Below are 57671 nucleotides of genomic sequence, written 5' to 3'. Positions count from 1 at the left end.
GACGGGTTGTGGTTTAAGTGAGAGCGCCAAAGAACTTCAGCGATGTCAGCCATGCCCATAGGAGCACCTGGGTGGCCAGAGTTAGCTTGTTGAACGCCGTCCATGCTTAATGCACGGATAGCGTTTGCTAGGTTTTTACGATCCATAATAAACACCGAATAAATTTGATATTGGAGAGGGGAAATTAAAAGGGGAACGCAAACGTTCCCCTTTCATTAATCGTGTGGATTAAAGCTTAGCTTCAATCATTGCTTCTAGTTTGCCTTGGTCTACGGCGAAGTTGCGAATACCTTCAGCCAGTTTCTCTACTGCCATTGGGTCTTGGTTATGATCCCATAGGAACTCGGCATGAGTCATCGCTGCTGGGCGTTCTTTAGAACCTTTTGAGTCAACAAGCTTCTCTACTACTTCACCTTCAGCTGCCTCTAGTTCAGCCAGAAGTTGTGGAGCGATAGTCAGACGATCACAGCCTGCTAGCTCAAGAATCTCACCGATATTACGGAAGCTTGCACCCATGACAACGGTGTTGTAACCGTGGTCTTTGTAGTAGTTGTAGATGCTTGATACTGAGATAACGCCTGGGTCTTCTGATGCTTCGAAGTCACGGCCTTCTTTCGCCTTGTACCAGTCCATAATACGACCTACGAAAGGTGAAATTAGATAAACACCAGCTTCCGCACATGCGCGAGCTTGAGCGAATGAGAATAGTAACGTTAGGTTACAGTTGATGCCTTCTTTTTCTAGAATCTCAGCCGCACGAATACCTTCCCATGTAGAAGCCAGTTTGATTAGGATACGGTCATTGGCGATGCCTGCATCATTGTACATTTTGATAAGTTGACGCGCTTTAGCAACACTACCTTCAGTATCGTAAGAAAGACGAGCGTCTACTTCAGTAGAGATGCGACCTGGGATAGTTTTAAGAATTTCTTTACCGATGTTAACCGCTAGCATGTCACAAGTGTCTTGAACTTGTTGTGCTTTATCGTCGCTTTGAGTTTTAGCGTATTCAATCGCTTGGTCGATAAGCGGTGCGTAATCAGCGATTTGTGCTGCTTTCAAAATCAGAGATGGGTTAGTTGTTGCGTCTTCTGGTTGGTACTTACGAATTGCTTCGATATCACCAGTGTCCGCTACTACAGTAGTCAATTTGCGAAGTTGCTCTAATTTGTTGCTCATCGGTACGTTCCTATTCTTGAGGGCATAAATTTGTGAGGAATGGCCTCATACTACAAATGCTATGTTACGAGCCAAAGTTTCAACTTTACGTTGGATTAGCTCATAAACCTTTTCCGTGTTAGTGAACAAATATGCGTGAACATATGTATCACTTCTGAGTAAATGTTGAACCCATATTTACCCTATGCAGAAATAATGTCAATGAAATACTGGTCTGAAAAGTAGTATTCATAAGGTTATTTTTGTTTTTTGATAACGCAAGCGTACTTCAATGTCGATTCTATGTTTTATAAGGTCTGTGGGCTGCTTTTTCTGCTGAAATCTTGACCTGAGAAAATGTAATGGTATTGAGCGAATGCTTAGTTCTGTTTATCATTGAGCATATGTATAAGGTGTGAACCAATGAGCGCCACTATTTTTCCCTATTAGGTGAGTGATAATGAAAAATGAAATTAGCGAAACGGGCAATGACTTGCTGACAGAAATTGCCGTTGCCTATTACCAAGATGGTGCAACACAAGAGGAGATCTCTAAGAAGTTTGGTGTGTCACGAGCCAAAATTGGTCGCCTTCTAAAGCAAGCAAGAGATGAAGGTATTGTCGAGATCACGGTTAAATACCACCCGGTATATAGTGCTAAGATCGAACAGCGTCTGATTGAACGTTTTGGTGTTAAGCGAGCGCTCATTGCGTTGGACCAAGCTGATGAAGAAGCACAGCGTATGCAAGTAGGAGGGCTAGTTTCAAACTATCTAGCGCAGACACTAAAAGGCGGAACTGTGGTGACAGTAGGGCAAGGTAGAAATGTTTCAGCTGTAGCTCACCATATGGGGGTGATTACTCCTAGAGATTGTAAGTTTGTTTGTGGGATTGGAGGAATTCATCCACGTGGGGGACGCTTTAATGCCGACCATATTTGTCGTCAGTTGGCGAAAAAATACGGTGGTAGTTCTGAAACCTTATATGCACCGGCATACGCTGAAAATAAAGATCAAAAGTTAGCGTTTATGCAAAATGCTACGGTCAAACAGACTCTAGATTTAGCGCGTAAAGCCGATATGGCTATCGTAGGTGTCGGTGATATGAGTGAGAACAGTTACATGGTTGATTTGGGATGGTTTACCGCTGACGAAGTTGTTCAATCGAGATTGAATCAGGGAGTAGTTGGTGATTTTGCTGGTTATGATTTCTTCGATATTCAGGGGCAAGCCGCCAATACAGTGATGAGTGATCGAGTGATTGGTTTGGGGCTTGAAGAGTTTCGTATGATATCAGAGGTGATTGCGATCGCTTCTGAAAATAGCAAACCAATGGCGTTACTCGGAGCGTTGCGTACTGGCGTAATCGATGTGGTTGCAACCAGTGTAAGTAATGCTTTAACAGTGCTGAACCTTGATGAGCAAATGAAGAATTTACCGAGCTAATCGCAGACTACGCGAACTCTGTGGCTTTGATAAGTTCCAGCAAAAATAAGTACCGAGCGGCAAGTTGTTTTCGTTTTTTCTTCACAAAATAGAGCGGTTCACTGACTAAATGTTCAGTGGGCCAGACATTAACTTTATCTTTGTAGCCTGAATACTCAATGGCAACTTTGGGTAATACAGTGACACCAATACCCATAGAAACAGGCTGTAATATCTGACTATGTTGGTTAATGTAGGTGACTTTATTGAAATCTTGCCACTCTGCTTGAGTGAGTTCTTCGAGTCGGCTGTCTTCGATGTATTTTTGTAAGTAGTATTGCGCATCAGGATGGTCGACTACGCCAAGCTGGTTGATCGCTTCTGGCGCCGAAAATTTAGCTACCGCGTCTCTACTACCAATGAGACATAGCTCTAGTTGTCCTATGTACTCTGCTGAAAGTTCAGGGTTCTGAATCGAAGCCGTGACCATGCCAGAATCTATAATGCCATTACTAATACTTTCTATGATCCGACGGTTTGGTGCAGCTTCAACATTGACCTTCAACCCCGGATATCGTTGCTGCAGATTCAGCAAACTTGGGTAGAGTGCGGTAATGATAGCGCCCGAAGCTGAAAAGCTAAGGCTACCTGACTCAGGGTCATCATATCTTAGACGCTCTAGTAACATGTTCTCCCGACTGGCTAGCTCAAGGGCGTATTCATACACTAAACGTCCTTGCTCCGTGATCTCAAAACTTTTTCCTTCCCGAGTAAGCAACTCAACATTAAGGCTTGCTTCGAGCTTTTTAATATGTTGGCTGACGCCAGGTTGTGTCATGAAGAGCTTTTCAGCGGTTTGGGTAAAGTGCCCGATCTCTACTAGAGTTTTAAAAGTATTGAGCCAAGTCGTATTTATCATGACGGTTTCGTAGATAACAATTAATTATAGTTTTTAGGTTATATGATAACTATCGGCTGATCCACAATGAAATACTCAAGCGTTATCATCTAGAGGACATCGACTTATGAGTTCAGCAAACACAAACCACACCTACCCACGCTGTTTTAGCCACATTGGAATATCGGTGCCTGATCTGGAGGCTGCCGTCAAGTTTTATACCGAGGTATTAGGTTGGTATCTTATCATGCCGCCGACTGATGTTACTGAAGACGACTCTGCTATCGGTGTAATGTGTACAGACGTTTTTGGGGAAGGGTGGGACCACTTTCGAATTGCTCATCTGTCCACCGGTGACAGAATCGGGGTAGAGCTATTTCAGTTCAAAGATCAGCGAAATCCAGAAGACAACTTTGAATATTGGAAAACCGGCATTTTTCATTTTTGCGTACAAGATCCAGATGTTGAAGGGTTAGCTGACAAAATTGTCGCGGCAGGTGGTAAACGACGAATGAAGGAGCCACGTTACTACTATCCGGGAGAGAAACCGTATCGAATGATCTATATGGAAGACCCGTTTGGGAATATTCTAGAGATCTACTCACATAGTTATGAGCTTCATTACTCAAGTGGTGCTTATAACGGGTAGCGAAAGGAAGCAGGTCCCATAGACCTGCTTGTCTTCATTTTACTTTTCTACAGGTAGATCAACACGTTGACCCCATTCAGTCCATGAACCGTCATAGACAGATAAATTATGATAACCACAGACATAAGCGCCAAGAGCGAGAATACAAGCCGTTACGCCGGAACCACAGCTAAACACCAAATGCTCTCGTTTGCTTGCTGAGATAGCTGAATACAAAGGAGCAAGATCTTCTAACGGTTTGAGGGTGCCATTGTTGATGAGTTCAGCAAAAGGCAGACAAACAGAATTTGGAATATGGCCGCTTCTGACACCTTCTCTTGGTTCTTTCACTTCGCCTTTAAAGCGTGCTAAAGAGCGAGCATCGACGATATGAGCGTTTTGCTTTTCGGAATACGTAAGAACTTGTTCTGCTGATAGGAAGTAATGCTGATCTAGTGACAGAGAAGGGGAGGTGGGCGCTCCAATCGAATAATCTTCATCGCAATCGTAACCAGCTGTTTTCCAAGCAGGTAAGCCTCCGGAGAGCACATAAACCTCACTTAATCCCATTGCTTTAAGCATCCACCACGCACGAGGTGAAGCATAAGTACCGGAATTATCATAAACAACTATCGTACTTTTTTCAGTAAGGCTCAGTTTCGAAGCTAGTTCATTGAAACGAGCTTCAGTTGGCATCATATGAGGAAGAGAACTGTCTGGGTCGCAAAAGACGTTGTCATAATCAAAGCGCTGAGCGCCAGGAATTACTCCACTTTTGTCCTTTTCAGGCTCTAGCGGAATTTGAAATTCGATACTGGCATCAAGAACAATAATGTCGTTGTTAGCATCTAGCTGTTGCTTTAGCCATTGAGGAGAAACAATAGGTTGTGTCATCAATGATTTCCTTATCTGTTGAGGCAATGCTGAAGGCGATAGGTCTTGGTATTAGAAACTGAGCTCTGCTGTGAGCTTAGTGTGACTTCTGAACCTACGGGGCATAATGTTGCTTTATCTGTGGCGACACGGCTGTTACTACCGTCTCTATGTTCCACGATGAGGTAGTAACGATTGCCGTCTAAAGATTGTGTGAGAACATGGCTTATTACTTTGGCTTGTTCTGTTTTTTCTGTATTTGAATCTGAAGATAGGAGAAGCAACAAGAATCCAACACCCACAGCGAGAATAGCAAATGCGATGGTTAGTTGTTTCATTAGTACTTCTCCATAGACTACTCTCTATTCACCACAAACTTTGCAGGCCTTGGATTTAGGCAACCCCATGTCTCGCCAGCTTAATGATAAACCATCAAATATTAATAGCTTACCTATTTTAGGCTGCCCATAGTTAGCGAGGACTTTTATCGCCTCTAGTGCCTGCGTAGCACCAATGATGCCAACGACAGGTGACATGACGCCAGCTTCAACACAGCTCAGCGTTGTATCTCCAAACAGTGCGCTTAAACAAGCATAGCAAGGTAAACTGTCGTCTTGATATGTAAAGACGGAGACTTGACCTTCCATTCTAATCGCTGCCCCACAGACCAGCGGCTTTTTGTGTTTAAAGCAAAGGCGATTGAGTTGGTTACGAGTATCTACATTATCAGTGGCATCAAGAACAAGGTCGTGCTCTTTAATTTGTGCTTCGAGAGCAGCATCGTCCAAGCGATGATTAATGGTTTTAATCATCACATTAGGGTTTATCTTGCTTAACGCAGTTCGGGCTGACTCAACTTTATCGACACCAATAGAGTCATCGTTGTGTAATACTTGTCGTTGCAAGTTTGATAGCTCCACCGTATCGTCATCGACTAAGGTGAGTGAACCAATACCCGCTGCGGCAAGATACTGACTAGAGGCACAACCTAAACCACCGGCTCCAATAATCAAAATTGAAGATTGTTTGAGTGCTTCTTGTCCATCAAAATCGAAGTTCTTCAATATAATTTGACGGTTATAGCGAAGCATCTCTTCATCAGACAGTATGTCCACAATAGCCTCGTTAGAATAAAGTTGGGTTGAACAACTGGATTTGAACCGTTTCTCCCACATCAATTGACGTGCGGTCGCGCTCAAGCACCACAAAGCAGTTTGCTAAGCTCATCGATCTAAAGGCTCCTGAGCTTTGGTTTCCGGTTGTTTCGACTACAAACTGGCCATCTTCAATCGTATAGATACCGCGTTGATAATCGGTTCTTCCAGGAGCTTTTTTGAAAGCGCTGCGTGTGATGGCAGGAATAGACTCCGGCTCTTTCCATTCTGAGTGACCAGAAAGCTTAGCGATGAGAGGTTGTACTAGGACATACATAGTTAATACTGCAGAAACAGGGTTTCCTGGTAATCCGCAGAACCAAGCGTTGTCCAGCTCACCAAAAGCGAAAGGCTTACCGGGCTTGATAGCAAGTTTCCAGAAGCCAATTTGACCTAATTCTTCAAGAATATCTTTAGTATAGTCAGCTTCACCAACGCTTACGCCACCCGAGGTAATAACAACGTCGGCTTGTTGTTGCGCCTGCTCGAATGTGGCTTTCAGTGTTTCTGGGCAATCAGGAATGATACCTAAATCAATAGCCTCACAACCGAAGTTCTCAATAAGCGGTTTGATTCCGTAACGGTTGCTATCGTAAATCTGTCCATCTTCTAGCTCAGTACCAAGCGGGCGCAATTCATCTCCTGTAGAAAAGAAAGCAACAACTGGTTTACGGAAGACACTGATGTGGCTAATTCCTAACGTAGCGATCATAGGAATATCGCGTGCGGTTAAACGAGCACCTTTTTTTAATACGACATCGTTCACTCGAATATCATCACCAGTAGGACGAATGTTCATATTTGTCTTCGGAGAACACTGGTTGAACGTAATGTTATCACCGTCTACCGTGGTGTTTTCTTGCATAATAACGGCATCACAACCCTCTGGGATTTTCGCACCAGTCATAATTCTAACCGTTGTCATTGCAGGCCAGTCACCCTCATAAGGTGCGCCGGCAAATGACTTACCAACCATTGATAGAGTGGTACTTTGCTCTAAGTCACGGAGACGAATGGCGTAGCCATCCATTGCGGAGTTATCAAAGGGAGGCACGTTAATAGGAGAAAGAATGTCTTCTGCTAATACATACCCAAGCGCGTCAGGTAACGGCAGTGTGAGAGTGTCAGTAACAGGAGTAATTGGTGTGAGCATTTTATCCAATGCTTCTTCTATAGGCATTAAGCCTGGTGCGTCGCAGCAACCCATAAGATAAGCCGTCCTAATTGATTCAGTGGAACTATTTAATTCAATAAAGTCTTCGGAATGTAACACATTTTGTCTGAAGAGAGGCTTACTCCTATGGATAAAATAGCCAAAAACATGCTTCAAATCATAATGCATACAAAGCAATACAGAATTTGTGGGTGTAATTGATGAAAATTCCGAGTATCCTTGTGCCCCCTTACGGGTGTTAGTGCGAGGAAGTAAGATGTCAGGATTAAGTGAATCAGCAAAATTGGTGAAAGCCGCGTTGTCAAAGCGAGGGCTAGAAACACCGATGCTGCCAAATGAAGTCAGCCGTGAAGAAAAGAAAGAGCGTATTGAACATCATATGCGTGAAATTCTTACGTTGTTACAGCTTGATCTACAAGACGATAGTTTGATGGAGACGCCGCATCGCATTGCCAAGATGTATGTGGATGAAATTTTCTCTGGCTTGGACTATGAGAACTTCCCTAAAATCACCGTCATCGAAAACAAGATGGACGTTAGTGAGATGGTTCGTGTTAAAGACATCACGGTAACGAGCACTTGTGAACACCACCTTGTTACCATTGACGGTAAAGCGGCAGTCGCCTATATCCCTCGAGGTAAAATCATCGGTTTGTCTAAAATTAACCGTATCGTCAGGTTCTTCGCACAGCGTCCACAAGTTCAAGAACGCATGACGCAACAAATTCTGGTTGCTCTACAAGCATTGCTTGAAACCGACGATGTCGCAGTAACAATTGATGCAGTACATTACTGTGTGAAGTCTCGCGGTGTCATGGATGCTACCAGCGAAACGACGACTACAGCATTGGGTGGCATCTTTAAATCCAAACCAGCGACTCGACATGAGTTTTTGCATGGACTGCGTTAGTTCTTTCTGGAAGACGCATCACATATTCATTTGCAACGCCCTCTGATTACGAGGGCGTTGTTGTTTTACAAAGCTTTCTTACCGATCAAGCCAATGTTATGCTTAACCAATAGTAATGAGTTTTAAATCTGGATTGATTGCACAGATGGAAAGGATAAAGAGAACCTACGAGTATGCTGCGCCAAATATTACACTTGTCGCATGGATGGGGATTTTGGGCTTTCCACTTTATTACGTCATTTGGAAGTATGTATTTCCTCAGCCTTATGAAAGTGAGCTTTTAAGAACTATTGGCGCAATCATGTTAATAGGGTTTATCTTATTACGTGCTTTTTCAGAAAAAACTAAGCGAATCCTCCCATACTATTACCTAGTAGTCATTGGCTTTACTTTACCATTCTTCTTTTGCTACATGATGTTGATGAATAACTGGACGACAGTTTGGGTTATGTCGTTTATGTCATCTATATTTCTTCATATATTGCTTATTTATGATACAAGAATCATGGTCGCTCAGGCGGTAATATCTGTTGTATCTGCTGTTATACTTGCTTACATTATGGGTGGGCAAGGGATCTATATGGAACAGAGCCTTACTTATTTGCCCATATTTGCGTTTACCTATATTTTCGGCAGTTTGTTCTTCTTTCGTAACCAAAACGAGCATGAATCGAAATTCGCGATTGCTAAGTCATTCGGTGCTGGTATCGCTCATGAAATGAGAAACCCTCTTAGTGCTATGTATTCTTCGTTAGAGGTAATGCGAGCGATTATTCCTAATAAGAGCGCTATCTTTCGTAACTCTCACCAATTGAACACCGAAGAGCTTCAACGTTTGAATGAAATCATAGATGATTCCATGAAAACGATCATGAATGGCAATGAGACCATTGACTTACTACTGACTTCTATCGATCAAAGTCGAGTATCTACATCGACTTTCTGCCGTAATAATGGCAAAGAAGTAATTGAAAATGCAATCAGAACGTTTGCATATAAAACAGCACTGGACAATAAAGCTGTCTCGGTCAATATCCCGAACAGTTTCGACTATTTTGGCAGTGATACTTTATTGAAGTATGTGTTGTTTAACTTACTGAAAAACTCGTTTCGCCACCGGGGGGCAGGGAAGTTCACCATAACAATTGACTCTCAAACCCAAGACGATTGCAATATCATTATTTTTAGAGATACCGGCAAGGGGATTGAAGAGCAACTACTTCCGTATATTTTTGAAGACTTTTACACTACCGGTAAATCTGGGTCCTATGGTCTAGGGTTGGCCTTCTGTAAAAAGGTTATGAGGTCGTTTGGCGGTAAGATTGTATGTCAATCCGAGTTTGGTGCATGGACAGAGTTTAAATTAATATTTCCTAAGTATGAGTCGGCTGAAGTGGCACAGATTAAGAGTGAACTGATTAAAGATAAGTCAGTGTTGTTTATTGGTGAGTCATCTAGCATGTTGGACTTGGTTAAGAGTGCTCAATATCACCGAGAATTCAAGCTGACAGTTGAAGACATAAAAGCGGCAAGTTATCGCGAAGAATATAGTTTCGAGTATAGCCTTATTATTATCGACGGTAATCTATCGAGAGAAGGGTGGATCTACCTTTCGAGTCTCGAGGCTAAGCTTGAGTTTACTGAGGCAAGAATTGTTCTCGTTCATTCCGCAAATGACCAGAGAAATCTATACTTCAAGCGCTATCTTAATGTCGAACTAATGGATTATGACGAGTTTACCTCTGATATTAGAGACACGTTAGATAAGTTGTTTTTTAGAGAAGTGGAAGAGCTTGCGACGGTTCGTCCATACAACACAATATCTTCTACAAAAACAGTTCTCTTAGTCGATGACAATCACTCATTGCGAACAATTACTAGCATAATGTTGGAAAAAGAAGGTTTGGTCGTGCTTCAGGCTAGCAATGGTGCTGACGCACTAGTTATGCTTGATGAAGAAAACGTTGATTTAGTTATTATGGATATAGAGATGCCGATTCTAGATGGCATTTCCACTGCGGATAAGATAAGAAAATCGACAGCAAAGTACAATACAGTGCCTATCATTGCTTTTACTGGTGATGCGAATCCAACAACTCGTGAAAAAATCAAGCAATCTGGAATGGATGACTTACTCATTAAACCGACACCGAAAGACGAGCTAGTTGATAAAGTGGCGTCTTGGATATAGATGAGGGAGCTCAGATCTAAAGGTTGAGCTCCACATCCGACTTACTACCTATAAGAAATAGAATTCTTTGTTTTCCGTTGCTTCTTTACATGCTTGTACTACTCGATCTAAATCCTCGAGAGTATGCTCTGAAGTGACTGAAAATCTGATGATATTTTTTCCTTTTGGCGTTGCCGGAGTACAAAATATAGAACCAAAAACGCCTTTGCTCTCTAAGAAATCCCGAACAATTTCAGTGTTTTCAGCGTCACCTGTTTCCAAAGCGATGATCTGAGATTCACTACGAATAGATAGTCCTAAGTTTCTTAGCTGATTTCTTAAATAGTCACTATTTGAGAACAACGAGCGTCTTGCACTGTCGGCGCTCTTGATAACGTCGACAGTGGCACTTAACCGTTCAGTTTCATACGGTAGTAGCATGGAACTGAATATTGCAGGGAATGCCACAAATGGAAGACAATGTGCGGTCTTTTTGTTGGATAAAATTGCGCCTGCACGATATGCAAATGTTTTTGCTAAGCTCACAGTAATATAATCGACATGCTCAGTTAAACCCAATTCAGCAACCAAACCAGCACCTTTAGGACCGTGAGTTCCAAGTGAATGAGATTCATCCACGACCAATGCGCAGTCATACTCATAAGCCATTGATACCAGGTCTACAAGCGGTGCTATAGTTCCCAACGTACTGTAGATAGAATCAACTAGAATTATGCCTGGGCCATTCTTTTGAATCTGTCGCTTTAAGTGCCTGATATTGTTGTGCATAAATGGATGAACCATAGCGCCAGCAATTCTTGCACCCTCCCATAATGAAGCATGAGCGAAGAAATCAACATACACATTAGTGTCTTTCGTGCAGATAGCCTGTAGTAAGCTCAGGTTTGCGGTATAACCTGATTGTGATACCACACACTCTTCAAATCCTGTTAGTTTAGCGAGTTTTTTTTCAAAAGCAGAACTGTCTTCCGCCTCAGCAGTATAAACACCAGACATCAACATACTTTCCGTATTGGCTCGTATCGCGTCTATGTGCTTCTCCTTAATATAGGCGTTGTTATTCAGACATAGATAGTCATTTGTTTGGTAACTAGTATCACTTGCCGTAGGTCTTTTCCCAGAGACTAGATGCTTTTTACTTTTGGTTGAATGGATATTTTCAGCGATATAAATATCGTGTTGCTGTTCAATAAATTTAGGCAACGTTTTTGTTATTTTCTCTAAGTGCATAGCTAGGTTCTCTCGACATTTAAAATGGGTTGTCGGCCGACAGAACGAAATATTGCCCAATATGCAAAAATAGTCACTAGTGACTATTTTATTTTTTGGAGTTACTAGCAATCTTCACTATACTACATAGCGATATATTCATCTTGCTTATACCCATTGGGGATCTGTGCGAGGTTTTTTATACTCTTTTTAGTTGTTATTGATATATGTATCACAATTTTTCATTGTCGTGACATTAACTCCGGCCAATACATTTTGATAAAACCAAAACTCACCCAGATAACCGCCAAAGTTGCTACAGATAACTCCAAAAAGCCGAAGTTGTGAAGCCAATGCCAATGCGGGTACTCGCCCTCGAAGAAATCCGTTAACCTGTACATCGCGATAGAACTGATGACTGAAGGAAAGGTAATCGCAGCGATAGATGGTTGAAATTTCAGTTTTAATAATCTGAAGTAACACAAATAGATAAGTAATGTCATCGTGATGGCGATACCAGCTAGCGCACCCGTCAGTATAGGATCAGGTTCAGGGAAATTGACTAAGTATGCTGATAATGTGAGGTTGATCGGCGCTGCCATGATAGCGATAGTAGGCCTGGCACGTTTGCGAAGCATACCTTCAAACACCAGTCGATATAGAACCAGTGGTAGCATAAAGAAATATATTGCGATGCATACACTAGCAATGGTTTCAGAATATACCGTATGTCCAAATTGAGTTCCTGCTAATGAACTACTAATTAGTCCAACAGGATAAAGAAACCAGCTTGGAACTATATTGGCTATTTTAAAATTCTTAATTTGATAGAAAAAGAATAATATCGCCATGAGTATATGCAACATCAACGCAGCAAACCAAAGAGGATAGGCGATGAGCGGTCTAATAACGGCTAAGTAATCACACAGGATTAATAACGCTATACTCATTGGAGCCATTAAGCTGCCTGTTAATGGGTGCTTTATATCAGCAGAAAATATATGGCGATTGAGCAGATATTTTAACAGTACGGGAATTAACAGTAGGGCCCCGATAGTGGCTAAGATTGGCTGAATAGTCTTACCAAGTTCTGGTACATACATCGCCCAAGCGTGGCCGAGGCCGATTATTCCTAAAGCCAATGAGGCTTGAGAGGTGGGGACACTGTGAAACTGTGTCAGTCGTTTTAGGGCAGCAAGACTTGTTGTCACGAGGAGAGCTCTCTTTAATATCCTTATTATTATCTGCTAGCTCTTCTGGGAGAACTAGCAGTCTAGCCGTCTAATTATACACAGTTTGGATAGAAAATGCGCTCAGTTTTCCTTTCGTGGTAGATCTTCTTGTCGTAGTTTTTCGTTTTTGATGGTTCGGTGGAGTAGTTGGCTATAAATAGGTTGTCCCCCCATTGCTTGAGCAATTACTGTTGCGCCCAACGCAGTGATGATAAGTGGTAAGATCAAGTGGTAGTTATTGGTCATTTCAATGACCAGTAAAATTCCAGTAATCGGTGCACGTACCGTTGCAGAGAAGAGTGCACCCATCCCTGCGATTGCAAAGACAGCGGGTTCTATTGGTAATTCAGGAAATAGTGCTTTCGCTGTTAATCCGAAGGCATAACCGAAGGACGTTCCCAGTGCCAGCATAGGTGCAAAAATACCGCCAGGCGCACCAGAGCCAAAGCAAATAAGGGTAGTAAGTACTCTACCGATAAACAGCAATACCAAGATGGAAGCGCTAAAACTGCCATTTGTAATATCAGGAATAATACCGATACCGCCACCAGTTAATTCTGGCACATAGAGAAGGAGTAGTCCGAAACATCCACCAATAATAGAACCCGTAAACAGGAAACGTTTAAGGTCGTTTTTATGAATGCGTACAAAAAGATCCTGAAACACAGTAACAAGTTTATTGAAAGCAACGCCGAATACACCGAAAAGTGCACCTAAAACTAGAAACAGCCACAACACATTGAGCTCTGGTGAACCATATTGTGGAATGGAGATGACGGCGCTTTGGCCATTAATATAGCGAAAAACCAAAGTCGCGGTTACTGCTGAGATAAGTACGGCTTTAATAGAAATAAGAGAGTAGCGAAAATGTGGACGCATCTCTTCGACAACAAACATGATACCGGCAAGAGGGGCGTTAAAAGCAGCTGCGAGACCGCCTGCAGCACCGGACGCAAGTAAGGTATGGCGACTGTCATCGTTTTTTACTCGGAATAGATCTGTCACCATCCGAGCTAAGTTGCCGCCCATTTGTACCGTTGGGCCTTCTCGACCTAGTACCATACCTGAACCGAGAGCTCCTAAGCCACCAAAGAACTTAACGGGTAACACGCGCCACCAACGAACTGGTCGCATATTATCCATCGCACCCTCAATTTCAGGAATACCTGATCCAGCGGCCTCTGGTGCAAATTTATGGACCAAAAAATATCCAATGAAGGCGAGTAATGCACTAATTAGAAAAGCTGATAACCACAGAGGAAGGACTGAACCGATTTCGTCGCGAAGCCACTCTGTGCGGGTCTCAGTTACGAAGTGAACACCAAGCTCAAACAATGTGCCTACTAAACCTGCAAGTACACCCACAACACAAGACAGCAAAAGCACTGAGATAGGGGTCGTGTCTCTCGAGAGAAATTGATTAATCGTTCCGCGTGGCACATGGGCAAGTAACGACTGTTTGATTCTTTCTCTCTTTGTCATTGTATTTAAAGACCTTGGTTCTTCGGATTGGCGGGAATGTATAAGTAAAATTATACGACTTAGAACAATTGGCAACAGTGGTAAAGATGAAAAGTAGTATTCCAAATTTAATGTTGCCTAGTGTTGCAGCATTTTGTGATTCACCTCAATGTTCTCTACTTGCAATAATCCAGATATGTACCATATTTAAAGCGTAGGGATTGTATTCGACGAGCATGGAGGATTTGAAAACCCTACGTACAATTTGGATGTGCAACAAACACATACTACTGCCCCGTAAATTATCTCAGCCGCGTTAACAAGGTTCAGAGATTCGCAAACTCACGATTGAGTAACGGGGGATCAAGGCGCGCGCAAAGTGCGCCTTTTGTCTTTTGGTCTTTTATACTCATCCCTAAACCTATTCAATATAGAACCTACGAGTCACTTAGGTATATACTCATACCAAAGCAATATTCAGAGAGTTCATCATGTCAAATCAAGTGCCTACCAACATCATCACTGGTTTTCTTGGTGTGGGTAAAACCACCACAATACTTAATCTACTTAAATCAAAACCCGAGAATGAGAACTGGGCGGTACTCGTTAATGAGTTTGGAGAAGTCGGTATTGATGGTGCAATGATGGCTGAGGGTGGTGCACTTATTAAAGAAGTCCCGGGAGGCTGCATGTGTTGCACTGCAGGTGTTCCGATGTCGGTAGGTATCAACGTCCTGTTAAGACAAAAGCCGGATCGTTTGATAATCGAACCAACAGGGTTGGGGCATCCCAAACAGGTCATTAAGACGTTAACATCAGAGCAGTACACTGATTATATTGATTTAAAAGCGACAATTGCGTTGGTGGACCCGCGTAATTTATCCGATGATAGGCATTTATCTAATGCTAACTTTAATGATCAACTTAGTGTCGCTGAGGTTGTGATCGGTAATAAAGTGGATCAATGCACCGCTGAAGATGTCGATGTGTTCAATGATTGGGTTACGGATCAAACGCCTGCCAAGATTTTCCACAAACTGGTAAAAAACGGCGTGCTTCCGATAGAGGTATTGGATATAGAGCGACGAATTCAAGAAACGGAATCTTCTGCCCACTCTCACGACTTTCACGACCATAGCGATCTTGAACCAGTATTCGAGTTATCTCCTGAAAAACCATTTATTCGTCGCGAGAATCAGGGACAAGGCTACTTTAGTTGTGGTTGGATTGTTGGTGCGGAACATACATTCGATTTTGACCAGTTATTCTCAATGTTCAGTGATTTGAATGCAGAGCGCATTAAGGCGGTAGTAAACACAGATAAAGGTTGTTACGCCTTTAACGTTGCTAATCGTGTTGTTTCTGTCAATCAAATGTCGTTAGAAGGCTATGAATCAAGAATCGAAGTCATCGATAGTGAACTTCTACCATGGGAGCAATTGGAGACAGTACTCCTTCGCTTGTGTGGCTTACGTTAGGGTATGGACTCAAATGAACTTCTAAAGACGGCTTCGACCCGACAAATCATTGATGTGCAGTGGCTTCGGTCTCTTGACGAGGCTGCTAAGCGCTATGGTCTCGATATTGCTGCGTATCGCGGCGGCATCAAGGATTGGCACGAGCAAATGGAGAGGCCAAAGGTCTCCCTTGATGCGTTGGAGGAAGCGATTGCACTAGTGGAAGCACATCCTGCCGCGTTTGATATTGTGATAGATGCTGGTACCAGTATTACGGCAAATCATCTCGGTGTGCTTGGGGCGTTTCTATATAGCGCTCCCAGCGTTGATGTCATGTTGAAGTTCTTCGAAGCATTTTCGTTAGTGTTTTGTCCTGCTGTAAAGTTGGTGTTTATTCATCGCCTTAATGAGAAGTCTGAACTTTGGATGCTCAGACACGACAACGATAAAGGTATGCCGACCTTTTCCAACCTTGGTTTTAGCTATTACTGTATCGCCCTAATTACTTTTATTCGATCGACACAAAAAGAAGCGTGCACCGTAGAGTTTTTCTTTGAACGAGATCCTCTAGATGACGACGTCATAGAGTCATTAGAACAACGATTTAATTGCCGAATTTTCTATGGGCATAAGATTCGACGTATTACCTTACCAAGCTGGTTTGTTAATAAACCATGCACCTACGCCAACTCTGAGCTTAACGCGACATTAGTGGCACCGATGCATTACAGTGCCGAAAGCACTATGGATTCGAGTTTAGCTGAGCAGGTGTTTTCCGTTTTTAAGCAGTATGAGGTCACAGACATAACGATTGACTCTGTGTCTCGGCATTTTCATATGAGTAGTAGAACACTAACAAGAAAACTCAGTGCGCAGTCTTTGTCGTTTCGAACTTTGCTAGACCGTTACAAATTAGAACGAGCGATTTCGTTGTCCGCCAACCCGAGTACAAACCTCACTCAAATTGCCTTAGAAGTCGGTTTTAAAGATCTAAGCTCCTTCTCGAGAGCTTTCAAGCGTTGGACAGGCGAGTCGCCAAAATCGCTATTGAATAGTCGATAAACTATCTTTTTGCTGTCTTAATAAACCTATCGGGTTTTATCTTTTTAGAACACCTTGCACCTATAACTCAGTAGTCTATTGTTATTATTGAAATAACAATAACTTGCACGTGTTAGAAGGGAAGCTAAATGGGTGTGATGGTAAGAGTTTTATTAGCACTAGTTAGTGTCGGTTTCACATCGTCGTCAGTTAGCTCTGAACTTGAAGGGGCTTCCTTTGTTGGCAGTGATGCTTGTATTGAATGTCATGCTAAGGAAGTCGAGTCATGGACGGGCTCTGACCATGAGCGAGCCATGGATCACGCGACATCGGAGAGTGTTCTAGCCGATTTCAATAATGTTCAGTTTACGTATCAAGGGAAAACGAATCGCTTCTATAAGAAAGACGATGAATTCTGGGTCAATATTCAAGGACCTGACGGTGAGTTCCACGACTATCAAATTCTTTATACTTTCGGTCATTACCCACTTCAACAATATATGGTCCAGTTTGATGATGGTCGCGTGCAACTGATACCTTTTACATGGGATTCGAGAGCCAAGGAGTCTGGCGGGCAAAGGTGGTACCACCTCTACCCTGATACGACGCCAAACGATGAGTTTTATTGGACCAACTCTGGTCAAAATTGGAACTTCATGTGTGCAGATTGCCACTCTACAAATTTACACAAAGGCTACGATAAAGCCACCAATCAATATGAAACCACTTGGTCTGAGATTAATGTCGGTTGTGAAGCCTGTCATGGTCCTGCTAGCATTCATATAGAGCTTGCAAAGCGAGGCAGCGAGGGGGGCTTTAAGACTGTTGACCACTACGGTTTCAATCGTGATTTATCTCAAGCGGTGACAAGCTGGGTATTCAAACAAGGGAAATCGACGTTACAACCTAGTGATATTAAATCGACCCAACAGGTAAAGGTATGTGCTCAGTGTCATAGTCGACGTGTTCAGCTCACAGAAGACTACGATCATGTACAAGGCGAGATTTTGGAGCGTTACTTGGTTTCAAACCTTACTCAAGAACTTTATCACGCTGATGGTCAAATCTACGATGAAGTGTATGTGCTTGGTTCATTTGAACAATCGAAAATGGCTCAGATGGGCGTCACGTGTACCAATTGTCATGATCCACATACGGCTAAGCTTAAAATCCCGGAAGAAAGTGTTTGCTTGCAATGTCACATCGCGTCTGAATATAGCTCGGAAAATCATACATTCCATCAAAAAGGTAGTGAAGCAGACAAGTGTACGACTTGTCACATGCCAGAAACTACTTATATGGAAGTCGACCCAAGAAGAGACCACAGTTGGCACGTTCCTCGTCCAGACCTCACACAACATATCAAAACGCCCAATGTCTGTACGACATGCCATGAAAGTGAGTCACCTGAGTGGGCTAGTAAAGCGCTTGCGGTATGGTTCCCTGAATCTAAATACCAAAACAGCCAGCATTATGGAATTGCCTTCTATGCAAGTGCCATAGGGCACCGCGCTGCAGCGGATGCCTTATCGTACATTGCGCAAGATAACTCTGAAGCTTCAATCGTAAGAGCATCAGCGTTGCAACGTTTAGCCAATTATCCTGGCCAAAATAGTTTGATAGCGCTTGGGCGTGCTGTAAAAAACAGCGATGCTATGGTACGGGTCGGGGCGATCCAAGGCAGTGAGCCTTATCCTTCACACCAACGCTGGCAAATTATCTCGCCGTTATTGACTGATTCAGTGCTAGCTGTTCGAACTGAAGCCGCTGGTGCGTTAGCGCGTTATTGGCAGGAGCTAAATCCTCTTCAAAAAGATCAACTAAAGCCTGCGTTAAAAGAATATATAGCAGTACAAGAATTTAACTCTGACAGAGGTTTTGGTCGCACCAATCTAGGTAACGTTTACGCCGCTCAAGGTAAGACAAAGCTGGCCATTGCAGAGTACGAAGGTGCCATTCTTGTTGAACCATACTTTGCCAATAGTTATATCAATCTGGCGGACCTTTATCGTGCTCAGGGTCAAGAGGCATTAACCGAGCAGACTCTACAGTTGGGCATCAAAAATCAGCCAAACTCAGCGGCAATTCGTTACAGCGCCGCGCTTTCCAAACTAAGACAGGGTGAAAAACTGGCAGCATCTGACTTATTAAAACAAGCGGTAGACCTAGAAAAAGACAATGCTCAGTACTGGTACGTTTATGGTTTATCGATGGAGTCTATTAATCTAGGGCAGGCAATCTCTGCTCTGAACCAAGCGTTCAAACTCAGTCGAAATCCAGAACAGTTATACGCACAATGTGACATGCTGTTGAAATACCAAAAGCCTGAATCGAAGGCTTGTTTGCAGCAATTGTCTCAATTCGCACCTAAGGAAGTAGTAGAGCAACTACAATCACGTTATTAAAGTGCGATGAGCATTATCAATATAACTAAAAGTTATGACCGCTAACGATAGTATGAAGGGTATGTGTTATCGCCTAAATTAAGTGTAGCTGGAAGGGTAAACGAATGAATCAAGCACAAACAGAGCTTAATCGCCTAATATCTGAAGTTGGTGAGTCAGTGATCGGACAACAGCATGTGGTCACTGCACTGGTGGTTGGGCTTATTACCAATGGTCATATTCTTCTAGAAGGCTTGCCAGGTACGGCCAAAACGCGCTCTATCAAAGCGTTAGCGGATCGTCTACATACAAGTTTTGGTCGTATTCAGTTTACCCCTGATTTGTTGCCTTCCGACGTGACAGGCACCGAAATCTATCAAGATGTGGATGGGAAACCTCAGCTACATTTCCAATCCGGACCTATCTTCAACAGCATTGTGTTGGCGGATGAGATCAATCGAGCTCCTGCTAAGGTTCAAGCCGCCTTGTTGGAAGCAATGGCAGAAGGCACGGTCACCGTAGGTGGTGAAAGCCACTCTCTCCCAGAACTCTTTATGGTGTTAGCGACACAAAACCCTATCGAGCAAGAAGGGACTTATCCATTGCCAGAAGCGCAAATGGATCGCTTTATCATGAAAGTGACGGTGGATTATCCAGAAGACGAAGCCGAGAAAGACATCATTCGCCTAGTTCGTGATGAAGAACTGGGAGCGCGTTCGAGTACAACAAAGAGCAATAGCTCTGAATCTTCCATCTCACCGGAGTCGGTGTTTCTTGCTCGTGAAGAAATGGCACAGATAGAAGTATCTGACATCGTTGAAAACTACATTGTCGGATTAGTGATGGCTACGAGGCAGCCACACCGTTACGCAGATTCCTCGTTACAAGATTGGATTTTAGTGGGCGCTTCGCCTCGTGCGTCTATCGCTCTGGATAAATGCAGTCGAGCCTATGCGTGGTTACAAGGCCGCTCTCATGTAGAGCCAGATGATGTGCGTGCCGTGGCTCATATGGTTCTGGGTCATCGGGTAGCGCTGTCATACAACGCGCTCGCAGAGCAAATCACTCAGAAGGATGTCGTCGACCGTCTATTGGATGTTGTGGCTATTGGCTAACCGCAGAGGTAGATAATATGGCTCACAATACCGAGGCGTCACTCGATACTCGCATTTATACTCCATACGCCCGATTGGTCAAACTGCAATCGCAAGTTCAAGCTTTCTCACTATTGCCACACTTGATGGCGCAGTCGGCAATGTCTGGCAGACACAGTTCTCCGTTTCGCGGTCGTGGTCTTAACTTCGAAGAATTGCGACATTATCAGCTTGGTGATGACATTCGTAATCTCGATTGGAAGGTCACGATGCGTACTGGTAAACCACATGTCAGAACCTATACCGAAGAGAAAGATCGTAACTTTATTCTGTGTATTGACCAGCGAAGCGGGATGTATTTTTCGTCAGTCGATACGATGAAATCGGTTGTTGCAGCTGAAGTTGGCGCACTGGCTGCTTGGCGAATCATAAAAGACAACGACCGTGTGGGTTTTATCATTAATCATAGTGACCACATCGAGTACATAAAACCACAGCGCTCTCAAAATCATCTGCTACATGGACTTAAGCGCTTGTGTCATGCAAATCAATCCCTTGGCTTACACAGTGAAGACAGTGACAACGTAGGCTTTGCGGCGACCATATCTATGCTTGGTAATCTGGGGTTAAAAAACGCCACCGTAGTTTTCATATCGGATTGGTCAGACGCGACAGAGCATGATATTGACCGACTGAAATACCTACAACAGCACAATGACATCCTCAGCGTAATCATCTCGGACCCACTAGAACGTCGACTACCTGACGAGATTCTTGATGCGTCAACGTTAGTATTTGGCGATGGTAAGTATCAGCTTAGTGTGACAGAGAAACATAAACTCAATGCCGCCAATGCTGGTTTGGCCGCCCAATCTCAAAGCAAACTGGAAAGCTTACGCCAGCTTATGTCGATAAAAAAATTACCTGTGATTGAACTGACGACCGATGGTGACCACATTGCCAGGTTTAAACGAGCTGTAGGAGGGTTTAGCTCATGACTCAACCTGCACCTAGCTCTTACATTTTGCGTAACATGCTCGAAGTTCCTAATCCTGATTCTGTTAGTTGGTTGCCACAAACCATTGGATGGCAACTTATCGGATTACTCATCGTTCTACTCATTGGCGTTAAACTTTTTCGCGGCTATTGTCGCCATTCTATGCTTCGTTACCGAAGAGAAGCACTCGACATACTGCAAAGCAACAAAACATCAAAACAGCGCGACCAGATGTGTTACGACGTACTAAAAAGTGTCACGCAGTACCTTAAAATCTCTCAATCTCAACAATATGGAAAAGCATGGATAGAGCAATTGAACCGCTATGTCAGCCCTGATGCTCAATTTAATGTTGAGTTGGGTGGAAAATGGTTACGCACTTTACTGAGTTCAAAAGTGACACTAGACGCTTCGGAATCAGAACATATTTATCAACAAGTACATAGGTGGATTGAACATCACCCCGTACCTAATTGGCTTAAACAGTATTGGCAGGCAAAACAAGTGATTGCTCGCAGTCTTAGTAGAATGGGTATTCAAGGAGGTCAGCGATGAGTTGGTCTACCTTAACATTGACGTATCCGCTGTGGCTTTTGCTTCTGCCGCTGCCAGTGGTTGTCTATCGATTTGTACCTGCATACAAGACCAAACAAAGTGCCATCAAAGTCCCTTTCTTTAATAAGTTGCTGGATATTTTGGGTGAGCAGCCAGAACTTGGTGCCAGCCAATTGCAACCGTCTTGGTGGCAACGTGGAATACTGATCGTTTCATGGTGCTTATTGGTTATTGCAATGACCAAACCTACGGTATTGGGCGAGCCACAAACGAGAGAGAAGCTTGGTCGAGATGTGATGGTCGCAGTTGATTTATCGGGCTCTATGTCTGAGATGGACTTCTCTTCGTCAGATGGTCAAGCGGTCTCAAGGCTTGATGCTGTCAAAAGTGTCCTGCATGAATTCGTTGCAACGCGAGAAGGTGACCGACTTGGTCTGATACTGTTTGGTGATGCGGCTTATCTTCAAACGCCTTTCACCGCGGATCACGATGTCTGGCTTGCGTTACTTGATCAGACTGAAGTGGCGATGGCAGGGCAGAGCACGCATCTAGGTGATGCGATAGGTCTCGCGATTAAGGTATTTGAACAATCTGAATCGTCAAAAGACAAAGAGAAAGTAGTCGTGGTACTGACCGATGGTAATGACACTGGCAGTTTTGTAGAACCTAAAGATGCCGCTATTGTCGCGGCGGCAAAAGGTGTGCGTATTCACGTGATTGCGATGGGCGATCCCGCCACCATCGGTGAGCAGGCGCTGGATATGGCAACGATCGATAATATTGCTAGCCAATCAGGTGGTCAGGCATTTCAGGCCCTAGACCAAGAAGCACTTCAACAAGCGTACCAAACGATTGGTGAGTTAGAGCCGAAGTTGTACGAAAGTACTCAATACCGACCTAAACAAACCGTGCACCAGTATTTATTGATGGTAGTAGTCATCCTGTATTTGATCGCCTTTTCAACCGCAACGCTACGGCGTCGGTATAGTCAACCTCGTGAACTTAACGAGACCAATCAAACGGGGAGAAACATCTAATGAACTCCCTAGTCGTCGAGCAAATTATTTCTCAGTTCCATTTTATGCGTCCTTATTGGTTGCTTGCTTTTGTGCCATTAGCCTTGCTGTTGCTACTTCGTTGGCGCAGAGAATCATCGACTGCTTGGAAAACCATCATTCCTGAGCATCTGCAAAAGGCATTGGTTATTGGCGAGCAAGGGTGGAAAAGCCAGCTGCCACTTAAACTCCTTAGTGCGATTCTTGGCTTAGCTATTATTGTTTGTGCAGGGCCGACTTGGCAGCGTGAGGCCTCACCATTTGGTGAGGATCAAGGCGAGTTAGTGATAGTACTCGATACCAGCCAATCGATGATGCAAAGTGATTTACCGCCTTCTCGACTCGAGCGTGCCAAGTACAAAATTCGTGACTTACTGCAAGCTCGTCAAGGTGGAAAAACATCGCTTATTGTCTTTGCTGGCAGCGCTCACACCGCGATGCCAATGACAGAAGATAATCAGGTGTTCTTGCCGTTCTTAAACGCTATTTCACCAGAAGTGATTCCTGTTCAGGGTAAGAGTGCCCAAGCCGCTATCCCTCAAATACAGTCGCAGCTTAAAGGCAGTTCATCGGGTTCAGTGCTCATTATCTCAGATGGCGTAGCATCAGAGGCGATTGACCAGTATAAGACGGCGTTTGAAGACTCAAACGTGCTCGTCATGGTGATGGCGGTAGGCAGTGAACGCAACCAATCAAGCGCAGCAACAGACTGGGAAAGCCTGAAGCAGCTTGCCAATGACACTGGTGGAAGGTACTACGCGTTGAGTATCGACAACACTGATGTTGAACAAATTGCTACTGATGTTGAAAGGCACATGCAAATCTCGGGAGAGTCAGCTATGCCTTGGCGCGATATGGGCTACTATCTGGTCTTTCCGATTATGCTGCTAGCTTTGCTTTGGTTCAGAAAGGGTTGGTTGGTGCAATGGATGTTCATCGCAACCTTATTAAGTCCAAATATTTTGGTTCCAGAAGCACAAGCGGAAACGGTGTCGTCGGTGGCGAAAACCGAGACAACGGCACAACCAGTCTCACAAGTGGGTCAATTATGGATATCAACGAAACAAGCGTGGATGAATCTTTGGCTGACACCAGAGCAACAAGGGCAGTGGTATTTTGAACGTGGAGAGTTTCTAAGAGCGGCAGAGCACTATCAAGAGCCTTTGAACAAAGGTATCGCTTATTACTACGGCCGCGATTTTAAGTCAGCACAAGCACAGTTTTTGCAAGTTCAAAATAACGATCTCGGTACCCTTTACTTGGGCAATGCATTAGCACGACAACGAGAATATTTGGCAGCAAGAAATCTCTATCGTGCACTCGCCAAAGACGCACAATCTGATGATATTGCAGAAAAGGCGACGCATAACTATCAGGTGATGCAATCGCTTGTTGACGAAATAAACCGATTCAGTGAAAGCCAAAAAGGGACCACAGATGGCCCAGAAGAATCTATAGAGCTTGGTGATAATCCTCAAACGGCAGATGGCGCTGATGAAACGACGACATCGGAAATGATGCTAAAAGAGACGCTCAATGCACGGGAAATTCTAGGGAGTGAAGAACTGGCTGATAAATGGCTAAGCCGAGTGGAAGCCGATCCTAAAAACTTCTTACGCAATAAATTCCAGATTCAACTGCGTGACACTCAGAGAGGTCAAACTCAATGATTCTTCGACTTTGCTATGTAAAACGATTGAGCTTGCTGCTTGTTAGCACTTTCTTACTGGTGTTCTCTGTACAATCTAATGCGGCTATGTCCATCAACGAACTTGAACGTGTAGGAGGCGTAGAAATCAAGTCTTGGCTCAGTAAAGGAGCAACCGCGTCTGAACCTGCTGCCATTAGAGAACAGGTGATATTGTACATTGAGGTATCGACACCTCGTTGGTTTACAGGTGGTACTCGCATTTCGGCTTTTGGTATGCCCGATCTTATTGTCAAACAGCGCAATCAGCTTGCGACCAATTATACTGAGAGAAAAAATGGCCAAACATGGTCACGTCAGCGTTGGGAGATTACGCTTTACCCTCAGCAAAGTGGTGAATATCGTTTACCTAAAGTTCCAGTTAGAGTTCAAGTGTCAGCATCTGATGGGACTAACGTGCAAGGCACACTCTATACCAAACCGATGTCGCTTTTTACTCAACTTCCAGATGCTTCCTTCACTCCAAACAAGCCTTGGTTTGTTGCCAGTAACGTCAAGGTTTCGGAAGATTGGCAGCAGTCATCTGAGAAGTTGGAAGCAGGAGATAGCCTGACAAGAAAAGTAACCATTACGGCTGATGACACGTTATCCATACTATTGCCTCCACTAGACAGTGAACAATCCATCGTTGGCACGAAATCTTATCCCAAACCAAGTGCGTTGACAGATAGTCAGACTCGTGGAAACTATCAATCGACCCGAACCGATGAGACTGTTTATATACTGACAACAGGTGGTGAGGTCACGTTTCCAAAGCAGACGATTCGTTGGTGGGATAGCGAGTCACAATCTGTCAAAGAAGTAACACTAGAAACTAAAAAAATAACCGTTGCTCACACTTGGCGATCTTTATTGAATACCTATTGGTCGCAGATAGCTATACTGATAAGTGCCTCTATTGTATTGATAGGATTGACGATCTTTGTAAATCGCTATTATAAGTTTCACCCTAAACCGCCTTGGTGGCTGTTCCAACAAGCCGTAAGAAAACAAGATTGGCCTAAGGTAAGAACGTTACTTTATTTAAAAGGTCGAAAGTGTACTGCCACCCTAGAATTAAAGCGAATGCACGACAGTGATAAGTGGCGAGCGGAAAGTGAGTACATTCAGAGGCATACGCCAAACAAAGAAAACAGCTTTTGGCTGTGGCGTCAGTTGAAAAGTAGCAAACAACAGCAGCGCGCAAGTGACTTAAAAGGCCTTGATAAATGGGGTTGAGTGCTGCGAGTGAAGTTAAGGTAATAATGAAAAATACTGAGCTAAACCTAATTCCCGTATTCGTTGCAATCTATGAAGAGCAAAGCCTTTCTAGCGCGGCTTCAAGGTTGGGAATTAGTCAGCCTGCCGTTAGCAAGGCTTTAAAGCGATTAAGAGAAATCTATGATGACTCGCTGTTTCATCGAAACGCAAGTGGTGTAGAGCCGACTACGTTTGCCAATGATATCTATCCAGCGCTAGCTACTTCTTTGAAGAACTTTACTTCGACACTAGAAGCTTCTAGAGACTTTAACCCAAAGACATCGACCAAGACATTCTCGATAGCTTCAGTGTCTGCAGCCAATTATGCGATATTGCCAGAGTTATTGGTTCGTATCTCCAAAATTGCACCCAAAGTATCTCTAGAAGTTCATCCTTTGTTTACTGAGGACCATGAGTCTGATTTGCGTTTACAGCGATACGATTTGGTCATTGATAGAACTCGAAGTGAAACTCCAACATTAAAAGTTAGAGAGATTTTCAGAGAAAAGCTGTACGTGGTAGTCGCCAATAATCACCCACGTATAACCGGAGACACGATTACTACCGAGCAATATTTAGCGGAGCAGCATGTGGTGATGTCTCAATGGCAGACACGTAAAAGCTTCTTTAATGAAAAGGACTTCCCTGAATTCGGTAAACGTAAAATTATGTACCGAGCGGCGGGTGAGGTAGATATGTTGCCAGCGATTAGCCAAACTGACGCAATAGGTATTATTACCCACTCTACATTCAACAAGTTTGCTGTTGGTCTAGATGTTAAGGCATTGATGATGCCATTTGGCGCATCAGATTATGGATTAAGCATGGTTTGGCACCCGAGTCGCAACTCGGATGCGGCGCATCAATGGTTAAGGCAACAGATTATTAAGATTGCCTCTCAAGTTAATTAATCTGAGGTCATTGCTTGTACATATGCTGATAGTCAGGAATATGGGCTTCCCAGCGAGCTGGCTCTCCAATGTAGCTCTTCAACTGATTAATGAACTCGGAAACCAGTAAGGTTTGTTTGCGATGTGGATAAATGGCGTAAATCCCTGTGTCCTGAGTAGATAGGGTATAGTCGGTGAGTAATGGTACTAACCCTAATTCATCAATGGGTTTTTCCAAATTAAATAGGTCAATAACGCAATAACCAATTCCATTCTGCGTTGCAGACATCATGGTTCGAACGTCATTGACCTTATAGTTACCCTGCATTTTATAGCTAGTCATTTCTTGGCAACTCGGTGTTCTACTCATTTTAAAACTATCAAGACATACATCGCCGTTATTATAGATGACGGCGGGCAGGGTAATGAGCTCTTCCGGTGTTTGTGGTGTTCCATGTTGCTTAAGGAACTCTTTAGAGGCAACGATGGCAAAGTTAGTCTTAGCCAGCTTTTTAGCAATTAAGTTCGAATCCGTTAACTTACCCATCCGAATAGCTAGATCAAAGTGATCAGCAATGATATCGGTTTTTCTGTCGTCTAAATGCAAAGTTACTTGAACGTTTGGGTACTTTCTCATAAAGCAACTAATAACGGGCTGAACATATTGCTGTCCTAAGAACACCGCGGAGACAATCCGTATGACTCCTTTTGGCTCAGATTGGTAAGAATCCGCAATTCCCTTTATGTTATCCAATGATTCTAACAACACATGAGTTTCAGCAAGAATGTCTTCCCCTGCAGAGGTAAGAAAAAACGAACGAGTAGAGCGATTGAGCAACTGCACGCCCAATGTCTCCTCGAGCTTTTTTATCTGCTTAGAAAGCGAGGAGTTATCCATATTATTGAGTGTCGCAGCTTTGGCGAATGAACCTTGCTGGACGACATCCACGAAGAGCCGAAGCTGATGAGTAATAGACATTTTGACCAATTATTTTCGGGGGAAATGTCTTCATACTAGTGGACTCGCTTCCTGATTGGAAGGTGTGCCATAAGGTTTGAAGTCAGGGTCGTCACTCCAAAGCTGAAAGCACGCAGTTTCGGCCTTGTTCTTTTGCTTTGTATAGCAGTTGGTCTGCTCGCTCCATAAAGTACATAAAATCTTCGTGTTCTTCGGGTATGTGGGTGAATACTCCGATGGATGTTGTTATAGCGTTAATGCTTGACGTATCAATTAGACATTGTTGTTCGATCGCACTTCTCACTTGTTCCGCTATTTCAATTACCTGTTGATGTTCAGCACAGCATACAACTACTAGGAACTCATCGCCGCCCATCCTAAAGATAAAGTCGTTTTTGCGGCAGAACTTTGATGCTAATACGTGACTAAAGTGAATGATGGCTTCGTCTCCTCGAGCATGCCCAAGCGTGTCGTTTAGATGCTTGAAATTATCGAGATCGAGAGAAATGAAGCTTAGGTAGCTGCTCTCCACTTTTGCTCTTAACAAGGCCTCTTGTGTCATCATCATAAAATATCGGCGATTGAACAAACCAGACAACTCGTCGGTGACTGCCAGTTGCTGGAGTTTATCATTGAGCGCTTTTAGTTCTTTCTCGGCAACGATGCGACGATTCTTCTCTCTAATAAGCTCAATCGCATGAGAGGAGAGCTCAAAGTACATATTTAAAATAGTGTCGGTGAGTGCTCCATGTTCTCCAACGAGGGCGACTTCGGCTTCGATTTTTGCTTGGTTTAAGTCAAGAGCACCTTTTGAAAGAGCGTTTATCACTAAGCCCATTTTTTTGTCTTCGTTGAGAATGTGTAGTAGCAGCCAGCGAATAAGAAAATGTAGAATTTGCTCTGTCGCTTCATGCCAACCAACACTCTTCGTACGATGTTGAAGTCGAATAATCTCTGGTACGAAGGATTCATGGTTACCTTTATGAAGTACACACCAAGAATCTTGTTCAAAGTATTGCTGCCACACGCGCTCTTCTTCCGAAAAATGGTAGAGAGCATAGTCAGCTAACTCATCAAAAATGGTAGAAACTTGAAGTTGGTTATCGTATACCAAGGCATTAGCGAGTTTGTTAATCAACGAAAATAGGTTTTTGTGTTGCTCGTCAATGCTGGCTATTCCAGTTTCGAAATTGGTGTTCCAAGGAAAAAGCTCGATTTGGTTGCTAGGCATCATGGACTATCTGTGATGACAAGTGATGAACGATGGTATCGAAAATGCTTAAGCCAAAAAAGCCGAAGAGCGCGTTTAAGGACTGTTTGGGCTTTAAATTAGGGTTTTAAAAGTGGTTTGCTGAATAGGGGGACGGTGTTTTGTACACTAAACACGGAGAAAACTTCATGTTTTCCTACATGATTTTTGGTGTGCTCAAGGAGAAAGTTGTGACCAAGAGAGCTCAATGCTCTCTCGGTGGTTAGGATAAGTTAATCTTGAAATACTTCTTCTAACATCACGCCTGTGGCGCCGCTTGGTGCACTAACGTCTAAATATCCAGATAGTGTTGGGGCGATGTCATAAGGTGTGACAGGGCGCGTAACAGTTTGGGGCTTAAGATTATGCCCTGCAAAGATGACGGGAACGTGCGTATCGTAGCGCCATGGTGAACCATGGGTTGATGCAATGGTGAGTCCATCCATATCATTAATATAAGTACGAGGACCAAATACCATATAGACGTCGCCGGAGCGAAGAGGGTGATAGTTGTTGCGAATCAGCTCATTAACTCGTGAATCTGGGACTCGATTGCTTGCGATATCCTCACTCGTTACTGCAGTAGCCACCCCTTTTACTTTCATTACTTCTTCAGCAATAACTTTTTGCACATCTCTGAGTGATACATTTTTAGCAGCAATAAGTTCGTGATCGAGGTAAATATACGGCTGTGCGTAGAGCTTAATCACGTCTTTTTCCAGACCAAATTCGTTTTTAAGTCGTGTCATAAGAGCGTCAGTCAGCAACGCATCCTTATTGAAGTAAAATGGTTGTCTAAAACCAAGCGTATTGACAGTTGGAGATGCTTCAGGGACTCCGTGGTCCGCAGAGAGCACGATGAGGGTATTCTCTAGACCAATCGAGTCGTCAACATATTTGAATAAATCAGCGAGTGTTTTGTCCAATCGGATTAGGTTGTCTTCGGTTTCTAAGCTCGATGCCCCATAAAGGTGAACGACGTAATCATTGGAAGAGAAGCTGATAGCCAGATAATCCGTTGCGTCTCCGCTTCCTAACTTTTCTTGTGCCAGCAGTGTCTTGGCGAAGTCAGCCGTGATTTCATCGCCAGCTGGACTTACTGTCAACATCGTCGAGTAGTACTTATAAGATGCAGGCCCGTAAGGGTGAGGGAAGGTACGGGCAAATCCGCCTAAATCCACTTTATGATCTTTGCTGTTTTCTTGCAGAGAGTACTGGTCTTTAGGTAGTGATAACTCCCATCGCTTTCCTGAGTATTTGGCAGGAATGGCTTTCTCATTCCATCGATCAACCCAAAATGGGTTGGTGTCGTAATAATAATCACTGGTGACAAACTGAGACTGTGCTTTTGAGAACCAAAAGGCTTTACCACCATGTCCAGCCAGGGAAATTGCACCTCTATCTTTCACTGAAACAGAGAAAACGCGTGATTGTCCATTATTGCTGATAACGAGCTCGTCACTAAATGTGGTCGAAAGAATAGGTTCAGGTGAACGACCATCGCCTGCAGCTGCTTTCTGTGTTGGGTCTATTTCAGTGGATTTATCAACACCTGCACCAGATGTTAACATTGAATAGTTGGGATCTTCGACGTTGTAGACAAGCCTATCTAATCCTCGGTCAAACCAAACGTTACCGACCATGCCATGTACGGCTGGTGGTGCACCGGTTGCTAGGGAAACATGGCCTACGATGGTTTCGGTATTAGCATGTTCATAATTGGCGTTTTTATAATAAACGCCTTGGTCCATAAGGTATTTAAAACCATTGTCTGAGAAATTGTGTTTGTAACGCTCAATCAGATCTGCACGTAACCCATCAACGGTTATCTGCAGCACGAGATTGGGTTTAGACTCTGTTGCTAGCGCCGCGCTAGCGTTGAAACACAAAGTCACCAAAAGTGATGCTGTCACTATTGGTTTTATGAGTTTATTCTTATGCATAGTCTGTCCTTGCCGTGACGATGGAAGCTTATTTGTCTTTCGCGAGTCTAAGGCCCATATCCGACATGATGATTGATTGACTCGCAAAGTCGCGTCGGAAGTTTTCAGATTCGTTCGCGTCGTAAGAGAAACTGCCACCTCTTACGGATTTATGTGAAAGCCCTGAGTCTGAATGTTTGGCGTTATTTGGGTTGTTAACAGGAGAAAAACGGTAGAAGCCGTCATCGAAAGCATCTTGAACAAACTCACCTACGTTTCCTGTCATATCATACAAACCTAGCTCATTAGGTTGTTTCATTCCAACTGGGTGAGCGCGATTATTGGCGTTTTCTGAGTACCAGGCGACGTCATCAATGTTGTTGGAACCGGCGTAGATATATCCTTTAGAGTGGATACCGCCTTTCGCTGCAAACTCCCACTCGGCTTCTGTCGGTAAACGATAGTTTTCGCCGGTCATTTCATTGAGTTTCTCAACGAAGTAGTTGGCTTGTTGCCAACTTAAATTGTTAACTGGCACATTAGGTGCTGCGAAGTAACTCATCGATGAACCCATGACGGACTCGAACAGCTCTTGGGTGACTTCAAATTTGGATAGGTAAAAACTATCGACTCGAACAGAGTGGGCTGGACGCTCTGATTTCGCAGCAGTTTTGGAATCTGAGCCCATAGTAAACTCACCACCTTCAACGAGAACCATATCTTGGTTGATACTCATCGCGATAGGATGATTGGACGGACTCGCGCAGCCAGAAAGTAGTATAGGTAGCGCAATGATGGCTAAAACAACAAGTAGTTTTGTTGTATTCCATGCCCTTTTTTCCTCTGAGTAATCAGTCATAGTTTGGCTCTGTAGTGTTAAGAAACATCTCCTCAATTTTAACGACTGCCCACTTTCTTTTTGGTTATAAGCACTATAACGCCCGCGTATTTCGCCCTGATATAAAATGCGATGAGTCTCAACATAAAAGGTGCATGAGTTATGGTATTAAGTGTGAATTCAGCTCAGTCGATAGGCGATTCCCGAAAGACAGAGTCCTCACAGTCAATCCACTTATCGCAAGGTCCCCAGTTCCAAGGGAAAGCTTCCAAAAGAATGCATGTGATGGCGAAGCCCATTGGCGCTGTGTGCAACATTGATTGCAATTATTGCTATTACCTGAGTAAACAAGACCTGTTGGAATACAAAAAAGGCTGTTCTCCAGAGATGGACGAAGCGCTTCTAGAGCAGTACATCAAAAACTACATTGAAGGGCAGAATACGCCGGAAATCATCTTCTCGTGGCAGGGTGGGGAGCCAACTATGCTTGGCCTCAGTTATTTCGAAAAAGTGGTTGAACTACAAAAGAAATATCAGCCTGTAGGTATTAAGATTTCAAATGACCTGCAAACGAACGGTACACTGCTTGATGATAAATGGTGTGAGTTTCTTGCTAAGAACCAATTCCTTGTTGGACTGAGTATTGATGGCCCACAGATGCTACACGATGCTTACCGAACCAACCGAGCAGGGCGTGGTACACATAAGCAAGTCATGAAGGCAGTTGAACTGCTGCACAAACACAAGGTGAGCTTTGCCACTTTGACCTGCGTTAATAACCTCACGAGCAAGAATCCTTTAGAAGTGTATCGTTTTTTGCGTGATGAAGTGCGTTCACCACAAATGCAGTTTATTCCAATTGTTGAGCAGAAGTCGTTCCGAACCACCGCACCGCAAACATGGAAATCAAATGAGCAGCTCAAGCAAGGAGACAAAAGACTAATTCCCGGTAACGCCAACTCGATTATGGAATCATGGTGCGTTTCTGATGAGGCTTGGGGTAATTTCCTTATTGCCATCTTCGATGAGTGGATTCAACGAGATATCGGCCGTGTGTTTGTTCAGTACTTTGAAGCGAGTGTAGAAACTTGGATGGGACGAAAAAATCCGTTATGTACGCTTGGTCAATTGTGTGGCAAAGGCTTAGCAATGGAGCCTAATGGCGATGTTTATAGTTGTGACCATTATGTATACCCCGAGTACAAAATTGGCAATATTAACGAAACTAAATTGGAAACAATGGCTTATAGCCAAGCACAACAAAATTTCGGATTCGCTAAATCTAAGACGCTAACGGCGCAGTGTCAGCAGTGTGACTATCAGTTTGCATGCTATGGCGAATGTCCCAAAAACCGATTTATTAAGACCCGTACAGGTGAGCCTGGGCTCAACTACCTTTGTGCAGGGTGGAAAAAGTTTTTCTCGCACGCAGATAAAGCGATTGCCTATATCTTACGTGCCACCGGCAATCCGGTAGCTCATGGAAAGTACAGCGACCAAGCGATTCGCAATGTTGGATTTGCAACCAAGTTCTAGGAGCCTACCAATGAAAAATAGACATCTGATCGCTTTAGGTGCGATGGCAACTATCTTTAGTCTTTCGGCAGTCAGTGCCGAACCACAGAAAGATCAAGTTACCAAAACCAAACCACAAAGCGTCGCTGCTTCAGCTCAAGAAAGTACGGCGCAACAAATTCAGCGCCTGTCTTATACGGCGCAGAATCAGTCAGAGAACGTACAACGTCGCGTTGATGCTTTGCATCAGCTTAGTCAGTTTCCAAACCAGAATGCACTGGTTGCAGTTTCAAGAGCTCTTAAAGACTCAAACTCTGATATTCGACAAGCAGCCATCGTAGGTGCCAAACCTTATCAGTTTGAATATCGATGGAAGTTGGTTGCTCCATTGTTAAACGATGAAAGCAGTGACGTGCAGTTGGCAGCTTTGGTAAATTTGATCCCTGATTACACCAATATGCATGAGCAGCAGCAACAAGAGCTTGATAAGATTTATCCAAGCGCTATTAAGCAGTTGAAGCAGCATTCTGGTAGTGAAAAGCAGTTACTTCTAGCGGATGTTTACCGTTGGCATCAAGACTTCAGCAGCGCTGAATTAATCTACCAACAGTTGATAACGAACCCTGCAATGGCGACGCAGGTCTCTCTGAGTCTATCGGATAATTATCGAGCGCAACAACAAGATGAGAATGCGCTAGAAGTGTTAAATCGTGCCATAGAAAACGACAGCACTTCAGCTCAATTATACTATTCAAAAGCGTTAACGTTAGTCAGGATAGGCAACAAGAACGAAGCGGCTAATGCTATCGAACAGGCGACGAAGTACTCGCCTGACAACAGTTATTATTGGTACTTGAACGGTGTGCTTCAAGAACCGATTGATGTAGCGAAAGCGACGGATTCGTTTGAAAAAGCGTACTTGATTTCTGGTGCGCCAGAACAACTCTACGCAGTTTGCGACATTTATGTGCGAACTGGGCACGAGAAAGCTGACGCCTGTCTGACGGAGCTAGAAAAAGTCGCACCGCCTTACGTCATTGAAGAACTAAAGAATAAAGGTAAGTAAGGGTACGGAAAGAACAAGTAAGTATTGGTTATCAAGGTTAAAATCTTTTTAAAAAGAGTTGGATAGCGCGCAAAATAAAGGCATTCTATTCTGTATCGTTTTCTAACAGGATGTGGAATACATGATTATTGAAGATGGCGCTGTCCATATTGATTCTTTTTTTGCGGTTACTCTGGGTATTATTGTTCTCTTTGTTGGTCGTAGACTGAATCAGGTTGTTGGGTTCCTAAAAGAATTCAGCATTCCTGAACCGGTCTCTGGAGGAATCGTCTTCTCGGTTCTTTTTGCTCTGTTCTATATGGCGACATCAATTGAGGTCAGTTTCGATCTGATGGCGCGCGATGTATTGCTTGTTTACTTCTTCACTACCATTGGCATTAACGCTAGCTTGAGTGACCTCAAAAAAGGTGGAAAACCACTCGTCATATTGTTGGCAGTGACAATAGCCTACATGATAGTCCAGAATTTAACTGGTATTACCGTTGCTACGGCCTTTGGTTTGGAACCAGTAGCAGGGCTACTTAGTGGCACTGTTTCTCTTATTGGTGGACATGGCACTGCCATCGCTTGGGCTCCAAAAATCCAGGAGCAGTTTGGGTTAAATTCAGCAATGGAACTGGGAATTGCAAGTGCAACCTTTGGTCTTATTCTTGCGAGTATCATGGGGGGACCAATTGCTAAGTTCCTTATCAAGCGATACGACCTTAAACCACAAGAGCAACAGTCGTTAGATGTAGGTGTCTCCGAAAATCAGCCGGAGCCTAAAATTACCTCCTATGATTTTCTTGATGCCATGTTGGCCATTCATACATGTATCATTGTTGGTGTTTTCTTAAATGAAGGTATTGAGCATTTAGGGTTACAGCTTCCTCTTTTTGTTACCTGCTTATTTGCTGGCATCATTCTTTCTAATCTCGTACCGCATAATTATCCGCGAATTACCGGAACCTCATGGCCTGCGAACAAACCTGCTGTTGCTCTGATTGCGGATATGTCTTTAGGAGCTTTCCTTGCGATGTCACTAATGAGTATGCAGCTATGGACATTAGTGGATCTAGCCGGACCAATTTTCGCGATTTTAGCAGCGCAATTTATTGTGGCGATATTAGTTAATCTTTTCGTTATTTTTCCAGCAATGGGTAAAAACTATGATGCAGCGGTTATTTGTTCAGGCTTTGGTGGGATTTCGTTAGGCTCTACGCCAACGGCAATGGCAAACATGTCCGCGGTTGCGCAAAAGTATGGCAATTCTCATCAAGCATTTATCGTTGTGCCGTTGGTCTGCGCATTTTTCATTGACCTTGCCAACGCATTTATCATCCCGTATTTCATGGGTGTTCTTATGTAAGTTTTATTGAACGTTATCTGATTAGAACTTAAATCTTACGCTGTATACCCTAGGTGCTATGACCTAGGGGATACAGACATGATGAACAGACAACTAAACACTCACCATCAACTCGACAGTACACTAGCACAACAGCTTGCTGACAAACTCTATCAAGGTTTGAATAGGCATCAGCTTTGTCAGGAGCACGATATTTCACTGCAACAACTCAAGTCAGCGGTAAACCAAGTACGCTTAAAGGAATATCAAGAAATGCCTTGTAGAGATACTCAGTATCTTGAAGCCCTTTACAAACGTTCACTTAGGACACAATGACCTTCAGCTAATCAACAATAGGCGTTATTTGATTGCCTTAATTAGCATTTTGGTTGCGATATCAATATTGTCGTAACGTTTTGCTTTTCCTAATACTCGGATACCTTGCATATGGCAAATAATGAACTGCGTAAGAGCACTTACATCTGTGTCCGATTCCAGTTCTTGGCGCAGCTTGGCGTTATTAAGTACATCTGCGATTGCCTTTTCCAATGTGTCAAATAAGGAATCACTACGTTTGAGTACCATGGCGTTTGTAGCGGCATGTTCTACAACAGCATTTTGAATAAAACAGCCACAGGTGTTGTCTTTCTGCTTCTCAGCAAAAAGTAGCAAGAAGTCTTGGAGCGCTTCCAAGCCGGAGTCGGGTTCTCGCAGTGTAGTAAGTTTGGGAAACGAAATCTGCTCTAGGTAATTGTCGAGTGCTAGATAATAGAGCGTTTCTTTGTCACCAAACGTGTTGTACAGACTAAATCGATTGATTCCTAGAACTTCGATGAGGTCATTGATAGAGGTGTTTGCGTACCCTTTGCTCCAGAACAACGTCATTGCTTGCTGAAGTTTCTCTTGTTTGCAGAAGTTTGCTTTTCTTGCCATCTCAATACTCTTAAACGCGCTTTAACCGTTCAATATTACATAAAATTATTCTTGACCGATCGTTTAGTTTTCTCGTAGATTATATCTGAACGATCGGTTAGATAAAAGGGATGGTAATGAAACTGTACGAACAGGCAGCAACTGTAAGCTGCAAGCGACTCAATTTATTTTTAAGCGAAATTGATGCGACAGGGTTTGAGCGAGTTGAAATTAATGTTCGAGAAGGAGACAACCTAAGTGATGACTACAAGGCAAAAAGTGCCAATGGTAAGGTGCCATTATTAGAGCTTGATGATGGTAGTTTCTTAAGTGAAACCGTTGCTATCAGCCGGTATTTTGATGAATTGCAACCGAATGACTTGAACTTGTTTGGGGATAGCGTGGTAGCTCGTGCCAAGGTTGAAATGTGGAATCGCATCGTTGAAATCGATGGAATTCAAAACGCATTTCAAGCGTTTCGAAACACGACTGGGCTGTATAAAGATCGAGAGAATTGTATAGAGGCTTGGGGCGTAGAAGCGAAGCATCGAGTGGAGCTTTTTTTACCGAAACTTGATAAGCAACTCTCTCAATCTGATTACGTAGCGACAGAGCGCTATACCATCGCCGATATTAGTGCTTATATATTTGTTGTTGTGGCTATCAATGCACTGAAGATCGAAGTGTTAGAGCCATACCCGCATATCAAGCGCTGGTTTGAGGTCGTCTCGTCTCGGCCTGCAATGAAAGGCTAACGTACGTGTAAGGATAAGGTAGTTTAGGTTGGTGTCCAGCGCCTTAGGCAAGGTGCCAACCTTTTAGTCAACTAGCGTTTGGATTTGAAAATTCTCATAAACTCACTAGGTTTAAAAGAAAGCTCTAGTAGGAGAATTCTTAGTGAGTCAAAAGAAAATACTAATGGTAATCACGTCTCATGACCGTTTAGGCGACGTGGATGAGAAAACGGGCTTTTGGCTTGAAGAATTCGCATCACCTTACTATGTCTTTAAGGCCGCTGGCTTACATATTACTCTTTGTTCTCCTAAAGGGGGACAGCCTCCAATTGACCCCAAGAGCGCACTTCCAGAGTTTCAAACTGAGTCCACTACCAAATTCGAGCAAGATCCAGTCGCGCAAACCCACCTAGCTCAGACTCTTAGATTAGTAGAAGTTCAAGCGTCAGATTATGATGCTGTTTTTTATCCTGGTGGGCATGGTCCCCTGTGGGATCTCACCTGTGACCCTGATTCTGTTTCTCTCATCGATGATTTTTTCAGTCAAGGTAAGCCCGTAGCGACAGTCTGTCATGCGTCCGGCGTTCTTATCAATGTTGTTGGAGAAGACGAAGAACCGATAGTAAAGGGCAAAAGAGTTACAGGTTTTAGTAATAGTGAAGAACAAACCGTTGGTTTGAGTGAAGTTGTGCCATACCTTGTTGAGGAAGAACTTACCAATTGCGGAGGGCTATATTTTAAAGGCGATGACTGGAGCTGTTACGTTGAAATAGACGGGCAATTAATCACAGGCCAAAACCCTGCAAGTTCTGCAGCTACCGCAGAAGCCGTCGTGGACTATCTTAATTCAGGGCGTTAGATATGATGTGTAACTATCTTTTACCATTGAAAGACTCACTACAAAGTGTGATGACGGCGAGATTGTTTGCTTTCGTTGCTCTATATCTGACGTTTTGTTGACATAGTAAATAGTGCAATAGATTCAATTAGAGCAATATATTTTAGTTAATTACTCTACTGGTTCTAGCAATGACAACAAAAACTGAACGTGAAAAGATGTTAGCGGGTGAAGCTTATCAAGCTTGGGATGAAGAGCTGCTTCAAGCGCGTGTAAACTGCCGAAAAATCCTAAAAAAACTCAATGATAGTATTCCCAATACAGAGGATTGGAAACAAGCACAAGAGGCGTTAATTCCTAATCGCTCTGGCAATCTATATTTGGAGCCACCATTTCGCTGCGATTATGGTGAAAATATTCATGTTGGAAAAAACTTTTACGCTAACTTCAATTGCGTCATCTTAGATGTCAACGTGGTCGAGATAGGTGACAATGTTCTTTTTGCACCTAATGTACAAATATATACCGCAGGCCATCCATTGGATGTTAAAGGTCGAGTTGAGGATGAAGTGGAGTTTGGCCTACCAATTAAAATTGGGCACAATGTTTGGTTAGGTGGCGGTGTTATTGTTTGCCCAGGCGTTACTATTGGTGACAATGCTGTTATTGGTGCAGGAAGCGTGGTAACAAAGGACATTCCGGCTAATAGTTTGGCGGTAGGTAATCCTTGTAAGGTTATTAAAGAAATCGATAATAGCCAACGATTCAGTCAATAAATGCCTAATTTACGTCTTAACGCAAGAATAAAATAACGCAAAAACAGTAATTTAACTTTGCGTCAAAAAATTGTTGATTGGATAACGATTTTTTGACGTTTTGTTTGATGTCCATTCCATAAAAATTTATCATAACGGCGTTAGTTCTATAAGTTTCTATTTGTAGTGGATTTGGCGTTGCAGTATTCGGATTTTGAATTGTCATTAGGTTTGATGGAAAAAGCGTTGGAAAGTGCCTCTGCTGCTGTCCTAATTACTGACGTCAACGCACATATCAAATATGCTAATAAACAATTCTACAATCTAACCGGATACTGTGAGCAAGAAGTGATTGGGAAAAATCCTAATTTTCTTCGCTCTGGAAAAACAACCGAAAAAACCTACCGTGATATGTGGTCAAAACTTCTTTCCGGCAAGGATTGGTACGGTGAGCTGATAAATAGAAAGAAGAATGGTACGTTGTTTGTTGAAAAAGCACACATTAGTCCATTCGAGTATCAAGGCCAAAAATTCTATATTGCAGTCAAACGAGATGTTACCTCCGAAAAGAACTTAACTGAAAAACTAAGTGACTTAGCGTATTTTGACGCACTCACTCGCTTGCCGAATAGAACATCTTTTTTCGATCATCTTCAGAATTTCTTAGTAGAGCACCAAGACTCAACTGAGCCATATTCGTTGCTGTTAATTGATTTAAATGAATTTAAATCAATTAACGACAGTAAAGGACATGATTATGGTGATCTCTTTCTACAAAATGTCGCCAGACGTTTTAAGAATGTGGTGGGGGAAGGTGGAGTTGTTGCTCGTCTAGGGGGCGATGAGTTCGTCGTGTTATTGCCCAAGTCTGGTGTAGACGTTGCAGAGCGTGTCGCCCAAAATCTACTGGATGCCATAGCTTACATCGAAATCGGTAATAAATCCGAGCGCGGCTCAGCTGCGGTTGGTATTACAACGAACGAAAGTAAACGCATTCCAACAAGTTTGCTTCTTAAGCAAGCTGACCTTGCCATGTATCGTGCCAAACAGTGCCAAACGATGTGGGTAAGTTATAACGAAGAGATGGGAACCCAGTGGGGACGTAAAAAAGCCCTAGCTCAAAGGCTTGCTGAAGCGATAGAACTTCATAAGCTAGAAGTGAGCTTTATGCCAGTCATCGATCTTCATAAGAATGAAGTGGTTGCTTATAAGAGCCGCTTAGAGTGGGTGGATAAAGTTCTTGGTAACGTCGATCGCTTTGAGTTTATTCCTATTGCGGAAGAATCGCAGTTGGTTCGCAAACTTAATCTATTTACTATCGAGCAGGCTTGTAAATACGCAACCGTAGGTGAGCTAAAAACGGTTGCCGTTAAAGTGTCTTCGAAGAACTTTGGTCACGGTTTGTTTGTTCAAGAAGTTATTGAAATTCTTGAGCGCTTTAAATTACCTCCTCAGTGTCTAGTATTAGAAGTGTTTGAAGATATGCTTTCTAAAAAGCGCTGCGTTGATGAGCTATACCAATTAGTCGATTTCGGCTGTCAAATTACCGTCGCAGATTTTGGTATGGGTCATATCTCCATCTCCGAATTGCGTGCGCTGCCTATTCAAAAACTAAAAGTAGGCGCTCAACTGACCGAAGAAATTGCGCAAGATACGTCAGTAGAGCAGGTGGCTAAGGCGATTGTTGGGTTGGCTAACGTGCTTAATATCGAGACTATTGCGGAAGGGGTTACGACTGAACAGCAATTACAGTCGTTAAAAACGATTGGCTGCCATTTTGCCTCAGGTCCTTACATTTCATTTCGTATGCAACAAGGTAGCTAAGCTGCTTATTTCCTTCTTTTAATTCCAATTGTCACAATTTGAAACCATTCACGGAAAACTCATCGAAACGTTTCGATAGTCCGATCTGGCTCACACTTGACCATTCACTCCCTCGATCTTTTGATTAACTACGCTAGGATCATCATCGAAACGTTTCGATGACAAAATTATCAAAAAACATTTATCCAGAATACAGTCTCGATAAAGCCGCATGAAGCAGGTATAAGACATGAAAAAAAGTGCTCTAATTAACTCTGAACTTTCTTACTTAGTGTCCACATTAGGTCACACTGATGAAGTGACTATTTGTGATGCAGGGTTACCTATAGCAGACCACGTGCAGCGCATCGATCTTGCGTTAACTCACGGAGTTCCCGCCTTCTTGGATACGGTTAAAGTTTATCTTGCAGAAGCGCAAATCGAAGGTGTGGTAATTGCAGAGGAATTTAAACAAGTAAGCCCTGAACTCCATGACGCACTGATTACGACGATAGAAGAAGAGAAGCAAGCAACGGGTAAAGCGATTTCAGTTGTATACGTTTCACATGAAGAGTTCAAAGTAAGAACACACGACTCAAAAGCGGTAGTAAGAACAGGTGAATGTACGCCTTATGCTAACGTGATTTTTCAAGCGGGCGTAGTCTTTTAATCCGGCAAGCACAGACAGTACAGGACAACTAACATGCTGCAACCAATATTACAATTAAGCGATATTGAAAAAGCTTTCCCAGGGGTCAAAGCCTTGGATAAAGCCAGTTTGAATGTGTATCCGGGCAAAGTCATGGCTTTGCTAGGTGAAAATGGCGCTGGTAAGTCGACATTAATGAAAGTGTTAACGGGTATTTATTCCAAAGATTCTGGAGATTTGCGCTATCGAGGTACTGAGGCTGCATTCCAAGGTCCAAGAGACTCTCAGCAAGCCGGTATCAGTATTATCCACCAAGAGTTAAATCTAATTCCCGAGCTTACTATTGCGGAAAACATCTTTCTAGGTCGAGAAAAAACGAACGCGTTTGGTCGCATTCTGTGGAATGAGATGTATGCCGAAGCCGATCGTTTGTTGGCTCGTTTGAATGTAAAGCACAGCTCCAAAACACCATTGGGTGAGTTGAGTCTGGGTGAACAACAGATGGTGGAAATTGCCAAGGCACTATCGTTCGAATCAAAAGTCATCATTATGGATGAACCAACCGACGCATTAACTGACACTGAGACTGAGTCGCTATTTAGCGTCATTAATGAGCTGCGCGATCAGGGTTGCGGCATAGTTTACATTTCACACCGTTTGAAAGAAATCTTTGAGATTTGTGACGACATCACGGTATTGCGTGATGGTAAGTTCATCGGTCAACGCACTGTAGCGGAAACCGATGAAGACCTACTTATTGAAATGATGGTTGGTCGTAAGTTAGATGAACAATATCCTCGCATTGATGCGGTTCACGGCAAAACGAGCCTAGAAGTGAAAGACCTGTCAGGCCCAGGCGTGAATGATGTCAGCTTTACCTTAGACCAAGGAGAAATTCTTGGAATCTCTGGGCTTATGGGGGCAGGGCGCACCGAGCTTATGAAGATTATTTATGGTGCTCGCAAGCGTGAGTCTGGCTCTGTGATACTGAATGGCAAAACCATTAATCCAAGTAGCCCTCAGGATGGCTTGGCAAATGGTATCGCTTATATCTCCGAAGACCGTAAAGGTGACGGTTTGGTACTCGGTTTATCCGTTAAAGAGAACATGTCGCTTTGTGCCCTAGAACAGTTGTCTAAAGGTGCCCAGATTCAACATGGTGAGGAAGTGATTGCAGTAGAGGACTTCATTAAGCTCTTTAACATCAAAACACCGTCTCGTGATCAGATCATCGGTAACTTATCGGGTGGTAACCAGCAGAAGGTAGCTATTGCCAAAGGGCTGATGACCAAACCAAAAGTTCTGATTCTGGACGAGCCCACCCGTGGCGTTGATGTTGGTGCGAAAAAAGAAATCTATCAGCTTATCAACAAATTTAAAGCAGATGGTATGAGCATCATTCTCGTATCATCAGAAATGCCTGAAGTATTGGGTATGAGCGATCGCATTTTGGTTATGCATGAAGGGCATATAAGCGGAGAGTTTATGGCACACGAAGCAGACCAAGAAAAACTATTAGCATGCGCTGTCGGCAAAAATGTAAGTGAGGAAGCAGCATGAGCAACAAAACAATGAGCGTTGACACGGAAAAAAAGAAGCCTCTTTTTAACAAAGAGTGGTTAATCGAGCAGAAGTCGCTGATCGCTTTGATCTTCTTGATTGTCGTGGTGTCATTCCTTAACCCTAACTTTTTCACCGTAGACAATATTCTGAATATTCTACGTCAAACCTCTGTTAACGCTATTATCGCGGTTGGTATGACCTTGGTCATTTTGACGGCGGGTATTGACTTGAGTGTTGGCTCGGTATTAGCACTTTGCGGTGCGTTTGCAGCAAGTTTGATTGCCATGGAAGTGCCGGTATTAATCGCCGTTCCTACTGCTTTACTTGCTGGTGCTGCGTTGGGTGCGATCAGTGGCATCATAATCGCGAAAGGTAAAGTGCAAGCCTTTATAGCAACATTAGTAACGATGACCTTGTTGCGCGGTGTCACTATGGTTTATACCGATGGTCGTCCTATTTCAACTGGCTTCACTGATACCGCTGATGCGTTCGCTTGGTTTGGTACAGGCTACGCTATGGGCATTCCGGTACCGGTCTGGATTATGGTGATTGTATTTGCTGCAGCATGGTACCTACTTAACCATACACGATTTGGTCGTTATGTTTACGCACTAGGTGGCAATGAATCAGCGACACGTTTGTCTGGTATTAACGTCGACAAAGTAAAAATCGGTGTGTACGCCATCTGTGGTTTGTTAGCAGCACTAGCAGGCATCATAGTGACTTCCCGTTTATCATCAGCACAACCTACGGCAGGTATGGGCTATGAGTTAGATGCTATCGCTGCCGTTGTTCTTGGTGGCACTAGCTTGATGGGCGGTAAAGGTCGAATCATGGGAACCTTAATCGGTGCTCTTATTATTGGCTTCCTAAACAATGCTCTGAACTTATTAGATGTTTCCTCTTACTACCAAATGATTGCTAAAGCAGTGGTAATTCTGCTGGCAGTACTGGTAGATAACAAAAACAAGTAATAACTCGTAAACACAATTTAACAATAACTGGCTCGACATTAAGTTGAGCCACCCCCTACACAAAGGACTAAAACGATGAAAAAACTAGCAACTCTTATCTCTGCTGCTGTACTTTCTGCTTCGATGTCTGCAACGGCATCTGCACAAGACACGATGGCAATTGTTGTATCTACTCTTAACAACCCATTCTTTGTAACCATGAAAGAAGGCGCAGAGGCAAAAGCAAAAGATTTGGGTTATAACCTGATCGTTTTGGACTCTCAGAATGACCCAAGCAAAGAGCTGTCAAACATCGAAGATTTAACCGTTCGTGGCGTCAAAGCGATTCTGATCAACCCAACAGACTCTGACGCAGTATCTAACGCAATTCGCATGGCTAACCGTTCTAATATCCCAGTACTCACTCTTGACCGTGGTGCAAGCCGTGGTGACGTAGTTAGTCATATCGCGTCTGATAACGTAGTCGGTGGTGAAATGGCTGGTCACTACATTATGGAAAAAGTAGGTGAGAAAGCGAAAGTTATCCAACTTGAAGGTATTGCTGGCACGTCGGCAGCTCGCGAACGTGGTGAAGGCTTCATGAACGCTGTAAAAGGTTCTCAAATGGAGCTCCTTGCTAGCCAACCAGCAGACTTTGACCGTACTAAAGGTCTGAATGTAATGGAAAACCTTCTAGCAGCTAACCCTGATGTTCAAGCGGTATTCGCGCAGAACGATGAAATGGCACTGGGCGCACTTCGTGCGGTTGAAGCAGCTGGTAAAGACGTGATGATTGTTGGTTTTGATGGCACAGAAGACGGTATGGCAGCGGTTAAACGTGGCAAACTGGCTGCAACTATCGCTCAGCAACCTGACATGATCGGTGCATTAGGTGTTGAAACAGCAGATAAAGTACTGAAAGGCGAAAAAGTCGAAGAGTACATTCCTGTACCACTTAAAGTAGTGACTGAATAATCACCAGACTCCCTCTTTTGAGGATAGTAAAGCTCTCCTTTAACAAAAGGAGAGCTTTGAATGAAGCAAGCCTGTCTCGTCCAAGTTAATTTCGGCCTGTCATATCAAGGCAACCCCAAGTTAATTTATTTGAGTAAAAAGGAACAATGTATGAATAAACTCATCGTATTGGGTAGTGTGAATGCAGATCATGTGCTGCAAGTTCCTTCTTTCCCTAGACCGGGTGAAACCTTGCACGGTATGAATTACCAAGTGATTCCAGGTGGTAAAGGTGCAAACCAAGCTGTAGCCGCGGCGCGCCTTGGTGGAGATACTGGCTTTATTGCCTGTGTAGGCGATGATGCGTTTGGCATTAACATTCGCGAAGCATTCAAAGCTGACGGTATCAATATCGCGGGTGTGCAATTGGAGCCAGGAACCCCAACAGGTATCGCGATGATACAAGTAGCAGAAAGCGGTGAGAATAGTATTTGTATTTCTGCAGAAGCGAACGCAAAGTTAACTACTGCTCGCGTTGAACCACATAGGACGATGATTGAAAACGCAAAATATTTGCTGACACAGCTTGAGACTCCTATTGAAGGTATAGAGTATGCGGCAAAACTGGCAAAACAATCGAAAACTAACGTAGTCCTAAATCCCGCACCTGCAATGGCGTTACCAGACTCTCTGCTTGAGTGTGTTGATGTGATCACGCCAAACGAAACAGAAGCGGAAGTACTTACTGGTATTACAGTCACTGACGATGAGTCAGCACAAGAAGCAGCGAATGAACTTCACCGTAAAGGCATTGAAATTGTCATGATTACGCTGGGTTCAAAAGGTGTATGGTTAAGTCAAAATGGTCGTGGAGTGCGTATCCCTGGTTTTAAAGTAGATGCAACGGACACCACGGCTGCGGGTGATACATTTAATGGCGCGTTGGTTACTGGTTTAATTGAAGGAAAATCGATTGAAGAGGCGATCGTTTTTGCTCATGCTGCTGCCGCTATTTCGGTGACTCGATTTGGTGCTCAGACTTCCATTCCTTCGCTAGATGAAGTAAAAGAGTTTTTAGAGCAAAAAGCTTAAAATAAGGCGCTGATATTAGGCGACTACAATGCATAAGCAGTAGCGGAGAGCATTGCCCAATGGCAACGATGAAGGACATAGCAAGACTAGCTGGCGTATCCACATCGACAGTGAGTCATGTCATCAATAAAACACGGTTTGTGAGTGAAGAGATTTCGGAGCGTGTGAATAGCGCAGCGAAAGAGCTGAACTATGCCCCCTCAGCACTAGCTCGTAGCTTAAAAATGAACCGTACACGAACAATTGGAATGTTAGTGACAACCTCAACCAACCCGTTTTTTGGCGAGGTGGTGAAAGGGGTAGAACGTAGCTGTTATCATCAAAACTACAACCTTATTCTGTGCAATACAGAAGGGGATAGTGAGCGCATGAGAGCATCCATCGATACGCTTCTGCAAAAGCGTGTTGATGGGCTGATTCTTATGTGTTCGACACTAGAAGGTGAGAAACTAGATATTTTCGACCAGTACCCAACTATACCGGTGGTAGTAATGGACTGGGGGCCTATCCATTTTGAAAGTGACAAAATTCAAGATAACTCTTATCTAGGAGGTTATCTAGCGACTAAGCACTTGATCGAATGTGGGCATAGGGAAATTGGTTGTATCACTGGACCATTGAATCGCCATCAGGCTTTGATGCGTTACGAGGGCTACAAAAAAGCTCTAAAAGAACATTCGCTGCCACTAAATCCCGACTGGATTATTGAGTCAGATTTTGAATGTGATGGTGGAGCTAAGTCTCTAGAGATATTAATGTCTCGTGGTGCATTACCGAGTTCGATATTTGTATGCAATGACATGATGGCGATGGGCGCCATAAATATCGCTCATGACAAAGGCGTAAAGGTGCCCGAAGAGCTGTCTATAATCGGCTATGATGATATTCACATAGCAAAATACATGACACCTGCTTTAACAACAATTCATCAGCCTAAATATCGGTTGGGTAAGGCTGCAGTTGAAACTTTGTTAGCCAAAATAGATAAAACGACAGAGGTTCCTGACGTAGTACAGTTAGAGCCAACCCTAGTGGTGAGAAACAGTGTAAAGTCATTATTGTAGGCTGTTCACGGCAAAATAAAAAAGCACCTCGCATTTGGCAGGTGCTTTTTTGATGTTATTGGTATGTGTTTTAATTACGGCATTCTACTGAGAATTTACAGCGCGTTAGTGAGAATTTCTCGGCTGACGTCTAGGGTAATTGCTTGATTTTCACCTAACTTAACATAGCCATTTTGCTCAAGCTTCGCTAAGACTGCTTCTACTGCATCAGACTTGTCACCGCTTACTTCGGATAATTGAGCATCAACATTTAGGCTCGAATAGAAAGCTTCAATAGCACTGATGGTGCGTTCCGCTAGATCATCGCTATCTTCTAATTGGAAGACGTTGCGTCCCATCTGCTCAATTTTCCCACGCTTGAAAGTCATCTGACTGCGTAGCAGTGACGGTTGAATAATCGCCAGCGAGCGAGCGTGATCAACATTCCAAAGAGCGGTCAGTTCGTGGCCGATCATATGAGTAGCCCAGTCTTGAGGCATCCCTGTACCAATTAAGCCGTTAAGTGCTTGGTTAGCTGTCCACATTAAGTTTTCACGCCACGCATCATCGCGTTGCTCAAACTTAGCTCCGAGCTGGAGCAGGTTACGTAGCAGCACTTCAGCATACCCTTCCTGTACCATGTTGCCTGTCTGAGTAGTGATGTATTGCTCGCAAACGTGAACCCATGCATCAACAAGCCCATTAATCAGTTGACGCTCTGGCAATGTCTTCATTGCATCCGGGTCGAGTACTGCGAACTGAGGTCGAACTAGTGGTGTCATGAAGCCCAGCTTTTCATGAGTCGACTTCTTGGTGACAACCGCGCCCATGTTTGACTCGGAACCTGTTGCTGGTAACGTCAGTATTACTCCGATAGGTACAGCAGTTTCGGGCTTATATTGGCCTGTAATTAAGTCCCAGCTGTCGCCATCGTGTAATGACGCTGCGGCGATGTACTTAGTTCCATCAATAACAGAACCACCACCCACTGCGAGCAAATAATTAACGCCTTCAGATTTAACCAGTTCGATAGCCTTATCTAAGGTTTCTTTAGTAGGATTGGCTTCTACGCCTGAGAACTCTAACCATGTGTGATTTTGCAAAGCTTCAACGACTTGATCGTAGACTCCGTTGCTTTTAATGGAGCCGCCGCCATAGATAACGAGTACTTTGGAGGTCGTTGGTATGCTAGAAGAGATCTGTGCAATTTGGCCTTGGCCGAAATGAATCACTGTAGGGTTTACGTAGCTAAATTTCATAGTATTGCCTCACATTCCAATGTAGTAAATGCACCTTAATTATGAAGAGGGCGCATTGCATTTATGCTACTTATGTTTGGGGCAAATAGATCAGGCTTCAAGTGTTAAACCTGATCTATCTGTAATGATGGGCGAATTAATGCGCAGTTAAGAGCAATTAGGGGATAGGCCAGCAATCTCTCGTTCTTGCTGTAGTTCTTTATGGAATGCTTCTAATTGGGTTTGTGCGACGGCTGGATCGTTGATGGATGAACTCATCTTAACGAATTTGCTCACCGCTCGATCAACGCCTTCAGTATTATCACGGTCAAAGTCGATCAGAGCCTGCATAGCGACTCCTGCTTCCTTATAAGATTCTTGAGATGCATTCTCGGCAGCAAGTGCTGAGCGGTATGCATTATCGTGTTGACAGGAAATTAATGCGTTCACCGAAGCATCGATATCGGGACCAAAATCTAACGAGGGCTTAGCGGGTGCAGGTGCTTTCTGCTGTTGTGCTTCTTGTTGTTGGTCTTTGGCATATCCATCTACGGCTCCGGCAGTACCGCCAGCTAGAGCCCCTGCCGTAACATTTCGACTCAATCGGTAGGTGTCTACTTCGCCATCAACGATTAGATCGGTAAGTGCCCCCAACATACCAGCAGAGACCGCACCAACTGCCGCGCCTTCTGCAGCCCCTTGTGTAGTATTGGCGCCACAGCCCAATAGTAAGACAGAAGAAATGGCGACAGCTAATAACGAACGTACTTTCATGATCAATTCCTTGTCATTGATAGTTATTGAGCCAGTATAGGATGGATCTGCTAATTTTTCTCCGTTTAATTAGTATGTTAGCGAAGTATTTAACATATTAAACTGACGCAAGATCGATTCATTATTTAATTAACTTCGGTGGTATTGGGAAGAAATATAAAACTCTGTTATTTAACCTATCGAATCATTATTAATCTGTATTCTTGACGCAAAATAAGTGCCCCGTCATTTCAGTGCAACAGCAATTAATTGCGAGACATTTCTTAAAAACCATCAATAGAATTCTCAATAACGGCTCAAAAGCTACACTTTATTTTTGTCGTATCTAAAGTGTGTTTCTGAGATGTAATTGAATTGTAAATTCACAAAAAAGTCGTAGTCCTTATGATTCATTGCATCATTGTGAAATTTTCTACTAGTTAAGAAAGGATTCGTAATGGAACATACTAGAAAGCTCACACCTACATTGAAGGTAGGTTCTCTAAGCTTATTAGCACTGGTTTGTGCTGCTTCACTATATGGTAATAATGCCCAAGCGAGCACATCACAAACTGACTGTCGTCCAGATGGCTTATATCAGACACCAGGCATAACGGTACCTTATTGCACTATTTATGATGCAGAGGGGAGAGAGTTGATGGGGGCAGACCACCCACGTCGAGTAATTGGTTACTTTACGAGTTGGCGTTCAGGGAGTGATCCTCAGGCTGCCTACTTAGTTAAAGATATTCCTTGGGACCAATTAACTCATATCAACTACGCGTTCGTCAGTATAGGCTCAGATGGCAAAGTTAATATTGGTGACGTTAATGATCCGAATAATGTAGCTGTAGGTCAGGAATGGCCTGGTGTGGAAGTTGATCCTGCGCTTGGCTTTAAAGGCCATTTTGGGGCGTTAGCGACAGCGAAAAAGAAACACGGTGTAAAAACCCTGATCTCTATAGGAGGTTGGGCTGAGACCGGTGGTCATTTCGCTACCGACGGTACACGAGTTGCTGACGGTGGTTTCTATACTATGACTACTAATGCTGATGGCTCGATTAATCATCAAGGAATTGAAACCTTTGCTACTTCAGCCGTTGAAATGATGAGAACGTATCAGTTTGATGGTTTGGATATTGACTATGAATATCCTACCTCAATGGCAGGCGCGGGTAACCCAGATGACAAAGCGTTTGCAGAAAGCCGAAGAGCGCATCTTTGGAAGTCTTATGAAGTGTTGATGAAAGTACTGCGTGAGAAACTGGACGCGGTCAGTGCTCAAGATGGTGTGCATTATATGTTGACGATTGCGGCACCTTCCTCAGGCTACTTACTGCGTGGTATGGAAACCATGTCAGTGACCCAATATCTTGATTATGTGAATATTATGTCCTACGACCTCCACGGAGCCTGGAATGACCATGTAGGTCATAACGCAGCCCTTTATGACACAGGTGAAGACTCTGAACTGGCACAATGGAATGTCTATGGAACAGCAGCTTATGGTGGTATCGGGTACTTAAACACTGATTGGGCTTATCACTATTTCCGTGGTTCCATGCCTGCTGGTCGAATCAATATTGGTGTTCCTTACTATACCCGAGGATGGCAAAACGTTTCTGGTGGCAACAACGGCCTATGGGGACGTGCACCACTTCCGAATCAATCTGAATGCCCAGCGGGAACGGGAGAAGGAGAGAAAAACAACTGTGGATACGGTGCTTTAGGTATCGACAATATGTGGCATGATAAGGACGTTAACGGCAATGAAATGGGCGCAGGTTCTAACCCTATGTGGCATGCGAAGAACTTAGAAAAGGGTATCTGGGGCTCCTATGCACAAGCCTATGGTTTAGATCCTGTAAACGACCCAAGCGATAAGTTTGTAGGAACCTACACTCGTAACTATGACAGCGTTGCCGTCGCACCTTGGTTGTGGAATGCAGAAAAGAACGTTTTCCTTTCTACTGAAGATGTAGAATCTATTGATGTAAAAGCGCAATACGTTATTGATAAAGAAATTGGTGGCATCATGTTTTGGGAACTTGCGGGTGACTACAACTGTTATGTACTAGACGCTAATGGTAATCGTGGAGCGGTTGATCTTACGGAACAAGCATGTGCAACTGGTAATGGTGAATATCATATGGGTAATAGCATGACCAAAGCCATGTACGACAAATTCTTGAGTGCTAGCCCGTATGGCAATAAAGTTGCTACGGGGGCGATACCAACTGAGGCTGTTGATATTGCTGTTTCTATCGATGGTTTCAAAGTAGGTGACCAAAATTACCCAATCAATCCTAAAATCACTTTCACCAACAATACAGGCACCGACATTCCAGGTGGCACTGAGTTTCAATTTGATATTCCAGTATCGGCACCGGACAACGCTAAAGACCAGTCTGGCGGTGGACTAAAAGTTATCGCTTCTGGTCATACTAGAGCGAATAATATCGGTGGTCTAGACGGACCAATGCATCGCGTCGCCTTTACGCTACCAAGCTGGAAGAGTTTAGCTGCTGGGGCGAGCTATGAACTGGATATGGTGTACTACCTACCTATCTCAGGTCCTGCTAATTATGCAGTCAATGTTAATGGTGTCGACTATGCATTTAAGTTCGAACAGCCTGATCTTCCTCTTGCTGACTTGAACGCTGGTGGTGGGAATAATGGCGGTGGCGATGGAGGTGGTAACTCTGGAACGTGTAATACCACCGGAGTAAATGCTTATCCAAATTTCCCTCAAACGGACTGGAAAGGTGACCCTAGCCACGCGAGTGGTGGTGATAAAATTAGTCACAACGGAGTGGTTTACAAAGCGAAATGGTGGACGAACTCGGTGCCAGGAAGTGACGGTAGTTGGGAACAAGTCTGCGTTATCTAATAGATAGCAACTAAACAACAAAGCCGCCAAGTTATATTGGCGGCTTTTGTAATTTATGTCATAGAGTTTTAGTCTACAAATACATAGCCTTCCGGTACAACAACAATACCTTTCTCTGAGATATGAAAACGCTCCGCGTCTTGTGATGGGTTTAGGCCAATCACTGTACCGGCAGGAATGACAACGTGCTTGTCGACAATACAGTTTGCTAATTGACAGTTTTCACCGACGGTAACCTCTCCAAACAAAATACTGTCAGCAATTGTCGCACCATCATTGATTCTTACGTTGGATGACAGAATGGAGTGGTGGACTGAACCACCAGAATTGACCACACCGTTGGCGATAATCGAGTTAATAAATATGCCTTCGTTCCCAGTCGCAGAAGGGACAGTGCGTGCTGGAGGCAACTGAGGTTCATATGTTCGTATTCCCCAGTTTTCTTGATATAAATTCATTGGTGGAACAGGCTCTAGTAAGTCCATATTCGCCTCATAGAACGAATCAATAGTGCCGACATCTCGCCAGTAGCAATCTCGTGCCACGCGGCCTTTATCTTGGCCGAAGTTGTAAGCATAAACACCTTGTGAGTCTATCAACTTAGGAATGATATCCTTTCCGAAATCGTGACTTGAACTATCGAGTTCAGCGTCATCTTCTAGAGCTTGCTGAAGTGTTTCCATATCAAATACATAGATGCCCATAGAGACAAGGGAACGACGAGGGTCTGTCGGCATGGCCGCTGGATCTGCTGGCTTTTCAGCAAATGCTGTTACTTGCAACTCAGCATTGGTCGCCATTACTCCAAACGCACTGGCTTCATCTCGAGGTACGTCCATACAAGCAACCGTAAGTTTAGCGCCAGTTTGTTTGTGCTCTTCAACCATAGCAGCGTAATCCATACGATAGATATGGTCGCCTGACAACACAACTACGTGCTTAGCGTCACTTCGTGAGAGGAGCCACATGTTGTGATAAATAGCATCGGCAGTGCCTTCATACCATTTGCCGCCTTTTCTCATTTGCGGTGGTACGACGGTAATAAATTCTTTTAGTTCGGGATTGAAGATCGACCAACCGTCTCGGATATGTTTATGCAAGGAGTGAGACTTGTATTGAGTGAGAACTAGAATTTGTCGTAATCCAGAATGCAAACAGTTGGTTAGCGTAAAGTCTATAATTCGGTATTTGCCACCGAAGGGTACGGCAGGTTTAGCGCGGTTATCGGTTAGAGGGCTTAACCGTGAACCCATGCCTCCTGCGAGAACAATCGTAAGAACATCTTGCATCGTCTTCTCCCTGAATGTGTGCAATTTTTATTGGGGGTCTATTAATCCTTACAAGATCTAAGCCATATCGTAACTTACTGATTATTCGACGCTATGGAGTTTCTTAAGTTGGGCTTTGCACCATTTTAGTGATGTCTATTCGAAAATTGCACCCGAATAGCAACAGTGATATCGCATTGACTCAATATGGTGCAACTTGCAGAATTTTAACTTCGATAGTTATGGAAATGTCATGCATCACAAATATATATTTATAGAATTGATATAGTCTTCCAAACTGATAAGAACAGGTATTCCCAATGAGATTTATATTGCGCGCTATTGCTGCCTTACTATTACTGTTTTCCTTACCGAGCCTGGCATTAAGCCCATCGGATATCGTCGTCAAATCTGACCAATCTATGCGAGGCGATTCAAGCTATACCGAACTCACCATGCGCATTATCAGGCCTGATTGGACGAGAACAATGAGTATGAAGAGTTGGACCAAAGGGCAAGACCTTTCCCTTGTCTTGGTTACGGCACCTGCAAAAGATAAAGGTTCTGCCTCGCTAAAACGTCAACGGGAAATGTGGAACTGGTTACCGAATATTGAAAGGGTGGTAAAGATTGCGCCATCTATGTTGGGACAATCATGGATGGGATCGGATTTTACCAATGATGACCTCATAAACCAGTCTTCCATTGTGGTTGATTACACACATGAGTTAGTGAAAGGAGAGAGTTTCGATGGTGAGCAAACTTGGGTCATTGACGCGTATGCTAAGCCGGATGCGCCAGTAGTCTGGAGTAAGGTAAGACTGTGGATTTCAAAAGAGACCTTCTTACAACGTAAAGCGGAGTTCTATGATGAGTTTGATGAGAAGGTAAATACAATGCAAACCTTTGACATCAAGGAATTAGGTGGACGTAAAGTGGCAACACGTATGGAGATGATTCCAGCTGATAAACCCGGACAGAAGACAGAAATGATCACTCATCAAGCACAGTTTAATTTTGCTATTGAAGACAGCTTCTTCTCTCAAAGCCAAATGAAAGCGTTACGCGACTAGCGCCTACATGAAAACAAGGAGTGAGCGTTCATCATGTTATTAAAACTGGCTTGGCGAAATCTGTGGCGACAAAAACGCCGAACCTTGCTAACTGCATCGGCACTGGCATTAGCCCTTTTTTTGTCTCTGCTAACTCGTAGCTTTCAAGAAGGAAGCTACAACGCCAACATAGATAACGCGGCACGCTTTTATACCGGGCTCATTCAATTACAGCACCCAGAATATGCTGAAAGCAACAGTATCGATGATGTGATATCGGGTGACCTGGAACAGTTTCCTTATCTAAAGAACATGAACAGTGTTAGCTATATTTTGCCGAGACTTGAGTCTGTTGCATTGGCTGCGGCTGATGACCGCTCTAAAGGTGTGTTGGTTTTGGGTGTGGATCCAGAAGCAGAAGATCGTTATTCACATATCAGTAGTAAAGTCAGTTCTGGGAATTTTATCGATTCTGACAGTAACGGTGTTTTATTGGGCGAAGGACTAGCCTCGTACTTAAAACTGAACGTAGGTGATGAAATAATACTCTACGGACAAGGTTACAGAGGACACACTGCTGCGGGGCTTTACACTGTAAATGGATTACTTCATTTCCCAGTGAAAGCACTGGATAACCAAATGGTTTATATGCCGATCAAGCTTTCTCAAGAGCTATACAGTACTGATAATCAAGTCACTTCTTGGGTATTGCACACCGACTCCCTTGATGACGTTGCAACCGTCGAAACAAAGCTTAAAGATCACTATAAGGATCAATTGAAAGTTAGGGATTGGCAAGACTTATCCCCTGAAATGGCGCAACAAATTGCCTTGGATCGTGCAGGCGGAATTTTCTTAATTTACATCTTATATGGCATTGTTGGTTTTGGTTTGTTTGCGACTGTCATGATGATGACATTGGAACGGCAGCGAGAGTTTGGCGTCATGCTTGCAACGGGTATGGTACGACGTCAACTACTGGGATTGTTATTCATTGAATCGGCGTTCATTTGTCTTTTAGGTATTGTTATCGGTACGCTATTGACCATGCCAGTTCTAGGTTATTTCTCCATAAATCCTATCGAGATAACAGGTGATGCTGCTCAAATGATGCTTGAAGCCGGCTTCGAGCCGATTCTTCCGGTTCACCTCGATCCTTCGTTATTTATGACCCAAGCCGTGGCTGTCACGTTCATCTTATTATTGTGTCTAGTTTACCCAAGTTGGCGTCTCTATCGTCTCAATCTGGTTTCTGCGCTAAAAGGGGGATCACATGCTCATTAAATTGGCGTGGCGTAATCTATGGCGCAACAAAATTCGCACCGGGATCATGGCGGGCGCTATGGTATTCGGTCTGGTGGGGGTGGTTGCAATGATGGGATTCATGAATGGTATGACTGACAACATGGTCCATAATGCTATTGCGTGGCAAACCAGTCATTTACAGATCCATAATCAAAGGTTCGATGAGAATCCCGATATTAAAGACACCGTAATTGGTGATAAGCAAATTGAAGCTGCACTTGAGGCAGACCCGAATATCAATCAGTGGGTATCTAGGTTCGTTGTGGATGGCATGATGGCATCAGCTCGCAGCACCCGTGGCGTAACGGTATTGGGCATAGATTCGACCAATGAACGTGACTTTACACCAATTGCAGAACGTCTCGTTGATGGGGAGTGGCTTGATGAAAAAGGTCGTAACCCGATATTAGTGTCGGCCAAAAATGCGCAGCGTCTAAAGCTTCGCGTGGGCTCTAAAGTGGTGATTACGTTTACCGACCCTGAAGGAGAGGTGACGGGAGCGGCATTCCGAGTTCGCGGTATCTTTAAAACGCCATCATCAGCTTACGATGATGGTCACGTCTTAGTCCGAAAGTCCGACATCCAATCTCTGGCACAACTTAATGGAGTTCATGAGTATGCCGTCCAAGTAACCGCAAAGGCTAACGCTGACAGTGAAGAGCAAGTACGACATGTTGTCTCAGACCTGCAATCGCTCATTCCAAGTGGTAACGTGGTACAAGGTTGGTATCAATTGCAACCGTTATTGGCAACCATGATTAATACGATGAAAATCAGTAATCAAGTGATGTTGACGGTTTTTGTCGTGGCGATGGCGTTTGGTATCGTCAATATCATGTTGATGTCGGTTTTTGAACGTACTCAAGAATTTGGCGTTTTAATGGCCGTGGGAATGCAAAAGCACAAGATTTTTATGCTGGTGATGCTAGAAACTGTGTTACTAGGTAGCTTAGGTGCCGTTTTAGGTATTGTATTTAGCAAAGCACTTATTGCTATTTTAGGTCACACGGGGTTGTCACTTGGCTCTATGGCGCAAGGGTTAGGCGCTTATGGCGTAGATACGTTACTGTTCCCAACGGTCTCCAATGAACAATACCTGATGGTATTTGTCACCGTGTTTATCGCCTCTATAGTGGCTGCGCTCTATCCTGCACGACAAATCCTTAAACAGAAGCCGGTTGAAGCCATGTCTGATAAGAAATAATCAAAAGGTAAGTGAATTGAGATGACCATAGAGATAAAGCAGCTTAATAAAATCTATAACCCAAAAAGTGAATTTCCGGTACATGCGGTTCAAGACTTATCTTTGACGATTGAGCAGGGAGAGTTTGTCGCCATTATGGGACCGTCGGGGTCAGGAAAAACAACTATCCTCAATATGTTAGGGGGCATTGATACCCCTACGTCTGGAGAAGTATGGATTGAGGGAAGTAACATTTGTCAGCTATCTGAGAAACAACTCATTGCATTTCGCCGTGACAACATCGGGTTTATCTTCCAGGACTATAGTTTGTTACCTGTCCTTACTGCTCAAGAGAACGTCGAGTTTGTCATGCAACTACAAGGCGTAGCAGAGAAGCAGTGTCAGCAGCGTGCGAGTGAGTTATTGGCCCAAGTGGGGCTTGAAAATCAGAAAGATAAACGGCCACCAAAAATGTCTGGGGGACAACAGCAACGTGTAGCCGTCGCACGAGCTCTAGCGCCAAGACCACGATTTGTGATGGCGGACGAACCGACAGCAAACCTAGACGCCAAAAGTACCGCAGAACTTTTAGATATTATGCAACATCTGAACGAAGTGGAAGGAACGACATTTATATTTTCCACCCATGATCCTCGAGTGATAAAAAGGGCAAAGCGCGTCATTGTGTTTGAAGATGGTAAACTGGCGTCCGACAAACTGCAAACTGAGCTTACCACGGAGCTCGAACACTAGTTATGTGGAAAAAGTTAGTCACCACCATTTTTATCGTTGGCGCAGCTGTCTATATGGTAGAAGTGAAAGCGGAGATACCGGGGTTACAGCCAGAGAAGAACTGGGACCTAACTGGTTATGTGAAATACATGGCGACAGGGGGTATTCCAGATCACGGAGAGAATACCTTAGATCATCTTATACATCAGCGATTTAACTACGAGTATCGCTTCTCTTCCTCATTTCGTTTTAATGCAGGCATGCGCAATAGAGTACTCGCTGGCGATAGCTTGAATGCGCCGTTCTATTCAGAGATTACTGCGGCGGACAACGGATATTTTGACCTAT

General features: G+C 43.7%; 51 protein-coding genes and 1 pseudogene (2 of these 52 running past the window's edge). 34 read left to right on the top strand and 18 right to left on the bottom strand.

What is annotated here, in order from left to right; translation table 11 throughout:
* Together tkt and tal are read right to left on the bottom strand one after the other, a co-directional pair.
* Window positions 1-146: the 5' end (the start) of a transketolase gene (gene tkt, locus L2W36_RS06440; RefSeq protein WP_236109612.1), read on the bottom strand. Its footprint begins 1846 nt before the window's first position; only the first 146 of its 1992 coding nucleotides appear in the window; the start codon lies at window positions 144-146; its stop codon lies beyond the left edge, outside the window.
* A gap of 82 nt (window positions 147-228) precedes the next feature.
* A complete protein-coding gene (tal, locus tag L2W36_RS06435) occupies window positions 229-1179 on the bottom strand; it encodes a transaldolase (protein WP_006070549.1) in 951 nt (316 codons plus the stop codon).
* 439 nt (window positions 1180-1618) lie between these two features.
* Between tal and L2W36_RS06430 the strand changes: the two genes are divergently transcribed.
* Window positions 1619-2602 (top strand): sugar-binding transcriptional regulator, encoded by a 984-nt coding sequence (locus L2W36_RS06430; protein WP_088878225.1) that lies wholly within the window; start codon window positions 1619-1621, stop codon window positions 2600-2602.
* A 7-nt stretch (window positions 2603-2609) separates the two neighbouring features.
* Here L2W36_RS06430 and L2W36_RS06425 read toward each other — a convergent pair whose 3' ends face one another.
* Entirely contained in the window at window positions 2610-3500 is an 891-nt protein-coding gene (locus L2W36_RS06425) for a LysR family transcriptional regulator (protein ID WP_236109611.1), read from the bottom strand.
* 106 nt (window positions 3501-3606) lie between these two features.
* Here L2W36_RS06425 and L2W36_RS06420 point away from each other — a divergent pair, with 106 nt between their 5' ends.
* Window positions 3607-4128 (top strand): lactoylglutathione lyase family protein, encoded by a 522-nt coding sequence (locus L2W36_RS06420; RefSeq protein WP_124941900.1) that lies wholly within the window; start codon window positions 3607-3609, stop codon window positions 4126-4128.
* A gap of 39 nt (window positions 4129-4167) precedes the next feature.
* Here L2W36_RS06420 and L2W36_RS06415 read toward each other — a convergent pair whose 3' ends face one another.
* From L2W36_RS06415 to moeA, 4 genes are read right to left on the bottom strand one after another with little or no spacing between them, the layout of a single operon-like run.
* A complete protein-coding gene (locus tag L2W36_RS06415) occupies window positions 4168-5001 on the bottom strand; it encodes a sulfurtransferase (RefSeq protein ID WP_236109610.1) in 834 nt (277 codons plus the stop codon).
* Window positions 5002-5012: 11 nt separating this feature from the next.
* Window positions 5013-5318 carry a hypothetical protein gene (locus L2W36_RS06410; RefSeq protein WP_006070544.1) on the bottom strand — a complete coding sequence of 102 codons (306 nt, stop codon included), beginning with the start codon at window positions 5316-5318 and terminating at the stop codon, window positions 5013-5015.
* Window positions 5319-5342: 24 nt separating this feature from the next.
* Window positions 5343-6095, bottom strand: a complete 753-nt coding sequence (gene moeB / locus L2W36_RS06405; protein ID WP_124941902.1) for a molybdopterin-synthase adenylyltransferase MoeB — start codon at window positions 6093-6095, stop codon at window positions 5343-5345.
* Between the two features lie 10 nt (window positions 6096-6105).
* On the bottom strand, window positions 6106-7341 hold the full coding sequence (gene moeA / locus L2W36_RS06400; protein ID WP_006070542.1) for a molybdopterin molybdotransferase MoeA: 1236 nt from the start codon (window positions 7339-7341) through the stop codon (window positions 6106-6108).
* Window positions 7342-7564: 223 nt separating this feature from the next.
* Here moeA and folE point away from each other — a divergent pair, with 223 nt between their 5' ends.
* Both folE and L2W36_RS06390 read left to right on the top strand, forming a co-directional pair.
* The gene (folE, locus tag L2W36_RS06395; protein ID WP_006070541.1) at window positions 7565-8218 is read left to right on the top strand and encodes a GTP cyclohydrolase I FolE; all 654 of its coding nucleotides are present in this window, start codon (window positions 7565-7567) and stop codon (window positions 8216-8218) included.
* Between the two features lie 115 nt (window positions 8219-8333).
* A complete protein-coding gene (locus tag L2W36_RS06390) occupies window positions 8334-10409 on the top strand; it encodes a hybrid sensor histidine kinase/response regulator (protein ID WP_236109609.1) in 2076 nt (691 codons plus the stop codon).
* A 48-nt stretch (window positions 10410-10457) separates the two neighbouring features.
* On the opposite strand, the gene cqsA is transcribed toward L2W36_RS06390, so the two are convergent.
* The 3 genes from cqsA to clcA form a co-directional block, all read right to left on the bottom strand.
* A complete protein-coding gene (gene cqsA / locus L2W36_RS06385) occupies window positions 10458-11639 on the bottom strand; it encodes an alpha-hydroxyketone-type quorum-sensing autoinducer synthase (protein WP_006070539.1) in 1182 nt (393 codons plus the stop codon).
* Between the two features lie 221 nt (window positions 11640-11860).
* A complete protein-coding gene (locus L2W36_RS06380; RefSeq protein WP_329605663.1) occupies window positions 11861-12829 on the bottom strand; it encodes a TDT family transporter in 969 nt (322 codons plus the stop codon).
* Between the two features lie 102 nt (window positions 12830-12931).
* A complete protein-coding gene (clcA, locus tag L2W36_RS06375; RefSeq protein WP_006070537.1) occupies window positions 12932-14332 on the bottom strand; it encodes a H(+)/Cl(-) exchange transporter ClcA in 1401 nt (466 codons plus the stop codon).
* 470 nt (window positions 14333-14802) lie between these two features.
* Here clcA and L2W36_RS06370 point away from each other — a divergent pair, with 470 nt between their 5' ends.
* The 10 genes from L2W36_RS06370 (at window position 14803) to L2W36_RS06325 (ending at window position 26752) form a co-directional block, all read left to right on the top strand.
* Window positions 14803-15789: a CobW family GTP-binding protein gene (locus L2W36_RS06370; RefSeq protein WP_006070536.1), complete on the top strand. Its 987-nt coding sequence runs from the start codon at window positions 14803-14805 to the stop codon at window positions 15787-15789.
* 3 nt (window positions 15790-15792) lie between these two features.
* On the top strand, window positions 15793-16830 hold the full coding sequence (locus tag L2W36_RS06365) for a helix-turn-helix transcriptional regulator (protein WP_031494840.1): 1038 nt from the start codon (window positions 15793-15795) through the stop codon (window positions 16828-16830).
* A gap of 128 nt (window positions 16831-16958) precedes the next feature.
* The gene (locus L2W36_RS06360) at window positions 16959-19214 is read left to right on the top strand and encodes a multiheme c-type cytochrome (RefSeq protein WP_236109608.1); all 2256 of its coding nucleotides are present in this window, start codon (window positions 16959-16961) and stop codon (window positions 19212-19214) included.
* A gap of 104 nt (window positions 19215-19318) precedes the next feature.
* Window positions 19319-20308, top strand: coding sequence for an AAA family ATPase (locus L2W36_RS06355; RefSeq protein ID WP_236109607.1), 990 nt, complete (start codon window positions 19319-19321; stop codon window positions 20306-20308).
* Between the two features lie 17 nt (window positions 20309-20325).
* Window positions 20326-21285 (top strand): DUF58 domain-containing protein, encoded by a 960-nt coding sequence (locus tag L2W36_RS06350; RefSeq protein ID WP_236109606.1) that lies wholly within the window; start codon window positions 20326-20328, stop codon window positions 21283-21285.
* A complete protein-coding gene (locus L2W36_RS06345) occupies window positions 21282-21839 on the top strand; it encodes a DUF4381 family protein (RefSeq protein WP_236109605.1) in 558 nt (185 codons plus the stop codon). The genes L2W36_RS06350 and L2W36_RS06345 overlap by 4 nt, the downstream gene beginning before the upstream one ends.
* A complete protein-coding gene (locus L2W36_RS06340; RefSeq protein ID WP_236109604.1) occupies window positions 21836-22876 on the top strand; it encodes a vWA domain-containing protein in 1041 nt (346 codons plus the stop codon). Before L2W36_RS06345 ends, L2W36_RS06340 begins: the two co-directional genes overlap by 4 nt.
* Entirely contained in the window at window positions 22876-24564 is a 1689-nt protein-coding gene (locus tag L2W36_RS06335; protein WP_236109603.1) for a VWA domain-containing protein, read from the top strand. Before L2W36_RS06340 ends, L2W36_RS06335 begins: the two co-directional genes overlap by 1 nt.
* Window positions 24561-25820, top strand: a complete 1260-nt coding sequence (locus L2W36_RS06330) for a BatD family protein (RefSeq protein WP_236109602.1) — start codon at window positions 24561-24563, stop codon at window positions 25818-25820. The genes L2W36_RS06335 and L2W36_RS06330 overlap by 4 nt, the downstream gene beginning before the upstream one ends.
* A gap of 26 nt (window positions 25821-25846) precedes the next feature.
* Entirely contained in the window at window positions 25847-26752 is a 906-nt protein-coding gene (locus L2W36_RS06325) for a LysR family transcriptional regulator (RefSeq protein ID WP_038222099.1), read from the top strand.
* A gap of 7 nt (window positions 26753-26759) precedes the next feature.
* On the opposite strand, the gene L2W36_RS06320 is transcribed toward L2W36_RS06325, so the two are convergent.
* From L2W36_RS06320 to L2W36_RS06305, 4 genes are all read right to left on the bottom strand, one after another.
* The gene (locus tag L2W36_RS06320) at window positions 26760-27710 is read right to left on the bottom strand and encodes a LysR family transcriptional regulator (protein WP_006070526.1); all 951 of its coding nucleotides are present in this window, start codon (window positions 27708-27710) and stop codon (window positions 26760-26762) included.
* A gap of 91 nt (window positions 27711-27801) precedes the next feature.
* Window positions 27802-28923 carry a bacteriohemerythrin gene (locus L2W36_RS06315; protein WP_236109601.1) on the bottom strand — a complete coding sequence of 374 codons (1122 nt, stop codon included), beginning with the start codon at window positions 28921-28923 and terminating at the stop codon, window positions 27802-27804.
* A 248-nt stretch (window positions 28924-29171) separates the two neighbouring features.
* Window positions 29172-30881, bottom strand: coding sequence for an alkaline phosphatase family protein (locus L2W36_RS06310; RefSeq protein ID WP_236109600.1), 1710 nt, complete (start codon window positions 30879-30881; stop codon window positions 29172-29174).
* A gap of 28 nt (window positions 30882-30909) precedes the next feature.
* Window positions 30910-31719: a formylglycine-generating enzyme family protein gene (locus tag L2W36_RS06305; protein ID WP_236109599.1), complete on the bottom strand. Its 810-nt coding sequence runs from the start codon at window positions 31717-31719 to the stop codon at window positions 30910-30912.
* Window positions 31720-31926: 207 nt separating this feature from the next.
* Here L2W36_RS06305 and L2W36_RS06300 point away from each other — a divergent pair, with 207 nt between their 5' ends.
* The 4 genes from L2W36_RS06300 to L2W36_RS06285 all read left to right on the top strand — a co-directional run bounded on the left by L2W36_RS06300 (window position 31927) and on the right by L2W36_RS06285 (window position 35942).
* Entirely contained in the window at window positions 31927-33234 is a 1308-nt protein-coding gene (locus tag L2W36_RS06300; RefSeq protein WP_062456511.1) for an anaerobic sulfatase maturase, read from the top strand.
* 10 nt (window positions 33235-33244) lie between these two features.
* Window positions 33245-34279 carry a tetratricopeptide repeat protein gene (locus L2W36_RS06295; RefSeq protein WP_062455409.1) on the top strand — a complete coding sequence of 345 codons (1035 nt, stop codon included), beginning with the start codon at window positions 33245-33247 and terminating at the stop codon, window positions 34277-34279.
* A 121-nt stretch (window positions 34280-34400) separates the two neighbouring features.
* On the top strand, window positions 34401-35627 hold the full coding sequence (gene gltS / locus L2W36_RS06290; RefSeq protein ID WP_006070520.1) for a sodium/glutamate symporter: 1227 nt from the start codon (window positions 34401-34403) through the stop codon (window positions 35625-35627).
* A 78-nt stretch (window positions 35628-35705) separates the two neighbouring features.
* On the top strand, window positions 35706-35942 hold the full coding sequence (locus tag L2W36_RS06285) for a hypothetical protein (RefSeq protein WP_198558778.1): 237 nt from the start codon (window positions 35706-35708) through the stop codon (window positions 35940-35942).
* Between the two features lie 24 nt (window positions 35943-35966).
* Here L2W36_RS06285 and L2W36_RS06280 read toward each other — a convergent pair whose 3' ends face one another.
* Window positions 35967-36539: a TetR/AcrR family transcriptional regulator gene (locus tag L2W36_RS06280; protein ID WP_107305887.1), complete on the bottom strand. Its 573-nt coding sequence runs from the start codon at window positions 36537-36539 to the stop codon at window positions 35967-35969.
* 116 nt (window positions 36540-36655) lie between these two features.
* On the opposite strand from L2W36_RS06280, the gene L2W36_RS06275 reads away from it, so the two are divergent.
* The 10 genes from L2W36_RS06275 (at window position 36656) to L2W36_RS06230 (ending at window position 46923) form a co-directional block, all read left to right on the top strand.
* Window positions 36656-37273 (top strand): glutathione binding-like protein, encoded by a 618-nt coding sequence (locus L2W36_RS06275; protein ID WP_236109598.1) that lies wholly within the window; start codon window positions 36656-36658, stop codon window positions 37271-37273.
* 163 nt (window positions 37274-37436) lie between these two features.
* Window positions 37437-38111, top strand: coding sequence for a type 1 glutamine amidotransferase domain-containing protein (locus L2W36_RS06270; RefSeq protein ID WP_006070516.1), 675 nt, complete (start codon window positions 37437-37439; stop codon window positions 38109-38111).
* Between the two features lie 170 nt (window positions 38112-38281).
* On the top strand, window positions 38282-38866 hold the full coding sequence (locus L2W36_RS06265; RefSeq protein ID WP_236109597.1) for a sugar O-acetyltransferase: 585 nt from the start codon (window positions 38282-38284) through the stop codon (window positions 38864-38866).
* A gap of 177 nt (window positions 38867-39043) precedes the next feature.
* Window positions 39044-40669, top strand: coding sequence for a sensor domain-containing protein (locus L2W36_RS06260; protein ID WP_124941918.1), 1626 nt, complete (start codon window positions 39044-39046; stop codon window positions 40667-40669).
* A gap of 229 nt (window positions 40670-40898) precedes the next feature.
* The gene (gene rbsD / locus L2W36_RS06255; protein ID WP_006070513.1) at window positions 40899-41318 is read left to right on the top strand and encodes a D-ribose pyranase; all 420 of its coding nucleotides are present in this window, start codon (window positions 40899-40901) and stop codon (window positions 41316-41318) included.
* Window positions 41319-41351: 33 nt separating this feature from the next.
* On the top strand, window positions 41352-42857 hold the full coding sequence (gene rbsA / locus L2W36_RS06250; RefSeq protein WP_236109596.1) for a ribose ABC transporter ATP-binding protein RbsA: 1506 nt from the start codon (window positions 41352-41354) through the stop codon (window positions 42855-42857).
* Window positions 42854-43834: a ribose ABC transporter permease gene (gene rbsC, locus L2W36_RS06245; protein WP_006070511.1), complete on the top strand. Its 981-nt coding sequence runs from the start codon at window positions 42854-42856 to the stop codon at window positions 43832-43834. Before rbsA ends, rbsC begins: the two co-directional genes overlap by 4 nt.
* Before the next feature lie 75 nt (window positions 43835-43909).
* Window positions 43910-44788, top strand: a complete 879-nt coding sequence (gene rbsB / locus L2W36_RS06240) for a ribose ABC transporter substrate-binding protein RbsB (RefSeq protein WP_006070510.1) — start codon at window positions 43910-43912, stop codon at window positions 44786-44788.
* A gap of 150 nt (window positions 44789-44938) precedes the next feature.
* A complete protein-coding gene (gene rbsK, locus L2W36_RS06235; RefSeq protein WP_031494699.1) occupies window positions 44939-45859 on the top strand; it encodes a ribokinase in 921 nt (306 codons plus the stop codon).
* A gap of 59 nt (window positions 45860-45918) precedes the next feature.
* A complete protein-coding gene (locus L2W36_RS06230; protein ID WP_236109595.1) occupies window positions 45919-46923 on the top strand; it encodes a substrate-binding domain-containing protein in 1005 nt (334 codons plus the stop codon).
* A gap of 95 nt (window positions 46924-47018) precedes the next feature.
* Here L2W36_RS06230 and L2W36_RS06225 read toward each other — a convergent pair whose 3' ends face one another.
* Both L2W36_RS06225 and L2W36_RS06220 read right to left on the bottom strand, forming a co-directional pair.
* On the bottom strand, window positions 47019-48161 hold the full coding sequence (locus tag L2W36_RS06225) for an iron-containing alcohol dehydrogenase (protein ID WP_236109594.1): 1143 nt from the start codon (window positions 48159-48161) through the stop codon (window positions 47019-47021).
* A 147-nt stretch (window positions 48162-48308) separates the two neighbouring features.
* On the bottom strand, window positions 48309-48914 hold the full coding sequence (locus tag L2W36_RS06220) for a hypothetical protein (RefSeq protein ID WP_124941922.1): 606 nt from the start codon (window positions 48912-48914) through the stop codon (window positions 48309-48311).
* A 553-nt stretch (window positions 48915-49467) separates the two neighbouring features.
* Between L2W36_RS06220 and L2W36_RS06215 the strand changes: the two are divergent.
* Window positions 49468-51783: pseudogene (locus tag L2W36_RS06215) on the top strand (chitinase C-terminal domain-containing protein); the annotation flags it as partial.
* Window positions 51784-51851: 68 nt separating this feature from the next.
* Here the strand turns inward: L2W36_RS06215 and glgC are convergent.
* Window positions 51852-53096, bottom strand: a complete 1245-nt coding sequence (gene glgC / locus L2W36_RS06210; protein WP_329605662.1) for a glucose-1-phosphate adenylyltransferase — start codon at window positions 53094-53096, stop codon at window positions 51852-51854.
* A 275-nt stretch (window positions 53097-53371) separates the two neighbouring features.
* Here glgC and L2W36_RS06205 point away from each other — a divergent pair, with 275 nt between their 5' ends.
* The 5 genes in view from L2W36_RS06205 to L2W36_RS06185 are tightly spaced (at most 33 nt apart) and all read left to right on the top strand, a layout consistent with a single transcriptional unit that may run on beyond the window.
* Window positions 53372-54124, top strand: a complete 753-nt coding sequence (locus L2W36_RS06205) for an outer membrane lipoprotein-sorting protein (protein ID WP_236109592.1) — start codon at window positions 53372-53374, stop codon at window positions 54122-54124.
* A gap of 33 nt (window positions 54125-54157) precedes the next feature.
* Entirely contained in the window at window positions 54158-55387 is a 1230-nt protein-coding gene (locus tag L2W36_RS06200; protein ID WP_236109591.1) for an ABC transporter permease, read from the top strand.
* The gene (locus tag L2W36_RS06195) at window positions 55377-56612 is read left to right on the top strand and encodes an ABC transporter permease (RefSeq protein ID WP_236109590.1); all 1236 of its coding nucleotides are present in this window, start codon (window positions 55377-55379) and stop codon (window positions 56610-56612) included. The genes L2W36_RS06200 and L2W36_RS06195 overlap by 11 nt, the downstream gene beginning before the upstream one ends.
* Window positions 56613-56633: 21 nt before the next feature.
* On the top strand, window positions 56634-57344 hold the full coding sequence (locus tag L2W36_RS06190) for an ABC transporter ATP-binding protein (RefSeq protein ID WP_236109589.1): 711 nt from the start codon (window positions 56634-56636) through the stop codon (window positions 57342-57344).
* A gap of 2 nt (window positions 57345-57346) precedes the next feature.
* A protein-coding gene (locus L2W36_RS06185; protein WP_443088379.1) for a hypothetical protein crosses the window boundary here: on the top strand, window positions 57347-57671 show its start. Its footprint extends 860 nt past the window's final position; 325 of the gene's 1185 nt are visible here — the first part of the coding sequence; the start codon lies at window positions 57347-57349; the stop codon falls past the right edge of the window.

It is taken from the genome of Vibrio sp. McD22-P3, from assembly GCF_021568915.1.
GTDB lineage: Bacteria > Pseudomonadota > Gammaproteobacteria > Enterobacterales > Vibrionaceae > Vibrio > Vibrio mediterranei.
Note: the sequence above shows the minus strand (reverse complement) of the source record. Positions and strands in the feature narration are given on the sequence as shown.

Coding starts and splice junctions, on each gene's coding strand:
- tal (WP_006070549.1), bottom strand. CDS start 1,179: ATGAGCAACAAATTAGAGCAACTTCGCAAATTGACTACTGTAGTAGCG.
- L2W36_RS06430 (WP_088878225.1), top strand. CDS start 1,619: ATGAAAAATGAAATTAGCGAAACGGGCAATGACTTGCTGACAGAAATT.
- L2W36_RS06425 (WP_236109611.1), bottom strand. CDS start 3,500: ATGATAAATACGACTTGGCTCAATACTTTTAAAACTCTAGTAGAGATC.
- L2W36_RS06420 (WP_124941900.1), top strand. CDS start 3,607: ATGAGTTCAGCAAACACAAACCACACCTACCCACGCTGTTTTAGCCAC.
- L2W36_RS06415 (WP_236109610.1), bottom strand. CDS start 5,001: ATGACACAACCTATTGTTTCTCCTCAATGGCTAAAGCAACAGCTAGAT.
- L2W36_RS06410 (WP_006070544.1), bottom strand. CDS start 5,318: ATGAAACAACTAACCATCGCATTTGCTATTCTCGCTGTGGGTGTTGGA.
- moeA (WP_006070542.1), bottom strand. CDS start 7,341: ATGGGTTGCTGCGACGCACCAGGCTTAATGCCTATAGAAGAAGCATTG.
- folE (WP_006070541.1), top strand. CDS start 7,565: ATGTCAGGATTAAGTGAATCAGCAAAATTGGTGAAAGCCGCGTTGTCA.
- L2W36_RS06390 (WP_236109609.1), top strand. CDS start 8,334: ATGAGTTTTAAATCTGGATTGATTGCACAGATGGAAAGGATAAAGAGA.
- cqsA (WP_006070539.1), bottom strand. CDS start 11,639: ATGCACTTAGAGAAAATAACAAAAACGTTGCCTAAATTTATTGAACAG.
- clcA (WP_006070537.1), bottom strand. CDS start 14,332: ATGACAAAGAGAGAAAGAATCAAACAGTCGTTACTTGCCCATGTGCCA.
- L2W36_RS06370 (WP_006070536.1), top strand. CDS start 14,803: ATGTCAAATCAAGTGCCTACCAACATCATCACTGGTTTTCTTGGTGTG.
- L2W36_RS06365 (WP_031494840.1), top strand. CDS start 15,793: ATGGACTCAAATGAACTTCTAAAGACGGCTTCGACCCGACAAATCATT.
- L2W36_RS06360 (WP_236109608.1), top strand. CDS start 16,959: ATGGGTGTGATGGTAAGAGTTTTATTAGCACTAGTTAGTGTCGGTTTC.
- L2W36_RS06355 (WP_236109607.1), top strand. CDS start 19,319: ATGAATCAAGCACAAACAGAGCTTAATCGCCTAATATCTGAAGTTGGT.
- L2W36_RS06350 (WP_236109606.1), top strand. CDS start 20,326: ATGGCTCACAATACCGAGGCGTCACTCGATACTCGCATTTATACTCCA.
- L2W36_RS06345 (WP_236109605.1), top strand. CDS start 21,282: ATGACTCAACCTGCACCTAGCTCTTACATTTTGCGTAACATGCTCGAA.
- L2W36_RS06340 (WP_236109604.1), top strand. CDS start 21,836: ATGAGTTGGTCTACCTTAACATTGACGTATCCGCTGTGGCTTTTGCTT.
- L2W36_RS06335 (WP_236109603.1), top strand. CDS start 22,876: ATGAACTCCCTAGTCGTCGAGCAAATTATTTCTCAGTTCCATTTTATG.
- L2W36_RS06330 (WP_236109602.1), top strand. CDS start 24,561: ATGATTCTTCGACTTTGCTATGTAAAACGATTGAGCTTGCTGCTTGTT.
- L2W36_RS06325 (WP_038222099.1), top strand. CDS start 25,847: ATGAAAAATACTGAGCTAAACCTAATTCCCGTATTCGTTGCAATCTAT.
- L2W36_RS06320 (WP_006070526.1), bottom strand. CDS start 27,710: ATGTCTATTACTCATCAGCTTCGGCTCTTCGTGGATGTCGTCCAGCAA.
- L2W36_RS06315 (WP_236109601.1), bottom strand. CDS start 28,923: ATGATGCCTAGCAACCAAATCGAGCTTTTTCCTTGGAACACCAATTTC.
- L2W36_RS06310 (WP_236109600.1), bottom strand. CDS start 30,881: ATGCATAAGAATAAACTCATAAAACCAATAGTGACAGCATCACTTTTG.
- L2W36_RS06305 (WP_236109599.1), bottom strand. CDS start 31,719: ATGACTGATTACTCAGAGGAAAAAAGGGCATGGAATACAACAAAACTA.
- L2W36_RS06295 (WP_062455409.1), top strand. CDS start 33,245: ATGAAAAATAGACATCTGATCGCTTTAGGTGCGATGGCAACTATCTTT.
- gltS (WP_006070520.1), top strand. CDS start 34,401: ATGATTATTGAAGATGGCGCTGTCCATATTGATTCTTTTTTTGCGGTT.
- L2W36_RS06285 (WP_198558778.1), top strand. CDS start 35,706: ATGATGAACAGACAACTAAACACTCACCATCAACTCGACAGTACACTA.
- L2W36_RS06280 (WP_107305887.1), bottom strand. CDS start 36,539: ATGGCAAGAAAAGCAAACTTCTGCAAACAAGAGAAACTTCAGCAAGCA.
- L2W36_RS06275 (WP_236109598.1), top strand. CDS start 36,656: ATGAAACTGTACGAACAGGCAGCAACTGTAAGCTGCAAGCGACTCAAT.
- L2W36_RS06270 (WP_006070516.1), top strand. CDS start 37,437: ATGGTAATCACGTCTCATGACCGTTTAGGCGACGTGGATGAGAAAACG.
- L2W36_RS06265 (WP_236109597.1), top strand. CDS start 38,282: ATGACAACAAAAACTGAACGTGAAAAGATGTTAGCGGGTGAAGCTTAT.
- rbsD (WP_006070513.1), top strand. CDS start 40,899: ATGAAAAAAAGTGCTCTAATTAACTCTGAACTTTCTTACTTAGTGTCC.
- rbsA (WP_236109596.1), top strand. CDS start 41,352: ATGCTGCAACCAATATTACAATTAAGCGATATTGAAAAAGCTTTCCCA.
- rbsC (WP_006070511.1), top strand. CDS start 42,854: ATGAGCAACAAAACAATGAGCGTTGACACGGAAAAAAAGAAGCCTCTT.
- rbsB (WP_006070510.1), top strand. CDS start 43,910: ATGAAAAAACTAGCAACTCTTATCTCTGCTGCTGTACTTTCTGCTTCG.
- rbsK (WP_031494699.1), top strand. CDS start 44,939: ATGAATAAACTCATCGTATTGGGTAGTGTGAATGCAGATCATGTGCTG.
- L2W36_RS06230 (WP_236109595.1), top strand. CDS start 45,919: ATGGCAACGATGAAGGACATAGCAAGACTAGCTGGCGTATCCACATCG.
- L2W36_RS06225 (WP_236109594.1), bottom strand. CDS start 48,161: ATGAAATTTAGCTACGTAAACCCTACAGTGATTCATTTCGGCCAAGGC.
- L2W36_RS06220 (WP_124941922.1), bottom strand. CDS start 48,914: ATGAAAGTACGTTCGTTATTAGCTGTCGCCATTTCTTCTGTCTTACTA.
- L2W36_RS06205 (WP_236109592.1), top strand. CDS start 53,372: ATGAGATTTATATTGCGCGCTATTGCTGCCTTACTATTACTGTTTTCC.
- L2W36_RS06200 (WP_236109591.1), top strand. CDS start 54,158: ATGTTATTAAAACTGGCTTGGCGAAATCTGTGGCGACAAAAACGCCGA.
- L2W36_RS06195 (WP_236109590.1), top strand. CDS start 55,377: ATGCTCATTAAATTGGCGTGGCGTAATCTATGGCGCAACAAAATTCGC.
- L2W36_RS06190 (WP_236109589.1), top strand. CDS start 56,634: ATGACCATAGAGATAAAGCAGCTTAATAAAATCTATAACCCAAAAAGT.